The following is a 56794-nucleotide window of genomic DNA, read 5'->3' on the forward strand; positions in this document are numbered from 1 at the left end:
GCGTTATGGACCCACCTGATTCCATGCCGAACTCAGTAGTGAAACGTAACAGCGCCGATGGTAGTGTGGGGTTTCCCCATGTGAGAGTAGGACATCGCCAGGCTTTAATTTCGTTTTCATCTTTTTATGAAAAAGATGAAGGCAAAAAGATTAGATATGCGCTTTGAACGACGTATATCGGATAGGCAGGAAACTGTTTATCACCGTGTGGAGCGGTAGTTCAGTTGGTTAGAATACCGGCCTGTCACGCCGGGGGTCGCGGGTTCGAGTCCCGTCCGCTCCGCCATTTATTCAGACAGAGTTAAGTCTTTAAAATAACTACAGGGGTGTAGCTCCAACTGGCAGAGCAGCGGATTCCAAATCCGCGTGTTGGGAGTTCGAATCTCTCCACCCCTGCCACATTTAAGGCTCCAGCAGAAATGCTGGAGCCTTTTTTCGTTTCCGTCGCTTTTTGTTGGGATCTGGTGCGCCAGCCCGGCCGAATCTCTCCATCCCTGCCACATTTAAGGCACCAGACTGTGCATACTGGAAGATATGCTAGAACCTTTTCATGTCTGCTACTTTTTCCATGGTCTGGGTGCTGGAACGCCAGAACGACCGGGTCTTTCTGCCTTTGCCCTCTTTAAAGCGCTAGGTTGCGCATCCCAGTAACATTGCTATAGCTTTGAATGTTCTATTTCGTCGCTGTGCTCCACAGAAGTGCTGTAGCCTCTTCTTCTTAAAGTCTTTCATTGTTTGAAGATCAAAAGTAAAACAAAGTGAGATTACAGATGTTTTCTGTCTATCTGCGTCGGTTTCATTTTTAGGTTGGTGATAAGTTCTTATGAACTGATAGAATTTAGCTTTAGGAAGTCACTGTTGTTCTTGGCTATCCACTAAAATTCACTGGCTTCTTTTGGTTATCACGACGGCTACATTGCAATGAAAATTCTTAAAAAGCGTTGGCTTGCTCTTGGCACTGCAATCTTGATTGGTGCGGTATCAGTATGGCTTTATGGCATCTTTGAGGTGCCTGAAACGCCGAGGTTGGCAAGCAGTCAAGAAAACGTTAGCTGTTTGAGTTATCCCGTATCGTCTTCCATCGATGTGAGGAAACCGCTGAACCTCGCTGTGTGGAACATATACAAGCAGCAGTTGGAAGGGTGGGAAGACGAGTTGTTGGCTCTCTCCAAAGCATCCTCTTTGATTCTTCTTCAAGAGGCACAACTATCTCAAGATCTACAGCGCTATATTTCCGCACACAGATGGCACAGTAATCAAGCATTCGCCTTCTCAGTTAATAACGAAGTGGCAGGGGTGATGACACTGTCCGATCTCGCACCTAAAAAAGTCTGTGCTTATACAAAGGTAGAGCCTTACTTACGACTGCCAAAAAGTGCTTTGTATAGCGAGTTTCCATTATCAAATGGTCAAACTCTGTCTGTCATTAATATACACAGTATTAACTTTACCTTTGGAATAGAGGAATACCGAGAACAGCTCAATGCATTGGTTGATGCGGTGACTAAGCTTGATGGCCCTGTGATTGTTGCTGGGGATTTTAATACATGGAGCGAGAAGCGGTTGAAGACGGTTAAGGCCGAGCTTAATCGTATTGGCTTACAAGAAGCTGTCTTTGATACTGATGCACGTTTGAAGGTGTTTAGTTTGCCGTTGGATCATATTTACTATCGAGATTTAGTACTAAATGACGCTAACAGTCGAAGCACGTTAGCCTCCGATCACGCCATGATGACAGCGAGCTTTTCGTTTAAAGTAAATTGATGCGGTTTTACATCATTTGGATACAAAAAAACGCGATGCATTGGCATCGCGTTTTTTCTATGGGACGTTATACGTTATGCGCTAACTTTCGTTACATCGATATAGAGTTTTAGCTTTTGACCGGGTTTGATGTAGGCATTCTTTTTAAGGGCGTTCCACTCCACTAATTCGGAAACAGACACTTTGTAGCGAGCGGCAATACTGCTCAACGAGTCACCCTCTCGAATCTGATAGACGATCGTGCGAATGCGCGCGCCTTCAGCGCCTTTTTTCCAAACAACAAGTTCTTGGCCGATACGAAGAGGATCTTTTGGTGCCATGCCGTTCCAGCGCGCTAATGCGCTGTGAGAAACATCGTGCTTACGAGCGATTGTCCAAAAGCTGTCGCCTTTTTTTACGTTGTAAGTCACTTTGTAGTCGCCACGTTTTTTGCTTGTCAGGGTTGCTAAACGTTGAGGGGCGCTGAGTGAGTATTGACTCTCGTCTTTTAATGCAACAGGGATCATCAGATGCTGCCCAGCACGAATAGTCGTATTCTTCATGTTATTTGCACGCTGAATGACTTTCACTGTGGTGTTATTACGCTGAGCGATTAGTCCAAGAGAGTCGCCGCTTTTCACCTTGTAACGTGTGACTTTGATGCCCTGATTATCGTTTTCGGCCAATTTCTGCTTAAAGCGACTCACATTCTCATTTGGCAGAAGCAAGTGTGTCGGGCCATCAGGAGAGGTAGCCCAATGGTTGTAGGCAGGGTTTAGGCTTTGCAGCTTGGACAAAGACAAGCCCGCGTAATTTGCAGCTAACGCTAAGTCCATTTGAACCTTTGGCTCGACCGTGTCTAGCACAGGCTTATTAGCAATGGCTGGCAGCGGTAAGCCATACTTATCTTGATTCTTAACCACATCAGCGACAGCGATCAGTTTAGGGACATACCCACTGGTTTCTTTTGGTAAATCGAGTGACCAAAAGTCTATTGGTTTACCCGCAGCTTTATTTTTACGAATTGCACGGAACACACGGCCTTCACCGGTATTGTAGGCTGCAAGAGCATGTAACCAATCACCATCGAATTTCTTATGAAGGTACTCAAGCAGATCTAATGCAGCGTCTGTTGAGGCAACCACATCACGGCGACCGTCATACCACCAATTTTGTTCCAAGCCAAAACGGCGACCTGTATCTGGCACAAATTGCCAAAGGCCAGCAGCGCGACCATGGGAGTAGGCAAATTGGTCGAATGAGCTTTCTACAACAGGAAGTAGCGCGATTTCTAAGGGGATACCACGGGCTTCTACTTTCTCAGTAATGAGGAATAGAAAAGGCTCTGCGCGCTTGGCTACAGTTTTTAGATGTTGTGGGTGCTTGAGGTACCAATTGCGATAGTAATTCACGCGTTTGTTGTTAGGTACGGGCATTTCAAGCTGCATCGAGATCCGTTCCCAAACATCATCCTGGTTTTGCGGTGTGATGACTGGGGCTTCCGGCTTTGCTTCAACAACAATGGCTGGCGTTTCCGCAATGCTTTGTTTGATAGCCGTATTTGGTTCTTTCGGCGTATTAGTCGTAGTGGCGACGTCTTCTTGCCCTGTGAGTTGGCATCCTGCGAGGAACATCGATCCTACTAATACATAACGGAACTTCATGTGTTAGAAACCTTTCAAAAAATAGCCGCTGATAATAAGCGGCCTGGAGTAATGCTTACAAGTGACGAATGTCAAAATTCGTCCTTCCAACGTCTTAGTGCGGTGAAAGTTTCTAGATCTGACCTATCTTTTGCTCTGTTTTTCACCCCTTCTTTTACTGAGGGATGATGTGCACGAAGGAAAGGGTTAATTGCCTTCTCTCTTGCAATAGAGCTAGGGATTGAACTTTTCCCTTGTGAGCGCCAATTTGCAACTTCTGCAACATATTGATTCAGTTCAGTGTTATTCGGCTCGATGGCTAGTGCAAATTTCAAGTTTGATTCTGTGTACTCGTGAGCGCAAAACACTTGAGTGTTATCAGGTAAGGCTGAAAAAGCAGACAATGAATGCAACATCTGTGCAGGTGAGCCTTCAAATAGTCGGCCACACCCACCTGAGAACAAGGTATCACCACAAAACAACATGCCATCAGCGTAATAAGCAATATGGTCAAGTGTATGGCCCGCAACATGCAGAACGCGGAATGTCGTGTTGTTGAGTGTGAAAGTGTCGTTATCTTTAAGAGGGTGCGTTACATCAGGAAAGCGTTCGGTGGCTGGACCGTAGACTGCAGCTGAGGGAAAGGCTGCTTTAAGAGAGGGCACGCCGCCCACATGATCTGCGTGATGGTGGGTAATCAGAATAGCATCAAGCGTTAGCCCTAGGTTGCTTAGCGTTTCCACGACTGGCTTGGCATCACCAGGATCGACGACAACGCAATGATTGTCATCATTTTTTAGTAGCCAGATGTAATTGTCATTGAATGCGGGTATGCTTGATACAGATAGCATTTCATTCTCCAGCTATAACATAGTATTTATGAAACCAGCTCGCAGCCAACGTCCACTAGAATACCCTTATACATGGGATCAATTCGCGCATGGCGAATGGGCGTGCGCGCACATTCAAACGCGGCTGGATGAGTGGCTTCCCAGAATGTTTGGTTATCACATGCTGAAGCTTGGTGGCCTGAGCTGCGAGTTAGTCAGTGGTCATTGTAACATTCAGCACCAAGTCTGTATCGACAAGTTAAATCCCCTTCGTAATGTCGAATCCGAAAACTATGACCTTCCCTTTGTTGATAAAGCATTCGACGTTTGCGTATTAGCAAACCAGCTTGATTACTCTGATGACCCGCACCGATTACTTCGCGAAATTGATAGAGTGATGATAGACGATGGCTATTTGGTTATCACTGGTGTGAACCCTAGCAGTATTATGGGGATTGGAAGATTGATTCCTTGGCGCAAAAATCGGATGCCTTGGAATGGGCGAATGTTTACGCCTTTGAGGGTGAGGGATTGGTTGGGTGTTTTAAACTACGAAATTGTTGAGCTGTCTTGCTTTGGCTTGATTCCAGCCACACAGCATCGTACGTGCGGAGTGTGGTTTGAAAATGCATGCTCTGGGCTGCTGCCTGCAATTGGCTCGTTGTATTTTATCGTGGCGAGAAAGCGAACGTACCCACTAAAACCGATAAAACCTGAGTGGAAAATGCGTAAGCGTTTATCGCCAGTCAGTGTGAATTATAGAACCGGATCTGGCGACGTTTAAACGGCGTTAATCTGAAAGCGCGGGCGTGGGTGTCATGCCCTATGAATGGTATTACTCGTTGGTTTGGTAGCCCGTATCGGGTTGTGTTGGCTTCTCTGCACCAGCGCGAGCGAGTTCGTCACAGCGCTCATTCTCAGGGTGGCCAGCATGACCCTTTACCCATTGCCAATCCACACGATGGCGCTGAGTTTCTTCATCTAAACGCTTCCATAGATCGGAATTTTTCACCGGCTTTTTCTCTGCCGTTTTCCAACCGCGTTTTTTCCAATTGTGAATCCACTGCGTAATACCTTGTCGAACATATTGGCTGTCCGTCGTCAGTGTTACATCGCAAGATTCTTTTAATGTCGCTAAACCAACAATGGCAGCCAGCAACTCCATGCGGTTGTTGGTTGTTAGGTCAAAGCCTTCACTGAGCTCTTTTTCATGCGCTTTGTAACGCATGACAACGCCATATCCACCAGGTCCAGGATTACCAAGACAAGAACCATCCGTGAAAATTTCTACCTGCTTGACCATATTTGTTAGTATCTATGTAAATTAATCGCCAAGTCTGACACAAGTGACGCCATGAAAGCCAGTTACGACAGAATAATCGTTCTCGATACAGAAACCACGGGTATGAACCGTGAAGGTGGCCCTCACTACGAAGGCCATAGAATCATTGAAATCGGTGCCGTTGAGATCATCAATCGCAAGCTCACCGGTAAGCATTTTCACGTCTACATTAAGCCAGATCGCCAAATCGATCCTGAGGCTATCGGTGTTCATGGTATTACCGACGAATTCTTAGTGGATAAGCCTGAATATGGCGAGATTCACAAAGAGTTTTTGGAATTCATCAAAGGCGCTGAAATGGTCGCGCACAACGCGCCCTTTGACGTCGGTTTCATGGATCATGAATTCCAAACGCTGGATCCCACCATCGGTAAAACAGAGCAGTTCTGTAAGATCACCGATACCCTGGCGATGGCGAAACAGATATTTCCGGGTAAGCGAAATAACCTCGATATTCTCTGTGAACGTTATGGCATAGACAATTCACACCGAACTCTCCACGGCGCATTGCTGGATGCCGAGATATTGGCAGATGTTTATCTGTTGATGACGGGCGGACAAACGTCGCTGGCATTTAGTGGTAGCGACGAGAACGCACAAAACGGTGAATCTATTCGTCGTGTAGAAGCGGGTGCGAAATCGCTAAAGATTATCCGTGCATCGGCCGATGAACTACAAGAGCATAATGCGCAGCTTGATACCATAGAAAAAAATGGCAGCTGCTTGTGGAGGCAACAGGAGATTGTATGAAAAGAGGGTGGGCTGGGCTTCTGCTCGTTTTGCTGATGTCGTTCAACGTATCGGCCGCGCAGACATCTGATCGTGACATTCGGTTACTCAACAACCGATTCCGTATCGACTCCACCATCACTCAAGTTGCTTTCGTTATTTATCGTGAAGAAGCGAGCCGTCCCGTTGTGCTTATTCAACCGGACGGTGCCAAGCTCTATGAATGGCGACATCCTGACAATGTCTCATGGCACACAGAAGCCGATATGGACATTGTCTCTGTCTTCAATCCTATGCCTGGACCTTGGCAGGCGATAGGCAAGGTCACGCCTGAGAACAAAATCCGAATTCTCTCCGAATTAAGCATGAAGGTAGACACCTTCCCTGACCGCCTTTACCAGGGTGAAACCTTAAAGTTCACCGCGCAGTTGATGCAGGCGGGTAGCCCGCTAAACCTCAGAGACTTTCTGGATAGTGTTGAATTGGGCGTTACCTTTACCGAGTTTATTGAAAGCGTTGAAGGCATTCCGGTTGATCAGCGCCCGCAAGCAAAATCCCTTGGACAATTTAAAGACGATGGCGCAGAGCTCGATGAGGTGGCGGGTGATGGCATGTTTACCGTTGAGCTGCCTATCAATGTGCCACCGGGAAAATACCGTGCGCGTGTCACGTCGGGAAATGGTGTGTTTTTCCGAACTCTTGAGCAAGAAGTGTTGGTGTATCCAACACCGCTGATGGCGACGTTTAAACAGAGCCGTAAGAAAGCACTGCCACACCATTTTTTGGTCGAGTCTGACACTGCAAGCGTTGAACCCGGCACCATTGCAACACACGTAGAGTTTACTGACTCCAACGGTAAGCCTTCTGTCTATCAAGGGCAGGCGACGAAGGATTACACTCGTCTGACTGTTGATATCGATAATTTCGACGTGCCAGGACGTCACAAATGGCATGCGTGGCTATATGGCACTGACAAGCTTTCAAGCCGTCCGTTGGTGTTTGAGTTGCCAGAACAAACTTTTGCGGTTGCTGATTATGAAGCCATTGAACAAGCCAAGCTGGAGCGAGAAGCGCGAGAAGCAGAACGCGCGCGTATTGAAGAAGAAAGGCTGGCTGCGATTCAGCGCGAAGAAGATCGCAAAATGGCGCTAATTACGATCATTGGCGGAAACATTCTGCTGCTTGTGCTCGCGATTCTAACTTGGTTCATCATTCGCAAGATCAAGGCCAAGAAGCTTGCTGCAGAGATGGAAGGGGAATTGGAAGCACCACCAGAGGAATCGGATAAAGCTGCATAACGTAAGCACCGAGAGGGTTTATGTTTGCTGGTGATGAACATTTGCTAGTGATAAAAAAGGAGAAGCTATGTGCTTCTCCTTTTTTGATGGTGCGCTCAACCTATAGGGAGTGAGCGATGCTTTTGCGTTTACGCAGCATGAATCACATTGTTCAATGTGGTATCCGCTGCCGCAAGTTCTGCCGGGTCAAAATCATCAACATTGATGGTTTCTAAACGTCCCGCTTCTGCAATGCGTAACTGTTCAGCTTCTTTATCAGTAATCACGCCTTCTTTCAGACCAATCTCCGCCACTTTGTCCAAGAACATAAATGGGAGGTTTTGACCTGTGGCTTTGACGATTTTTTGATAAATAGGCTCGGCAGTCAAAATGTCCATCAGTGCTTGTTCTATCTTACCGACAGGGTTGTGCTCTGATGCCTCAAGGAACTGGCCACGACCGATACGGCTGCGCGCTTCACTTGGGGTTTGAAGGATCTGCGCCACTTTGCCATCCAGTTTGTCACTTGGTTTCGCTCTGCGTGTTCCAAATGGGAACAGGAGTACACGAAGAGGTGCTGCAACCAAACGATTAGGGAAGTTTGCGAGGAACTCAATCAAGGCTTCCTCAGCTTGATAAAGCGCATCCTGCATACCCCAATGCACGAGTGGCAGATCATCTTTTTGATAGCCTTCGTCAGCGTAACGCTTCATTGTTGCTGATGCGAGGTACAGTTGACTTAGAACATCCCCCAAACGCGCAGAGAGGCGTTCCTTACGTTTCAAGTTGCCACCGAGTACTGCCATTGAAATGTCCGCGAGAAGTGCCAGATTGGCGCTGTAACGGTTCATCTGCTGGAAGTAGCGCGTGGTTGCATCTTTACGTGGCGCTTTCGACGTGCGGCCATCCGTGAGACCTAACCAAACCGATCGCATCAAGTTGCTGATGACAAAGCCAACATGGCCAAACAATGCATGGTCAAAAGTCGCCAATGCTTGCTTTTCGTCGTCGTTGTATGCCGCTTCCATTTCTGCCAATACGAATGGGTGACAACGGATAGCACCTTGTCCAAAGATGATCATTGAACGTGTGAGGATGTTTGCACCCTCAACGGTAATGGCAATGGGGGCGCCTTGATACCCACGAGCGAGGAAGTTTTTAGGGCCGATACAAATGCCTTTACCGCCAGCCACGTCCATTGCATCGATGATGCTGCGCTGACCACGGTGGGTACAATGGTATTTGACGATGGCAGAGATAACCGATGGTTTCTCCCCCAAATCAATACCCGCGACGGTCAGGGCGCTTGCTGCGTCCATGACGTAAGCGTTACCGCCAATACGCGCCAAAGGTTCTTCAATGCCTTCCATTTTACCGATAGGCAATTTGAACTGACGACGAATTCGTGCGTAAGCACCTGTGGCTAACGCTGCTGATTTCAGACCGCCTGTTGAGTTTGATGGCAGGGTAATACCACGACCGACTGACAGACATTCGACGAGCATTCTCCAGCCTTGTCCGGCCATTTCTGCACCACCGATAATAAAATCGATAGGCACGAAAATGTTCTCACCAGTTGTGGGACCATTTTGGAAAGGCAGGTTAAGTGGGAAGTGACGGCGGCCAATCTCTACGCCTTCAATGTCCGTTGGGATTAACGCACAGGTAATACCAAGATCTTTGGTGTCACCCAATAGGCCTTCGGGATCTTTCAGTTTGAATGCGAGACCCAGTACCGTCGCAACAGGGGCGAGAGTGATGTAGCGTTTGTTCCAGGTAATCGACATACCCAGCACTTCTTTGCCTTGCCACATGCCTTTGGTGACGTAACCCTCATCAGGAATCGACCCAGCATCAGAACCTGCTTCTGGGCTCGTCAACGCAAAACAAGGAATCTCCTTGCCTTCAGCAAGGCGCGGCAAGTAATGGTTTTTTTGATCTTCTGTACCATAATGTTGCAGCAATTCGCCTGGGCCCAAGCTGTTTGGTACACCAACGGTTGACGATAATACGCCAGACACGCCAGTCAGTTTCTGCAACACCAAAGACTGTGCATATGCCGAAAACTCCAAACCGCCATATTCTTTCTTAATGATCATGGCGAAGAATTTTTTGTCTTTTAGGAATTGCCACACATTCGGTGGTAAGTCTGCTAATTCATGGGTCACTTGGTATTCGTTAACCATGCGACACACTTCGTTTACTGGGCCATCCAAAAACGCTTGTTCTTCCGCGCTGAGTCGTGGTGCAGGAATGTCATGAAGTTTGTTCCAGTCTGGCGCACCGCGAAACAGATCCGCTTCCCACCACACCGTACCCGCATCGATCGCTTCTTTTTCCGTTTGTGACATTTCTGGCATCACACCACGGAATGCTTTTAATGCTGGCTTACTTAACCAACTTTCGCGGAAAGACTTCACGTTCAATGGAATAGCGATGGCGACAAAAATAAGCCACGTGACTTGTCCCACGATGCCCATGATTGATCCAACAATTAACAAACCAGCAGCCAGCGCAGTAAACAGCTTTAAGCCAGCACGATGGTAAGCCATCACAGCCATGATGGCGGCAAACGTAATCAGGTATAGGGTTGTTGCCATTTTCGGTTCTCCTTCTCCAGCAACCCGTCACTAAATGGTAAGAGGTCATACCACTTAATTGTAAGCAGGTTTTTGCAAGAATGTAAAACAATGACCGGTAAAAATGTGCTCCGTCTTTCATCTGTTAGAGAAATTACTCTAATGATTTTTTCAGTTAATTGTTTTCACACAACAATCACAACCGTCATGGGAATATCGACAGCTTCCAGTGTTTACAGGTACACTGGCTCGACAGATATTTGGGCGGCTTGCCCCATGTCATCCAATATAAAAAAAGAGAATAGCCCATGTACCAAGACCTTATTCGCTCTGAGCTGACGGAAGCTGCAAGCGTGCTAGACGCGTTTCTAAAAGACGAAAAGAACATTGCGAACATTGAAGCTGCTGCAAAGCTGCTGGCGGATTCATTTAAAGCAGGCGGTAAAGTGCTTTCATGTGGTAACGGTGGCTCCCACTGTGACGCAATGCACTTCGCTGAAGAATTGACAGGTCGTTATCGCGAAAACCGTCCAGGTTACCCTGCGATTGCGATTTCAGACCCTAGCCATATCTCCTGTGTGAGTAATGACTTTGGTTACGAGTTTGTATTCTCTCGCTACCTTGAAGCGGTGGGCATGAAAGGCGATGTCTTGTTTGGTTTGTCGACATCTGGCAATTCGGGCAACATTCTTCGCGCGATTGAAGCGGCAAAAGCCAAAGGCATGACATCTATCATGTTGACAGGTAAAGACGGCGGTAAAATGGCAGGATTGGCGGACATTGAAATTCGTGTGCCGCATTTTGGTTATGCTGACCGAATTCAGGAAGTGCACATCAAGATCATTCACATCCTGATCCAGCTTGTCGAAAAAGAAATGGAAAAATAATTGGGCCTAGCTCATACCGTGCTGAGTTGCTCGACGATGAGCAACTCTCGCCGTTGATAAGGAAAGCGTGACGGAACATGTGTGAACTTCTTGGCATGAGTGCCAATGTGCCAACCGATATTTGTTTTAGTTTTACAGGTTTGATCCAGCGTGGTGGTAATACAGGTCCGCACCGAGATGGTTGGGGAATTGTATTTTATGAAGGCAAAGGCTTTCGCACATTCAAAGATCCCAACCCAAGCTGCAACTCTAAAATCGCCGAGCTCGTTCAAAGCTATCCCATAAAAAGCTGTGCGGTAGTGAGTCATATTCGACAAGCTAACCGGGGAGATGTGAATCTAGAAAACACGCACCCCTTTACACGTGAGATTTGGGGACGTTATTGGACGTACGCGCACAATGGTCAATTGACGGGTTATGAAGACATGCCATCAGGGCACTTTAAACCGGTTGGTGAGACAGACAGCGAAAAAGCGTTTTGCTGGCTACTGCATGAAATTGAGCAGTACTACCCAGAAAAGCCGGAAGACATGACAGAGGTCTTCCGTTTTATCGCAAGTCGTTGTGATAAATTGCGTGAGCTTGGTGTGTTCAACATGCTGTTCAGTGATGGCGATTATGTCATGGCCTACTGCACCAACAATCTCCATTGGATCACACGACGTGCACCGTTTGGCAAAGCCAGTTTGATTGATGAAGATGTGACGGTCGACTTCCAAGAAGAAACCACGCCGAATGATGTGGTGACCGTGATAGCGACCCAGCCGCTCACCAATAATGAAACGTGGCACAAAATGCAGCCTGGTGAATATTGCGTATTCCACTTAGGTGAAGTGATTACCTGCAACCGAGCAGATTTTGAGGGATAACCTCTCGCGCCGGAAAAGGTGATCTTCCAGATATAAAAAAAACGCGCTATTAAGCGCGTTTTTTTATTCTTTTAGTCAGAGGTTAATCCGTCGAGTCTTACTCGGCTGCGTAACCTGCTTCCCCTAAAATTTGGCTATCAAGCAGTGCTTTTCCGTTATCCATGCTCAAACGATCCTGACAGAACCATTCAACCACGAGGGGGTAAATGTTGTGTTCTTGTTCTTGAACACGTTCAACAACTGCGTCAGCATCGTCGCCATCAAAAATAGGCACTTGAGCTTGGAGAATAACAGGGCCGCCATCGAGTTCCTCAGTCACAAAGTGGACAGAGGTTCCATGCTCTTTGTCACCCGCATCAATGGCGCGCTGGTGGGTATTCAACCCTGTGTACTTAGGCAGTAACGAAGGATGAATATTGATCATTTTACCGTGGTAATGCTGAACAAATGCAGGCGTCAAAATACGCATAAAGCCAGCGAGTACAATTAGGTCAGGTTGATAGCCATCAATGGCTGTCATTAACTTGTCGTCGTATTCGCTGCGTTCAGTGATGCCTTTACTTGGCACCACGACAGCATCGATACCCGCCTCTTTCGCACGAGTCAGTCCGTAGGCACTTTCTTTATTCGCCATTACCGCTGCGATATTGATGCCATCTTTTCCATGACATCGGTCGATAATTGCTTGCAAGTTAGACCCGTTACCGGAGACCAGCACTACCACGTTTTTCATGATCACCCCTTGATTTCTACCTGCTCTTCATCGGCAGATGCATTCTCGATATTACCAAGCAACCACGCGTTTTCGCCTTCTTGGTTGAGAATGTCGATAGCTTGTTGAGCTTGCTCAGCAGGCAGGGCAATGATCAAACCAACACCACAGTTAAAGGTGCGGTACATTTCGTGTTGCGTCACGTTGCCGTTCTCTTGCAGCCATTTGAAAATAGCTGGCCATTCCCAGCTGTTTCCATCGATAACGGCTTTCGTGCCTTCAGGTAACACGCGAGGGATGTTTTCCCAGAAACCACCACCCGTGATGTGAGAAATTGCGTGTGCATCGCAGGTTTCTAGCATCTTAAGAACAGGTTTTACGTAAATGCGAGTCGGTTCTAGAAGGTGGTCACCCAAAGGCTTACCTTCAAGCTCAGCGGACACATCGGCGTTTGATACTTCGATGATTTTACGCACTAAGCTGTAGCCATTTGAATGTGGGCCTGATGAAGCGATAGCGATGATCGCGTCGCCAGCACTGACTTTCGAACCGTCAATGATGTCTTCTTTTTCCACAACGCCGACGCAGAAACCTGCAACGTCATAGTCTTCGCCGTCATACATGCCTGGCATTTCAGCGGTTTCACCACCAATCAAGGCACAGCCTGACTGCAAACAACCTTCGCCGATACCAGTGACGACATCTGCCGCCGTATCAACATCCAGTTTGCCTGTTGCATAGTAATCAAGGAAGAATAGAGGTTCTGCACCTTGAACAATCAAATCGTTTACACACATGGCGACCAAATCGATACCGATGGTGTCATGTTTTTTTAGGTCCATCGCCAAGCGTAGTTTAGTGCCCACGCCGTCTGTGCCAGATACCAGCACAGGCTGCTTGTATTTGGTTGGTAGCTCACAGAGTGCGCCAAAACCGCCGATACCACCCATGACTTCAGGACGACGAGTGCGTTTTACGACGCCTTTGATACGGTCAACGAGTGCATTACCTGCATCAATATCAACACCTGCATCTTTGTAGCTAAGAGAAGACTTATTACCGCTCACTGGAGATCCTTACCGAGTTATGGACTAAAAGCGGCGCCATTTTAACAGCGCATTTGCAAAAAGGAAAACGTTTGCGTCAGTCGATTTGTGCTAAAAAAGCGCAACTCGGTGAGCATTGCTATTCGGCGATTTTTTCTCGTGTATAATGCGTGGAATTTGTTTTTTGCAGGAGTCTGTCATGAAAGTCGTCGAGGTTATGCACCCGCTGGTAAAACACAAAATCGGTCTGATGCGCGAAGGTGATATCAGCACCAAGCGTTTTCGCGAGCTGGCGACAGAAGTTGGTAGTCTGCTGACCTATGAAGCAACCTCTGATTTCGAAACTGAAAAAGTGACGATTGAAGGTTGGAATGGTCCAGTAGAAGTTGATCAGATCAAAGGTAAAAAAGTGACCGTTGTTCCTATCCTGCGTGCAGGTCTAGGTATGATGGATGGCGTTCTTGAGCACATTCCAAGTGCACGTATCAGCGTGGTAGGTATCTACCGTGATGAAGAAACGCTAGAGCCAGTGCCTTATTTCCACAAACTGGCAAGCAATATCAATGAGCGCATGGCGCTGGTGGTTGACCCAATGCTAGCGACGGGTGGTTCGATGATCGCAACCATCGACCTGCTAAAAGAAAATGGCTGTTTCAACATCAAAGTGTTGGTACTTGTTGCTGCACCAGAAGGTATTGCAGCACTTGAAAAAGCGCACCCAGATGTTGAGCTTTACACGGCAGCAATTGACGAAAAACTGAATGACAAAGGCTACATCGTTCCTGGTTTGGGCGATGCGGGTGACAAGATCTTCGGTACGAAATAATACTGACAGTCATCCAGAGCAAAAAAAGGCTTCCAATCTGGAAGCCTTTTTTGTTCGCGTAGGTAACAGAGTTAGTCTTCCATTTGCGCGTTATCGACAACGTGGCTCTCGCCCATGTCTTTTGGCAGAACAAGGTTCAAGAAGATCGCAACGATGCCGCAAAGGCTGATGCCCTGAAGGCTGAAGTCGCCGATACCAAATGCCATACCACCTATACCAAACACCAAGGTCACAGCAACGATCGCAAGGTTACGCGCTTTGTGCAGATCCACTTGGTTTTTAATTAACGTGTTTAAGCCAACCGTTGCGATAGAGCCAAACAACAAAATCATGATGCCGCCCATTACTGGAACAGGAATGGTTTGGAGAATCGCGCCCAGCTTACCCACAAATGCCAGCACCAACGCCGTCACCGCCGCCCAGGTCATGATGACGGGGTTGAACGCACGTGTCAGCAAGACGGCACCGGTGACTTCGCTGTAGGTCGTGTTTGGTGGCGCACCAAACATGGACGCAGCAATAGTGGCAAAACCGTCGCCAGCCATGGTGCGGTGAAGACCCGGTTTTTTCAGGTAGTCTTTTTGTGTCACGTTAGAAATAGCCAACATGTCACCCACATGCTCAACCGCTGGCGCGATTGCTACTGGGATCATGAACAAAACAGCATTGATGTTGAACTCAGGCATGGTGAAGTTCGGCATGGATAACCAGGCAGCGTTTGTTACAGGCGAGAAGTCGACCACGCCGAAGAACAGTGCAGTCGTATAACCTGCAATGATGCCGCTTAAAATTGGCACAAGTTTAAAGAAACCTTTTGCAAACACTGACACTCCAATAGTGGTAATCAGTGAAATTGCAGAGATCCATAAAGCGACAGAACCATCAATCAGTTGTACCGCACCATCGCCAGATTTACCCAAAGCCATATTCACGGCAGAAGGGGCAAGGCCTAGGCCGATGACCATGATGACAGGGCCAACAACCACGGGTGGAAGTAAGGTGTGAATAAAGCCGACACCGCGAACTTTGATGATGCCGCCCATGATGACGTAAACCACGCCCGCTACCATTAGGCCACCCATGGTCGCAGGGATGCCCCATGTTTGAACGCCAAAAAGAATCGGCGCGATGAACGCGAAAGAGGAAGCAAGAAAAATGGGTACGGAGCGTTTGGTGATAACTTGGAAGATAAGAGTACCAATACCGGCACCAAATAGTGCAACGTTAGGATCTAAGCCTGTTAACAACGGGACCAAGACCAACGCGCCAAAGGCAACAAATAGCATTTGTGCCCCTTGTAGTATTTGCATCATGACGCAGCATCCTTAATAAAAAAATCGGAAAATACTACCACGAGGTATAGGGTTTTCCCATGAGAGAACAAACCCTTGTCGACGAATTACACAATAAAGCAATAAGATAGGGGATGAGCGGGGATAAATGAAATGGCTATATGACGCAATTTCGGCGTTTTACCATTGCTGCATCTCAGGCTTCATCTTATGATCAACGTTTAAGAATCGAGTTATCTGGCATAGTTATGTTACGAATTTTCTTTTTGGCCCTCGCACTTTTTGTTGGGCAGACAAGCGCCATGGCTGCTTCTATTTTTAATGCAGAAGTAGTGCTGGATGACAGTGATGCCGCCACAGAGCAGTTGGCGAAGGAACAAGCCTTTGTCGATGTGCTTATTCGTGCATCAGGGCAATCAAATGTGGGTGAAAACCCTGTCGTTAAAAAAGCCCTACCCACCGTAAATCAATACATCACTCAGTTGGGCTATGGCGATGTGGATGCACAGCGAAGCCTTATCCTTGGTTTTGACGATGCGAAGATCCGCACCCTTTTGACACAAGCTCAAGCGAAATATTGGGGAGTCCCTCGCCCTGAAGTCCTTTTCTGGGTAGTGCAAGATCAAGCCTCCTCACGCAACGTGGTTTGGGAGCAATCTGGCTCATCATTGATCAACGAACTCAAAGCACAAGGCGAGCGTCGCGGCTTACCTGTTTTGATGCCTGTGGGCGATTTCGATGATGTGGTCGCGATTTCAATTCCTGACTTGTGGGGTGGTTTCGCACAACCGATTGCCGAAGCAAGTGCGCGTTATAACCCTGTGGGTGTTGCCGTCGTTAAAGTACGTGGTAATCAACTCAGTTGGCAATTGTTCCCCAATGCCGCAACCATGGGTAAAGATGCACCCATTGAAGGTCGAGCATCCGGCTCAACGGCCGATGAGTTTGCCACCATGGTGGATGACATCTCTGATTTCTACGCGGAACGTTTCGGCGTGACCTTAGGCGTGGCTGATAGCGGCGCGAAGAAGTTGAATGTGTCGGGCATGGCATCTGCTGAAGATTTCTTTGTTTTAGAGCGTACATTGAAAGGGTTGAACTCCGTGGCAGCACTGAGTTTGGAATCACTGATCAATGATACGGCAACGTTCCGAGTAAGCTTGTTGGCTTCAGAAGATGTGTTCCATAACGAAATGCAGTCTGACCGTCGCTTGCGCCGTGTTGAAACGGTGTTGAGCCTAGCTGAGTCGGTGGATATCGTGACCCCAACACCGTTGGCGGCTGATGGCTCGGTCGTTGACGGCATTGTAGCTGATAGCGCTATCACTGAGGGTGCAGTGGTGGTTGATGGTCAAGCATTACAGAGCATAGCGCCTTCGGTGGTTGCGCCAATCGATCCTGTTGAAGCGTCTCTTGATTACCAATGGAACGGCTAATACGTGATTTGGTAAAACCCGTTCGCTGAAAAACAAAAAGCAGGCTTGAAGCCTGCTTTTTTTGATCCTGCGATTGTCTATTTCTCTTCGTATCGCGCTTTTTCTTCTTTCTCAACCATCGACAGTTTCTTCAGGCCAATGCCGAGTTCTTTGCCTTTCAATTTGGCGTAATACGTGTTGCTGACAAATGCGATGGACGTAATGACCAATTCAACAAGCGCTAACCAGCGCTCACCTTCATCAACGATGAGTAACGTGAGTGCGTGGAGAAAGTAGAACATCAAAACAAAATTCGCCCACGCATGAGTATACGCGTTACCAGTAAGCATGCCTTTCATGGGAAAAAGAAGCGGCAATAACCATGCAATCGTCACGCCCATCGCGTTAACGTGAGGGTGAGGGGATAGAATACCGTGCCAAAGGATTACCCAGCCAGTTAAAGCAAGGTAAGACGTTAGTGCGGCAATCCTCATTGTTGAGGGGGAAGAGAACAACGGATAACTCCTTTTATCGGTATATCGCGTATTTACGCGTTCATTTTTATGGATGTAATTTTGATGCGATGTCGGCCAAGCGCTTTCCGCCAGCAATGGCGAGTGCCTTTTCATCAGTGTCGGGGTGGCGACGCGCTTCACTGGTTAAATGAGAAGGGCCATACGGAGAGCCTCCTCCCGTTGTCGTGTGGAGCGCCGCTTCTGAATGCGGTAAGCCAACGATAACCATGCCGTGGTGAAGTAAAGGCAGCATCATGGATTGCAAGGTGGTCTCTTGTCCGCCATGCAACATGGAACCGGAATTAAAGACCATCGCAGGTTTACCAATCAATGTGCCGGCTAACCATTCTTTGCTCGTACTATCGATAAAATGTTTGAGCGGGGCGGCCATGTTGCCAAAACGGACAGGGCTGCCCAGTGCCAAACCCTGACAGGCTTTTAAGTCTTCAAGGGTAACGAACGGATCATCAGCGGTAACTGCTGGCTTGGTTTCTCCCGCAATGGACAGTTCAGGGACTGTGCGTAAACGCGCGACCGCACCGGTGGATTCGATACCACGAGCGATAAGCCTTGCGACGTTGCGCGTACTTCCATGTCGGCTGTAATACAGCACCAAAATCTCAATCATTGCGGGTACTCATCGTTACAGAATATCAAGAACGCTTTCTGGCGGACGGCCCATTGCCGCTTTGCCATTCGCAACCACGATTGGGCGTTCAATGAGTTTTGGGTTGTCAGCCATGGCTTGAATCAACTGAGCGTCGGTGACTGACGCATCACCCAGATTAAGTGCTTTGTAGGTATCTTCTTTTACGCGCATCATTTGACGCGGTGAGTCATAGCCCAGCATGTCGAGTAAAGCGGTGAGTGTTTCAACTGATGGAGGCGTGTCGAGGTAAGCGACGATTTCAGGCTCAATGCCGCGCTCAGTCAACAGTCCAAGTGTTTGGCGGCTCTTTGAACAACGTGAATTGTGGTAAATAGTGACTGACATGAAAGCTCCTTTGAATAAGTACTGACAACGGTTGCTTGAAGGCAACGCTGTTATTTTTCGGCCATGCACTTAGGCATGGCCGTTTGTTAGGAATGCGTTGAGAATCTACGGCGACCGCGTGTTACCAAACCGTGTTTCGAAACAACATGCTACCGCTGCAACGCATTAAAGCGTGACTCTTCAACGCGTAGCTGATCTATACGTGCATCGTAGCGGGCTTGATCAAGGCTGCCAAGATCAACCAGTTGGCTCGCTTGTGTGTAATTGTTAATGGCCTTATGCCAACGGCCTTGTAACGCATAGAGTTCACCTTGTGCAGCCAAGGCACCAGCACGATCGCCTTGGCTATCAGAGGCTTCTTGTAACAGTGACCAACCATTGGTGTCCGCCGGGTAACGGTGCGTGTATTTCAACAACCCAGAAATGGCTTCTTTGAAGCGTCCAGCGTTGACCAAGGCATAATCTCGGTTTAGCAGCAGTACAGCATTGTTTGGTTGTGTTTCCAGCGCATTGTTCAAGCGGCTGATCGCGCTATCATATTTTTTCTGATTGATGTCGAGATCGGTAGCAGCGTCCAAGAAGAATGGATTGTTAGGCTGTTGTTTTAGCAGTGGTGTCAATAAGGCGGTCGCTTTATCAAATTGGCGGCTGTCGATATACACCAAGGCTTTGCCGTAATTCATGGATTGTTTCAGTGCTGGCGATGCGCGTTTGCTTTGGCGCTCAAACCAATCAAGTGCTGCGGCGCTATCTATCCCAGCAAAACGCGCAATCACCCGGGCGCGTGCTAGCTGGTAATTGGGTGACAAAGGAACGCTTTGCTGCGGATACTGCTGGGCACGAGAACGAGAATCCGTGATACGAGAATCAGGCAATGGGTGCGTTAACAAAAACTGAGGTGGCGTTGACGCAAAGCGGTACTGATCGGCCATTCGTGTAAAGAAGGTCGGCATAGCATTCGCGTCAAAACCAGAACGCGACAGGGTTTCAATGCCAATACGGTCTGCTTCTTTCTCATTGCTACGCGTGTAGTTAATGCGGCTTTGAATTGATGCTGCCGTTGTTGCTTGCGCAGCAGCGATACCTGCCTGCGGCGCTGCGATTGCGAGTAACAGCGAGCCGACCAATGCCGCCATGGTAAGTGGAGATTGACGTGCTTGTTGCTCCATGGCACGAGCAAGGTGGCGTTGGGTTAAGTGCGCAATTTCGTGCGCGACAACAGAGGCTAATTCGCTTTCTGTTTTTGCATGCAGAAACAGCCCTGTATGAAGCGCGACGTGACCACCAAAGAAAGCAAAGGCGTTAATATCACGGTTACGGATCAGAAAAAACTCAAAAGGTGTTTTAACATCATTAGCATTGGCCAACAAAGATGCACCCAATGAAGACACATACTCTGATAACAGTGGATCGCTCACAATCGGCTGACTACCGCGCAAAATGCGCATGTATGCGTCACCGTATTCGATCTCTTTCTCGACAGTGAGTGTGCCTGCAGCGGCAGTACCAATATCAGGTAGGTCGCTGTATGTGGTCGCTATAGCAGGTGAAGGCAAAGCGAGTGATGCAACGAGAATGCTGATTTTTGCTTTTTTAAACAGTTGCATAACGTCCGTTGGTTCCTCCAGCGTTCGAAAACGGATTGTTAGGGTCTGTTGGCCTTTGGTGGTTAAATTTTGTTCTAGATAAAAGCGTTTTAGGCGCGGCGAAGTGTATGACGCATAGCACTCTAAGCAAATAGACCTCAACAAAGCATAAAACGCTTTTAGCAGAACCCTTTGGGCAGCGCTTGTGGCGACTTTATCCTGCGTTATCCGCTTCTCATGTAGACAAGCTACACATCGAAGCCTCTGCCTTGCACAAAGTCGCCACAAACTGCTGCAAGAATCATCACCAAAGGACAACAGACCCTAGGATATAGACAGCAAAGAGGACGACAGGTTTCCATTGAGTTTGCCGTATTGTGTGAAAGACCCAAACTACTTCTTCGTTCTGTTTAGGTATACAATGCCGACGATAATACCGAGCAGCGAGAAAGAATGGAAATTCAATCCCTTGATTTGCGTACAGAGCGCTGCCCAATGGCCTTATTATTAGCCAAAAGAACCTGTGCTACCTTGGCGAAAGACGAACAAATCGATATCGTTGTTACAGACAGTGGGGCGTTGCGCGATATTCCCCGTTATCTCGTCAGTAAAGGTTTTCGCGTTACTCAACGGACTGTCCAAGACGCGACGGTGCTCACTATCACCAAACTTTAAAACAGGACAAACCATGCTAGAGATGCTTAACCGTTGGTATCAGAGACGATTTTCTGACCCTCATGCCGTCAGTCTCGTCGCGATACTTGTTGCAGGTTTCATCGTCATCTACTTCTTCGGCAATCTCTTAGCGCCCCTGCTTGTGGCCATTGTTCTTGCTTATCTGTTGGAATGGCCAGTTTCTAAATTAGTGAAATTTGGATTGCCCCGATTTGCCTCGGTGCTGGTGGTGTTGATGCTCTTTGCGGGCTTTATGTTGATGGCCTGCTTCGGCTTAGTACCAACCATATGGACACAGATCGTCAATTTGATTGCCGATATCCCAACCATGTTTAACGATTTCCAGAATTTCGTTTCTCACCTCCCCGAACAGTACCCAGAGATTGTTCAGCCATACATGGTGAACACCTTCATTGATACGCTCCAGAGCCGCGTATTGGGGTTAGGTGAAACGGTCGTGAAAAGTTCGCTGTCTTCACTGGTGAGCTTAGCGACGCTTGCGGTGTACCTGATTTTGGTGCCGCTATTGGTGTTTTTCTTGCTGAAAGACAAAAAAGAAATGCTGCGCTCATTCAGCGTGGTGTTGCCGCGTAATCGCCGCCTGACAAACAGAGTCGCGAGCGAAATGAACCAACAAATCTCCAATTACATTCGCGGTAAAGTGACTGAAATCGTTATTGTTGGTATCACTAGTTACATCACGTTTGCGCTGCTAGACCTTCGCTACGCCGCGTTGCTCAGTGTTGCTACGGGTCTGTCCGTGCTTATTCCATACATCGGTGCGGCGGCTGTGACCTTGCCTATTTTTATGGTAGCGCTGTTCCAGTGGGGAATCAGTCCCGAGTTGGGTTATTTGATGTTGGCGTACGGCATTATCCAAGCGCTTGATGGTAACGTTCTTGTGCCAGTTTTGTTCTCAGAAGCGGTGAACTTACACCCTGTCGCTATCATTGTGGCTGTATTGGTGTTTGGTGGACTGTGGGGTTTCTGGGGTGTTTTCTTTGCCATTCCACTTGCGACCTTGGTGAAGGCCGTTTGGAATGCATTGCCAGCCAATGATGCTGATGATGATGAGGAAGACGAAGACATTGCGACGCAATCGTGAAAAAACGCCGTAAAGCGGTGATCCTAAACCCGAAAGTTTGGGTAAAAAGAGGAGACCCTAGAGGGTCTCTTCTTGTTTTAAATGATGAAGAATCACTACAATGATGAAAGACGGTTCATATAGAATCCAAGACTACATACTGAGAGACACGATCGTGAGTGCTATTGAGGGCGCAAAAGTGGCAGAAACGGGTTTACCGTTCAAAGTAGGCATTGTGGGCGGTGGTGTTGCTGGCGCAACAGCGGCATTGAAACTGGCTGGTTTAGGGGTCGACACCCTTGTGTTTGAATCGAGCGAGAGCCTTGTGAGTGGCCCTCCGATTTGTCACTTACACGCAGGTGGCAACCTATACCGAGAGATTTCGGAAGCGCAATGTATCGCGTTACTGGAACAATCCATTGCAACTGTGCGTGCTTATCCGCATTCCGTGAATCGTCGTCCAACTGTTATTGCGATACCGACTTCGGACCTTGGCGAGCCTGATGCCATCTTACATCGTCTCAATGTGCTAACCGCACACTACCGAGAGATGATCGAAAGTGATGCAGACAACGCTGTGTTGGGGTCACCAGACGAGTACTTCACGCTTTACAGCAAAGAAGACATGTTGCGTCTTGCGTGTGCAGACTTGCCTGACGATCCCACCACGCCAGACGAATGGATGGTGCCGGTCGCCAAGTATATGTCACTTGAACAATTCAAATACCCGCTGGTGGTCGTACAAGAATACGGTTTGAGTGTATTCAGGTTAGCGGCGACCGCTGCTTTGGGGCTGGAAGGTGTACCGAATTGCACGTTGAATTTGAAACATCGCGTCACGCATGTTGAAGAAGCGGCGCAAGGTTGGTCTATCACCACGCACAATCCTGCGGGAGACACTCACACACATCATGTCGATTTCCTCATCAATGCGTGTGGGTTTCGCACGGGCGCGCTCGATGATTTAGCGCAGCGTCCGCGTGAGCGATGGGTGGAATACAAAGCCGCCTATCTTGCGCACTGGCCGTCACAGCCGGGCATCTGGCCAGAGGTCATTGTTCATGGCGCGCGAGGCACCCCGCAAGGTATGGCGCAATTGACGCCTTATCCTCAAGGATTTATTCAACTTCATGGCATGACGAAAGACATTACGCTGTTTGATGGCGGTCTGGTAAATGCCGGACAACGCAGTGCGCAGCCTATGTTGCCACAATGTATGATCGACAAAGTCGATACTGGGTGGGAATGGGAACATGTGAGAGTGCGCACCGAGCGTGCCATTGGTCATTTCTCTCAATGGCTTCCGGCGTTCGAAAACGCAGAAGTCGGTGGTATTCCTTTGTGTGGCGCGCAGCAGATACCGGGTGATGACCCAAGCCTTCGTGCGGCAGATGCGTCTTTTGACGGAGAGCGTTACGCACGAATTGAATTGGTGAAAGCGTCATCTGCATTGCAAGCGACAGATCGAATTCTGGCGCATTGTGAAAGCAAAGGTTGGATAACGTTGCCTGAGGCGTGGCAAAAGCCTTCTCTTGCGTTAACGGCTTCTTTACATCGTGACGCGATTGTTGAGAAAGCGAAGGAGATTGCTGCGCTGAGGAACTACCCCGAGGCATTGGCTATTCCGTTGCCTGATCGCGACTGATGTCGTTTGCAATGAATATGAAAAAGCCGGCATTCGCCGGCTTTTTCGATCTTATCGTCAGAATGACGGCCTTAGTGGGCTTATTCGCCTTTCAGATAATTGATAACCACATCATGATGATCTTTGGTTTTGAACTTGTTGAACACGTGCTCAACGTTGCCGTCTTCACCGATGAGGAAGCTGATACGGTGAATACCATCGTATTCTTTACCCATGAATTTTTTCGGGCCCCACACGCCAAAGGCATCAGCGACGGCGTGGTCTTCATCACTTAGCAGGGTGAAATTTAACTCTTTCTTTTCTTCGAACCCTTTAAGCTTTTTCACTGGATCCGGGCTTAAGCCAAGTACCACAGTGTTCAGTGCTTCGAGTTCACTTTTGCTGTCGCGTAATGAACAGGCTTGTGTTGTACAACCCGGCGTCATCGCTTTTGGGTAAAAATACACCAGAACTTTGTTTTTCCCTTTGAACTGACTCAGCGACACCATTTCGCCGTTTTGATCTTGAAGCGTAAATTCTGGTGCAGCAGCACCGGCGGTCAGCATTTGCATATGTCTTCCTTATTGAAAATAGTCGCGTGTTGAGCGCGAACATTCTTGCATGAAAAATTGCATTTTGATGTAAGCGTACACCTTTCTTGTTTGTGTCTGAATGAAAGGCCGTCCGTTCTGTCTCACTGATGATATCAAAGCGAAAATAACGCTTTTTGATGCGTTCAGACAAATTTGGCAATCAACATTACGGTAGTCAGGACAATATCGTTCATTTTCGTGGTGATCAACCGCGCAAAGCCAGCGTTTAGACGCGGTCTCGGCGCTTGTTTTTGCAGGTCGCCAAACGTACCATGGGACAAAACGCATTTTTGGAGAAGGAAATGTTTTCAGGAAGTATCGTGGCATTGGTCACGCCGATGGATAGCTCTGGTGAAGTTGACTATACCAGTTTGAAAAATCTCGTAGATTTTCATGTTGATGCTGGCACAGATGCAATCGTTTCTGTGGGTACAACAGGTGAATCTGCAACCGTCACCGTGGAAGAGCACATCAAGATTGTTCTGAAGACGCTAGAATTCGCAGACGGACGCATTCCTGTGATTGCAGGAACAGGTGCAAATGCGACACACGAAGCCATTACCTTCAGCAAAATGTTTGCGGGTTCTGGTATCGCGGGCTGTTTGAGCGTAGTGCCTTACTACAACAAACCGTCTCAAGAAGGGTTGTTCCAACACTTCAAAGCGATTTCTGAATCCACTGAGCTCCCTCAAATTTTGTATAACGTGCCGGGACGTACTGTCGCTGACATGTTGCCAGAAACCGTTGCGCGTTTATCTGAATTCGAAAACATCGTCGGCATTAAAGATGCAACCGGCGATTTAGACCGCGTGCGTGCTCACCGTGAACTTTGTGGCGAAGATTTTGTCCTTTTAAGTGGTGATGATTTAACGGGACTGGATTTCGTTGCTGCGGGTGGACATGGTGTTATTTCTGTATCGAATAACATTGCCGCTGCGCAAATGGCAAAAATGATCAAATTGGCATTGGCGGGTGAGCTTGATGAAGCACGCTCAATCAATGACAAGATCATGCCGCTTCATACTGATCTGTTTGTAGAAGCGAATCCAATTCCGGTTAAATGGGCACTGCATGAAATGGGCCTTATTGCGGATGGAACACTGCGTCTGCCTTTGACCCCGCTCAACACCGCGTTGCAGCCTAAGGTTAAACAGGCATTGATTGACGCTGGTGTGCTGTAACGCTTCTCTGGAGATCCAATGAAACCTGTTTTTAAACTCGGCCTGTGTGCAGTTGTGGTCGCCTCGTTGGCGGCCTGTTCAAGCAGCGAGTCTCGTCGTCAAGCCTCTGATGACTTCGAGTATTTAGAATCTGCACCCTTGTCAGAATGGCAAAATTTGCCAGATCAACAGCCTGAGTTTTCAGGTGCGTATACCATTCCTAATCGTGACTTCGCAGGTCCTACTGGGCGTAACATTGATATTCGTCCACCTCAGCAAATCTTGGAGCTGATCCCTGGTGCGCGTTATGAGCGTGATGCGAAAGGTGTCACCGTGTGGATGCCGCGTAAAGAGCAATCTGAACGTGTTTGGCAAACCATCAATACCTTGATTGAAGAAAACCAAATCCCGGTGCGTACTTCGTCTATCGACGGTGTTGAAACTGATTGGTTGGTGTGGACGCTGGAAGATGACGACGAAGTTATCGAAAGTCGCTACACGGTTGTGCCTGTGTCTGATCGAAGCCGCTCTGGTTTCCGCATTGATATGATTGAGTGGAAGCGCAATGGCCAAGCCGAAGAGGTGTCTGTGGACATGCGTGATCGCTACAGCGCGCAGATGACCAATATGATCACGTCCCGTTATGACGGTGATTTGCGTGAAGAAGCGCGTATTCGCGCGGCGCAGCTGGTGAAGAACATTCCAATCAGCTTGGGTAAAGACCGCAGTGGTTTGCCTGTGATCATCGCTCGCGCACCTTATGATGTATTCTGGGAGCGTTTGCCTGCTATCTTGGGGCAGCTTGGTATGACGGTTGAAGATCGTAACCGTTCACAAGGTACGTTGACGGTGAAATATAAAGCCCCTGATGATGAGTTCTGGGAAGAGATTGGTACAAAACCTCTTCAGCTCGATCGTGACAACTACAACATTCAGTTAGGTGACTTAGGTAACCGCACCTCTATCAACGTGACTGACAGTGCTGGTAAGCCGATTGCAGAAGAGCAATTAGCCAGCTTAAGCCCTGTGTTGGTTGCAGCTGTTGAGCGTTTGAACCTCAATTAATTTGAGGTCGTGAATCGTTTCAAATGAAAAGAGGACGCTAAGGCGTCCTCTTTTTTTGTTTGGAGTCTGGTTTGAATGACGATGAATCAGTCAATCAGTCCATATTCTTCGCGCAAGATATCGATGATTTCTTGTTTTGGGTTTTCGCTCAAATGGATTGGCTTACCAATGATTTTTTCCGCGATACCGATGTAAGTGCGTGAAATATCCATCAAGGCTTCAACGGGCAGTGCGTTGTCTCGTGCCAAGGCCTCTCGTTCGGGCATGCGTTCTTTGTTCAGCAAGATATCCGGATCAGGAAAATGGCCAAGTAAGAACTGACGGAACCCTTCTTTCGAATTTTCGACAATGTTGCCAGCGTCGTATTCTGCCGAATCCCAAATGCGTGATGAATCAGGTGTGCCTACTTCATCCATGTAAATGAGCTTTTCTTGTCCTGAGGCATCGGAGACATAGCCAAATTCAAACTTGGTATCCACGAAGGTTTGCCCAACGGCGTCGAGCGCGTTGCTGATAACACCAAAACCTTCTTTGAGGTACGTTTCATAAAGGGCAATGTCATCTGCAGATGAGAAATTGAACGCCGCAAAGTTATCTTCGATGTTCTGACGCGTGATGTTCACATCATCGGCTTCAGGTACACCTGGAATGCCTTTCAGAATACCTTTGGTTGACGGTGTGATCAGCAATTCCGGTAAGGCTTTGTCTTTCTCTAAGCCTTCAGGCATCGCGATACCGCAGAATTCACGTTCGCCTTTGGCGTATGAGCGCCACATTGAACCTGTGATGTATTTACGGCAAATGGCCTCAATTTTAACAGGCTTGGCTTTTTGAACGATCCAAACGAACGGGTGGGGAATGTCGAGAATGTGGCTGTCTGCTAGGCCGTTTTCTCTAAACAACTTGAACCAGTGATTTGAAATGGCGTTGAGTGCAGCACCTTTGCCTGGAACACCTTTTAAACCGCCTTCCGCATGCCAGATACAATCAAACGCTGAAATACGATCACTGATCACCATGATGGCAAGTGGCGCATCGGGCGCAACATCGTAGCCTTTTTCTTGAATGAGGCGTTGGCTATCGGCTTCTGTTAGCCAATAAACAGAGCGGACTTTTCCACTGTGAACTGGCTGATGGGTACGAATGGGAAGATCGTCGTTAACGGCGAGAACTTGATCCGCGAGGCTCATTGAGACATTCCTATCTGTTGTTGAACGGCACACAGAAGATGGCAGGGAATGGAGAATCCTTGTGCCTACCATCCATTTGAAACGCATCATACCAAGAAGTCTTTGCTCGCTGTTAGAGAAAAAGCAAACGTTTGCCTAAAAAAATACAATGCACAGATTTACGAGGAAGCAGGCAGTAAAAAAGCGACGTCAGGCGTCGCTTTTTTCAATTTGGCATGGAGAGTCAATTGACGAATCTAGGCTTACCAAAAAGATGACTTGTCATCTTCGTCATCCTCTTTGTTGGTTTGAGCGGTCTTTTTCTGCTCTTCACCTTGTTTATTGGTGTCATCAGTTTTGGGCTTTTGTTTCATCCCAAACTTCGCATTTGCGGTGTACTTGAGCGCCATGATGTTACTGACCACAACCGCGACCACGATGAAAATAATCACATAAGGGTTGGTTAGAAAATCCATGATCAGGCCTCACACACATTAGAAATGTACTGTGAATATATCCAATTCAGCATGGGAAGGATAGTTTCTCGCCCTTGTATGTCGGATGACGCAATCACAGCACTGAGCGTTTCTGGCGAGAGCTGCTCAAGCAAACCCTGTGTGGTGGCCTTGTGGCTAATATGCCAAGGTTCGAATGCTACGCCGCCTGTGTCTTCACGATAAGGAAGATAAAAGCCATATTGTTCGAGGTTATCCTCAAGCCAAGCAAACAACGGTGCTTGATGACCTGAAAGGTACTCCCAAGGCTCCAATTGCAAAGAGACACCTTGTGGCAAAAGGTTCGTCGCATATACGTCGATATCCGTGCCCCAATGGTGTCGACTTGCGCCAGGAAGTGCTGACCATCGAAGTATCGCACGCACTTTCTCGTCATCGCTTAGACGTGAAGGGTCGAGTGAGGTACCTGTATCATCGAGGATGGGCCTAAGACCCATGAACTTGTTGTTCCAAATCATCTGCTGACGGGCGAAGTCTCGAAAGCTGCTAGCAATCGCAAGTTCGAACCCGGCGGCCTGCGCTGCGGTTTGAAGGCGGATGAAATCCGCCTTCACGTCAGCGTGCAGCAAGAAGTCACCATGAGAAACAAGGTGTTCTTGTGTTTGACCAGTCAGCGACGCAACACTCCAAGGCATTAGGCGAGCGCTTTCTCTAGGACTTTTTGGTACATGTCAGTGAGCTTTTCTAAATCGGCAATTTTCACGCACTCGTTCACTTTGTGGATAGTGGCGTTAACAGGGCCGAGTTCGATCACTTGTGTGCCCATTTGTGCAATAAAGCGACCGTCAGACGTGCCGCCAGTAGTCAGCAATTCAGGTTTTTGATGGTTTACTTCGTCAACGGCTTTGACGACCGCGTCCAACAAGGTGCCTGTGTCCGTAAGGAATGGGTGGCCGCTAAACGTCCATGCCAAGTCGTATTCTAGGCCGTGTGCATCAAGCACCGAGTGAATGCGTGATTTGATGTCATCAACTGTCGATTCAGTGCTAAAACGCAGGTTGAATTGCACATGAAAGTCGCCCGGAATAACGTTGCTCGCGCCTGTCCCTGACGCCACATTCGGGATCTGGAAACTGGTTGGAGGGAAGTAGGCATTGCCTTGGTCCCATTGTGTTGCCGCTAATTCAGCAAGCGCAGGTAACGCTTGGTGAATAGGGTTACGTGCCAGTTGCGGATAAGCAACGTGTCCTTGGATCCCTTTGATGATGACGTCGCCAGTGATTGAGCCTCGACGGCCATTTTTCACGACATCACCCACAGCGTGTGTGCTTGATGGCTCGCCGACAATGCACATATCAATGATTTCGTTACGCTCGACCAAGGTGTCCACCACGCGGGTCGTACCATTGATAAACGGCCCTTCTTCATCTGACGTAATCAAGAAAGCGATAGAACCTTTGTGGTCAGGGTTTTCAGCCACAAAACGTTCTGCAGCGACGACCATTGCCGCCAATGAGCCTTTCATGTCAGCCGCGCCGCGCCCGTGAAGGTAGCCATCAATGACAGTCGGCTCAAAAGGCGGTGTATGCCATTGTTCTACAGGGCCTGATGGCACAACGTCGGTATGACCTGCAAAGGCAAACAATGGCGCTTCTGTACCACGACGAGCCCAAAGGTTCGTTGTGTCTTCGAACACTAAACGCTCGATAGAGAAACCAATCGCTTCTAGGCGAGAGATCATCAATTCTTGGCACCCTTCATCGATAGGGGTGACGGATGGGCGGCCGATTAAATCCTTGGCCAAAGACAATACAGCACTGTCTGTCATGGGGGAGTGTGTCCTTTCTGCTTATCGAATTCTATAAAGTGTTCTACGCGTCGGTTATTCTGCGAAAATGTCCGCGTACTCGGCTGGTTTAAAGCCGAGGTGGTATTTGCCAGCGTGCGCAAGCAATGGGCGCTTTATCATTGCAGGTTGAACCAACAGTAGCGCGATAGCGTTAGATTCATCTAAGTTGTTCTTTTGCTCTTCTGTCAATGCGCGAAATGTGGTGCCGCGTTTATTGACCAGTGCCTCCCAGCCCAATTCATTGACAAATTTCTTTAGCATTTCCTGATCAATGCCATCTTTACGGTAATCGTGAAACGTAAAAGGTTTGCCTTCGGCTTCCAGCCATTTCAGGGCTTTTTTTATCGTGTCACAATTCTTGATACCGTAAACCATCGTGCTCATTGATTGCTTCCTTTTTGCGTTAGGTTTTAGGGTGCTAGATTGACATTCCACCGTGTCGAAAGCAAGGCAGAGTGGGTAATCCTCGTGCGATTCATCGTTTTCTCACACCTTGATAATTGTGCCAATACCTCATCGTTATATCACTTGTGGCTAAATTAGATTTGATTCATCTACGGGTAATTAGCTATATCTATAAAGAGTCATATTTTTAGGGGGTTAGTGTGGATAGCGATCTGATTGATGACGCCAAAGAGGCCGCAGACGTGTTGCGTATTCTTTCGCATCCTGAGCGATTGATCGTGCTATGTCAGTTGCGAGAAGGGGAAAGGAATGTCTCTCAGCTTTTAGAAAATAGTACGTTGAGCCAATCTGCGTTCTCTCAGCACCTCACGGTACTGCGTCAAGCTAACCTTGTTGCGACCCGTAAATCTTCTCAATCGGTGTATTACAGCCTTGCCGCGCCAAAGGTTAAGCACTTGATTGATGCTATTCAGTGCGCATGGTGTGAGCGACAGAACAAACGTACTCTAAAGAAATAAAAGGGTTTTTCTGCGCTACCGTTATATACCCAAACAACCTCAAGATGCAGGATTCAGAGCCTCTCATCTTGTTCAATTTGAGGAGAAAAGCCGAAGGAAGAGTCATCTCTTTCCAGATTTTTCGACAATGAAGTGGACGAGAGGAGAGACTCCCAAAGGGCGAGTTTTGTTGGCCGCCATGCTTTGTTGCTGATTTTCAACGTAGAGTGACTATGTTTTCAAACCAGCGCCGCGCCTGACTGCCAACAAACTCTCGCTGAACAAGCATCTTGAGGTTGTTTGGGTATAGATGTAGAGATCACAACCTTCAATAACTGAAAGTTTGTATGCCGTTGAATACGTGTTCCTTTTGATCGAGCGCAATACCTTGATTGCATTTCGTTGAATAATGAAGACAGTGCATTTTAGGAGGTCTCAATGGAACTGAATCCGGTTTTTGCAAGAAGACTGTATCTCGCAAGTCTTGTCGAAGAAATGGAACGCCCAAACGTTCCACGCTTAATTGAAGCCACAGGCTGGCCACGTCGTACCATTCAAGACGTGATCAAATCCTTAGCGGGCTTAGGGATTGAGCTGGCATTTATTCAAGACGGCCGACGTCACAATGATGGCTACTATCGCCTCACTGACTGGGGACCGTTCAAACGTGAGTGGGTGGAAGAGCGTAAAGGCGATATCGTCTATACCTTGACCAGCTAAGCGCAAAAGACAATGCCAAGTTAGTTGAAGATGCAGCTCGGCCACAAGAGAATGAACGCCAATCGTGTTTCGGCAGATGCGGAGAACATGGTTGGGTCAAACCCATGTAAAAGACAATCAGTCTGTCAGGCTGCAACTTCTCTTTATTCCGCTTCACTCGCTATAGGGAATGCCTCTTTTTCTCTGGGTGATGGATTCCTCACGCGTTAAATGTCCTCTTTTCTTCCTCATTTTTACGAATACCTCGTGTTGTTCTCCCTGCAAACCCAATGAAAATGGGCGTGTACTGTCGTGCTCAAATTCTGGTCTAGTATGTTAATTGCGTGACGACTCAATAAGTTATTGGGTCGTCATTTAAAGCGGTTAATAGAAAGGGTGGAAGGATGCTTTATCAACTCAATGCTGCGTACATGGAATCGATTAAACCTCTTAACAGCTGGGCCAAGTTTGTTCGAGATGTGAATGCGGCACCGTGGAATGGTTTTCGAATGTTTTCAGCGAACCGGAGTTTTGATGCTTCGATGGAGTTGATTGAGAGACTCACTGACTGCTATGACGAACCCGCGTGGGAACTCGACTTCACAGAAATAGACGGCGACAACATTGCGATTCAATACAATGTCATTGCCAATAAGCCGTTCTGTAACCTGCTGCATTTTCGTCGCAGTAAAGCGCAACCCAATCAACCTCGAATGCTGTTTGTCGCACCGTTATCCGGTCATTTTGCCACCTTGTTGCGTGGCACAATCCGAGAGTTTTTACCCGATCACGATGTTTATGTCACGGACTGGCGCAATGCGCGTGATGTGCCTGTTAGTGAGGGGGAGTTTCATTTCGACGATTATGTTGACTACCTGATCGAATTCCTTGAGATGTTGGGCCCTGATACCCACACCGTGGCCGTATGTCAGCCTTGTATCCCGTTGATGGTTGCTACATCCCTTATGTCAGCCACGAACAACCCTGCAACACCTGCCACCATGACCTTGATGGGTGGACCTATCGATACGCGTATCAATCCTACTGAAGTGAATGACTACGCCAGTGGAAAAGACGCCGACTGGTTTGAATCGAATGTGATTTGTACTGTGCCTGACAACTTTGATGGTGCGGGGCAATTGGTGTATCCGGGCTTTGTGCAATTGTCGGGATTTATGTCGATGAACCTCGATAGCCATGTGCAAAAGCACTTCAAGTTTTTCGATGATTTGATCAAAGGTGATGGGGACAATGCGGAAGCACACCGTAAATTTTACAACGAGTACCTCGCGGTGATGGATCTGCCAGCGCACTACTATTTGGATACGATCAGAAAGGTATTTTTAGAGCAAGATCTGGCCAACAACACCATGACATATCGCGGCAAAGCCGTCGATATGGCAAACATTACACGAACGGCCATTTTCACTGTTGAAGGTGAGGTGGATGACATTACTGGGCGAGGGCAAACGGCCGCCGCGCTCGACTTATGCCACAAGTTGCCAACATCCAAAAAGGCGCACCTTGAACAAGAAGGTGTCGGTCATTACGGGATTTTCAATGGTAGGCGTTATAGAGAGTTCATTGCGCCAGCCATTAAAGCTTTTGTGAAAAAACACAAAGCGGGAAAGTAGAAAACCACCACAGGACATGGAAAGGAAAACGGTCAGTCAGCTAAGCGGGCTGACCGTTTTATTTTGTCTCTGGCGTGTCTTCAGGTCTCAATGATTTTTGGACATACTTGGGAAGTTTATCCACCACCAAATGCCAAGATTGCGAAATGAGGTTTTGAAGCTCAACGCTTGGAAGTGGACAGCTTTCGCCAAACTCAATCCAACCGACACGTGCAAGGTGCGGTGCCGGACGGCAACCTGGAATATCAGCCATCATCAAAAAATGCTCATCAGGCACTTTGCAGGCCATTTTGTTGCCGTCATAGAAAATACACACCATCTTTGTTTTGTGCACGCTATACACCTCTACACCGCCCCACTTTATGTCGAAGCGAGTGCCGATGAGGGCATCACAATGTGCTTTTAATGCTGCGATATCCATGTTTAAGTCGGTTGCCTATTTAAGACTTATAAAATCAAGCCCGCTTCTTTCAAGCTTTGACGTAACGCTTCTGCACGTTTGCGGTTCGCACTGAAATCTGAATAACCCACACGAGACTCTGAACGCACAATCAAATTGTCACCATCGATGCGCAGTTCAAGATCATCCACGAAACGGAAGACACTGCTTACCGATTCAATGCGTGCGTAATCTTTTGCGCGATCACCAGAGCGAGAGCCTGGCAGTGTCAGTGCGACTTCGATAATTTGCGATATCGTGACATCGTCAGACACTAGGGTAAAAGGCGCTAACTGGTAATCTTCTCGTTCATCAAGCGTGGATACACAGTTTGGCTTATCACCACAAGGCGTGAGCGATTTGTCTGTCATGGCGGTATCTCCTTGAGCGCAACCGACGGATAACAAAAGTCCAAGGCTTGTGAGTGAGCCAATTATCGTTTTTTTCATAGGGCCTTCCTTGTAGGGGCTTCTTAGCGAGCGATAAAGTAAAAGGCGGCAAATCCAAGCCAACTCAGTACGAGCAACGCCCAAGGTAGGGAGGATGTGCGTGTTGAGTCGCTGTGCGATACCACTACTTCGCGATCAGCTTGCTGAGATTGTTCGCCTGCGTTTTTAACTTTGATTTGTTTCTTACGTTCTTTGTCACGATCACGCGCTTTGACTTTTTGCTGTTTTTTATAAAGCGCGATGCCTTTTTCAATACCTTGTGCAATGAGCTTAGTTTGCTCTTTTGATTGCCCAGGCTTTTGCGTCGCTTTTGCGATTTTCATCGCTTCATTTTGCGTCTCTGGAGAGGGGGTTGGATTGCTCATCATACTGTTCTTGTTCACTTGTTAGTCTGGATTATACCTTTGATAACAATATGCCACGAAACCAAAATCCACTATTCGTGTCAAAGTTCCAAATATAGGAAAAGAAGACATGGTCATGATCTTAACCAAGACACCTTTGGTGGAAGGGAAAAGTATCACGGAATACCTCGGCGTCGTTGTTGGATACGCGATACTTGGCAAGAACTTGTTTAAAGGTATCTTCGCCAGCGTTCGTGATATTGTCGGCGCGCGCTAAAAGGCTTGCTGAGGGTAAGTGTCAGTGACACTGCAATAAATGTGATGCACATAAAATCCCGCAGTGAAACTGCCTGCGCTGACCCGCAATTTTTTGCGTCAACACTATGCCGTCCGTGTAAATATTGAGACAGTGAATACGTGGTTGATGAACATTGTTTTATTAGCCGTACCGTAATAAAGAGGGGCTGCAGGCCCTAAAACATGAATGAATACACTTTTGTACCAATCACCTGATTATTTCGACAAACATGGCAACGCGAAGCCCGCACTTTTTTTCTGGCTCGCGTGTATTTTTCTCGCGAGAGCGTGGATTGTGTTTGTCATTGCTGGCGTAAGCCGCGAACAAGGCGCTGATATGCTTGCCTTGATTTACCCAAACCACGATGCGCTCTATATGGGGTTAGCGGTCGGTTTTCCTTCCGTCGCATTAATGCTAATGGCAGGTAACCTGCACCGATATCCGAGGGTGATAGAAAATGTCTGGCATTGGGGAAGAGCCATTTTATTAGCAGCGTTTAGCTGCGACTTAGTACTACAAATTAAGCATTTAACTGTTGGGCACTGGCGTTTTCATTGGAGCAGTGCGGTGACATTACTGATTGCGCTTTGGCTAGTGATCTACTTATTAAGAAGCCGCCGCATTCAGTTTCTATTTGCTTCTCCGATTTACCGAGAAACAGAAAGAGAAAAAAAATGAACGAGTGGAAGAAAGGACTTGTCCTGTTTAGTGCAATGCTGAGCCCCTTAGCCATGGCTGACTGGCAAGTCGACGTGAACTTTGAAATTGATCGCGCAGGTAAACATCAACGTGCGCAAAGCTCGGTATCGCTGATCCCGGGTGAAGAAACCATTCTATTTGAAAACAGCCAACAGCACGGTGTATTGATTGGTAAAGCCGAGTTGCTTGAAGTAACGGCTGATGAAGTCAAAATTTCTCTGCTTATCCAAGAGCAATGCAGTGACGGAAAATGGCGCACAATCATGTCTCCTGTTGTTCAGGCTGGATTGAACACACCAACCTCTATCGAATGTGCTAACACACAGCGTGATGAGTTGGCGTCTTTGAAAGTCGAAATAACGTCCGTTTAATCATCATCTCGTCACGTTTCCAGATCTAGGACAAAGTCTGAGCATTTCCCTGCTACTATGCTTGGACTTTTCGCACTATCAGACTTAAGAAGCTGAAAGAGCTGTATTTATCTGGAGGTAACAATGGCGGTATCCCAGCCAGCAATCGTGGCCGACGCAGGGCCATTTGCACTGTACGTATTGTTCAAAGTCACCGGTTCAGCATCTGCTGTTCTTGGGCGCTCTCGTGACGTGCATGCGCTTGTTGATGACATCAACACTCATCAGCCTGGCAGTAACATGAAAGCAGCCGTGTCGTTCACGCCTGCGTTTTGCCAAGCCCACAACATCGCGACCCCTGACGATTTAGCGCCTTTCCAAGCACTTGGCGAAGGCGATACGCAAGCCCCAGCGACGGACTGTGATGTGTTGCTGCATGTGCATTCAACGCGTCATGACCTGAACTTCTATCTACTGAGAAAGTTCCTCGAAAACATCGGTTCAGACGTTACTGTTGTCGATGAAACCTATGGTTACCGCTACTTGGATTCTCGTGATATGACGGGCTTCATTGATGGTACGGAAAACCCGGAAGGGGAAGAAGACCGTCGTGCTGTAGCGATCATTGCTGATGGTGAATGTGCGGGTGGCAGCGTCGTCATGATGCAGCGTTATGTGCACCGTCTTAACGCATGGGAACCCTTGTCAGTTAAACAGCAAGAGAAAATCATTGGTCGCACCAAGTCTGACTCTATTGAATTGGATGACGTGCCTGCGACATCGCACGTAGGACGTGTTGATATCAAAGAAGATGGCAAAGGCCTAAAAATGGTCAGACATAGCCTGCCTTATGGCTCAGTGTCGGGTGATCATGGTTTGCTGTTTATTGCCTACTGCCACACTCAACATGTTCACAAAACGATGCTAGAAAGCATGTTCGGCGAGCGTGATGGCAAAACGGACATGATGCTGCGTTTCACAACGCCAGTGACAGGCGCGTATTTCTTCGCACCGTCTATGGATGCATTAAGCAAGATCGCTTAATTTATCGATGCATCTTAGAGAACAGAAAGCACTGCCAATGGGCGGTGCTTTTTTGTTTTTATAGGGAGGGAAGGAGGGTAAGCCATTGGCATTGTTGTCGATGGTGCTGGTGTTTTTCATCGATTTGTGACTGATGCAAAACAATCATTTTCACTAAGTTTGACCGCGCTTTGCTTTTGCGACACACCATAAAAATGTCCAGTGAATCTCCCTCGACGCACCCTCGCTCAGTGTGGTGATCTTCAGGGTAATAACGTTATAAAAACAGACGTGCTGGAGAAGATCATGAACATTGTTGCCATTACTGCCTGCCCTTCAGGTGTTGCCCATACTTACATGGCCGCTGAATCATTAGAACAAGCTGCGATTGCTCGTGGATTGACCATTAAAGTTGAAACCCAAGGTGCGCTTGGGGCGGAAAACGAAATTACATTAGACGATGTGAAAAACGCCAATGTGGTCATCGTGACGACTGACATTGAACTGGCGGGCATGTCTCGCTTTGATGGCAAAATTATCGTCGAAACAACGGTGAAAAAGCTGGTGGTGAGTGCCGCTGAAATACTGGATGCAGCTTGTGACGTAGCGGTGGCCTAACCATGACAATGTTGAAACTAGACGGCCAATGGCAACTCACTTCTTTGATGGATGCGTCCATCGTTGCCCCTATCACCTTGCCGGGCGATGTGCACAGTGCGTTGCTTGCTGCAGATATTATTCCTGACCCTTACCTTGGCTGTAATGAAATCAAGGTGCAGTGGGTGGGTGAACACGATTGGGTGCTTGAGAAAACCTTCACCGCCGATGCCGATCTCCTGAGTGCGAAGGCTGTGGACCTGATCTTGAGCATGGTCGATACCATGGCTGAGATTGTGTTGAACGGCGAAACCATATTGCTGTGCAGCAACATGTTCCGCCATTACCGCCGCGATGTTCGCCCGTATTTGTGCGACGGTGAAAACACGCTGAAAATTACGCTTAAACGCGCAGACATTGAAGCCAAAGCACGTGCTGAGCGCTTGCCTTTCCCTGTGCCTTGGGCGGTGGGTAACAACCAGATTCCACACATGAATACCTTACGTAAAACCCAGTGTCATTCAGGATGGGATTGGGGGATTTGTCTATTGGTGAGCGGTATTTACGACAGCATTCGCTTGCAACCTATGTCTGAAGTGCGTCTTCAACAGGTCCGTTCAGCGCAGCAATGGCACAGTGATGGCAGTTGTGATGTCACGGTTATCACTTACGCAGAGCTGATTTCCCAAGATACTGACGCTCAGGTTGAATGTTGTTTGGTGAGCCCTGATGGCGAGCGCATGTCGCAATCTGTTGCGTTAACGGGCACAGAGGTGGAATGTTGTTTTCGCGTGGCGCAACCTAAACGCTGGTGGCCTGCGGGTTACGGCGAACAGCCGCTCTATACACTGACAGTGACAACAGATGCTCAAACCATTGAGAAACGCTTGGGGCTTCGCGAGCTGTATTTAGACACGGGCGAAGACGACGTCGGTGCGGCGATGACGTTTGTCGTCAACGACAAAGCCATCATGGCGAAAGGCGCGAACTGGATCCCACTGGATGCGATGCCTGGCAAGCAAACGCCTGATCATTACCGCCGCTTACTGGAAGATGCGAAAGCCGCGAACATGAACATGATCCGTGTTTGGGGTGGCGGCATGTATGAGCGCGACACCTTCTATGAGCTGTGTGACGAGCTAGGCCTGCTGGTGTGGCAAGATTTGATGTTCTCATGCGCCTTGTACCCGTCGACACCGGATTTCCTTCGCGACGTAGAACAAGAGATCACGGAACAAGTTCGCCGCCTAAGCGATCACCCGTCATTGGCGTTATGGTGTGGCGATAATGAAGTGATCGGCGCGATCAATTGGTACCCAGAATCCCGTGCGAATCGCGAAAAATACGTGGTGAATTACGATCGTTTAAGCCGTGTTCTGCAAGGCGTGGTTGAACGTGAAGACACCAGCCGTCGTTTCTGGGCAAGCTCGCCATGTAACGGTGAGTTGGACTTTGGGGATGCGTGGCATGACGACAACAAAGGTGACATGCATTTTTGGGATGTGTGGCATTCCGGCAAATCCTTCGATGCCTACAGCAGCATTAAGCCACGTTTTTGTAGCGAGTTTGGCTACCAATCTTGGCCGTCATTGCCGACCGTGAAAACCTTTGCATCAGAAGAAGAATGGAACGTTACTTCTCCTACTTTTGAGCAACACCAGAAAAATGGCCGTGGGAATAGCATCATCACTGAAATGTTTACGCGCTATTTCCGATTCCCATCAGATTTTTCTCAGATGCTCTATTTGAGTCAGGTTCAGCAAGCATTAGCGATCAAAACGGCGAGCGAATACTGGCGTGCGAACAAACCTGTTTGTCGCGGTATCTTGTACTGGCAATTGAATGATTGCTGGCCTGTCAGCTCTTGGTCGAGTATTGAATATACAGGGCGTTGGAAGCAGTTGCATTACCATGCCAAACGCTTCTTCGCGCAGCAATTGGCGGTGTTTGTGGATGAAGAAAACACGCTGCGATTGAATGTGATTAATGATGAACACCGTTGCTTGGCAGCAAAAGGCCAAGTGACTTGGTATGACTGGCACGGCGAAGTGATCGACACATGGCCGATTGAGAGCATGTTGGGTGAAGACGATAACCAAGTGGTATGGCAGTGTGACCGCAACGTGATTAACGAGCGCAAGCACGAAGGCTTCTTCCATGCGGTTGTTGAGTGTGACGGTCAAACCTTTACTAATACTTGGTTTGACGATGCCTACAAGCGCCTGCCATTGCCTAAAGCGAACATCGAGACCAAGGTGGAAGAGGTGGATGGTCGTGTGATGGTGACCTTGAGTGCCGACAAACCAGCCTTCTTTGTTCATCCTGAGTTTGATGGCGAAGGCGGTGATACCGGACGTTTTGATGACTCAAGCGTTACTTTGTTGCCTTCTCAGCCTATTACCTTGGAATACACGGGGAATACATCGGCTGAACAGTTGAAAGCAGGATTAACGGTGTACCACTTAGCGGCGAGCTACTGAGTTAAATTGATAGCAAAAAGCCCTCTTCGGAGGGCTTTTTTGTTGCTGGTCAAACAGAGACTGGGCCAAATAGAGGCAGGGGAATACAGAGGTTGGGGCAAGTAGATGCTGAAGGAAAAGGAATTCGAGATGAATTATTTTCCAAATGGTGCTTCGGTCGACACCCAGTTTTTAATCGTCTCCCGGTCAAGTGATACGTAGTGATAGTAAAGGTGGTCTATGGCCATCAGCATGGGAAGTTGGGCTGAAATCATGCCGGTACGTTCTTCACCATTGAGTGAGGCAGTGAGCAAGGTTGCCGTTGCTGATTGTGACATCTTTGATTTCGGGTTCGCCGAGATCAGATAGGTTTCGATACCGCGGCGTGTCAGGTTTTTCACCACCTTCGCCATGTCATCATTTTGCGCATTTAAACTCAGCACGATCACCAGGTTGTCGGTCGTCAAAATGTCTTGGTACATTTGCATGGAGTTCGTGTCTTGCACCACTTCGACAAACTTGCCGAGTCGCCCAAAACGGAATTTGAAATCAGCCCCTGCAAGAGCACTGAACCCAGTGCCATACACATGGATGATTTGATGCCTCGCGATGGCGTGGGTGATCTGGTCGATAACGTCTGTATTAAGGCAGTGTTTTAGTTGCTGTAACACATCGAAGTAATCTTGCTGCAGCCCATCATTCTCCGGTTTGGCGAGGGGGTTCGCGCTGTCCAATTGCTCTTGATAAAGAAACAGGAATTCTTTGAGGTTATTCAGGCCAATCTTTTGGCAAAAGCGCGTGATAGAGGCCGTGGAGACACCAATGTCCGTGGCCAGTTCTTCAATGGTTTTGACAGGACGACGTGCGAGAAAATAATCCGCAATCTTGTTGTCGGTAGTGGTGAATTTGCTCCGTGCATATTCAAACAGCAATCCAATATCTTTGTTCATCAGTACCATAGGCCATCAATCATTCGCCCCACTACCGTAGGGCGAACGCTCCTCTTAATCAAGCGTGATCTTAATGGTGCGGATTTGCTTCGCACGGAAGTCGCCAAGTTGAATCACATTGCCATCAACCACCAAGGTATTCAGAGTCTTGAGCATCAGGTTGGTATCCGCTACGTTTTTGATTGTTGCATTCCTGACAGTGAGGGTGCCTGTGTTCTCAATGCTGTATTCCGATGGATTGAAAAGACGTACATACAGCGCGTTGTTGTCGAACTGGACACTGCTACAAACAAGATGCGGCGCATCAAGGGCAAACAGGCTGTCATCATCCTTCACCATATTGTCGAGTGGATGCATGACGAAATACTTCAAGGTATTGGTGAATTGATTGAGCGTTTGCGCTTGATAGTAAGGCGTTTTCACACTCCACGCTTGCCATTGCTGCACAGCAGTCGCCGGCGAGAAGCTTGGATCGATGTGCAGCCCTAATGTGATGTGCTGGTGGCCTTTCATTTGGCTATCAGGGGTGGGGATGTATTTAAACTGCTGACCCGATGCAATCCCGGGGCGACGTAGAAGATCAGGTTTGCCTAACCAGCCAACGCCACGGAAAAGCGTGAGGGCGAGGGTGCCGCTTGGCTGTTCAGGGCTCTCAATAAGCACTTCATACTCTTTTATGCCTTGGGCGAACACCGTCAAACTGGTTTGCTCATCCTGAAGGTTGGCATAGTTGATCATCGGGTAAATCCCGCAAGGCTCTTCTTTCCAGCCGCGCTCGCGCCAATCTGCCAACTGAGCTTGGAACAGGGGGCGACGCGCAAAGCCAAAGGGTGTATCTGCAATGCTTTCTTTTGCTTTGATTGGGCTGTTAATGACGAGCTGGAGGCGGTGATCGTCGGCTTGATTGTCGATGGTGACATCGATCTGCAAAGGCTGTTCATCGTTGGTGAGCGTCACGTTCACGGTGTACTCGCAAACAGTGTCGCGGAAGCCCTGCGCACGAGCCTCTAAGTTTTCTGGCAGCAACCACGTGCCTTTCAAGGTCATCTGTTGTTTAAGCAGACCTGATTGTGTTGTGCATTCTGCGTGACTGAAAGACAGCGCAATTACCCAATCATTTTCGGGTGGCGAGTAGTCATAAGTATCGCCATCGTCACCGCCATCTCGCAAGGTAAAAGCTTGCGGCCAATGCTGGCCTGTTTGCTTGTCTGTAAGGTTCACGTCACCGTTTTGATAGTCGATACGGTATCGATCATTTTCGATGTGTTTCCCAATAACCGTGGGTAGTACTAACGCATCTTTTTCTGCCACTTCTTGAATGACGAGAGACGTGAAACCTAATGCGGGAAGCGCATGTTGAACGGCGATGTCGGTTTGGTAGTAGTAGCCATTCGGGTCATTGTCTTCGGGATTGCGTTGAATGCTGCCATTGTAGTGTTGGGTTTGTGCAATCACATCAAATGCTACGTTCTCACCCGCTAAAGTGCTTAGCGAGAAATGCGGTGATTTGGTTGAAAGCGTGATGTCTTGAACCTGCTCTCGTGAGGCGGGCAGGGTATTGAACAAGGTCAGGCGCGTGCCGTTATCGAGTTCAGGTTGAGAGTCCGCCAGTTTGCGTACCAAGTAGTCTCGCGCTGCACTTGATGTTTGATCAACCTGTTCAAAGCGTTCAACGATGATCTTGTTGGTTTTGTCCGTGTTGCAACCCCCGGCACTGTCGTGGGCATGATTGCGGGTCATGGTGCGCCAAAGGTTATTAATGAGTTCAGGCTGATAGCCGATGCCATAACGGGTGGCCAGCGCCATAAGGGGCTCAAGCTCAAGGGTGATGCGTCGTTCTAACATATCGTTCAGGCGCTTATGATCAGCGCGTGAAGAGTAAATGGAACGGTGGATTTTTGATACTTGCCCATCGATCATTTCGCCGCTCAATGTGTCCATTGGCAGATCTTGCGCGGCAAGCGAGGCAAACAGTGCGTCGTAGCTGCTTTCAATCAATTGGCTATCGATGTTGGCGTCTGCCAGCTTTTGATTAAACAGCGCAATGCGTTCTTTGACATTGCGATCAACGAAGCGCTGGTCGCCACCCAATGGCAGGGCGACATGATGACTCAGGCAGTCTTTTTCAACTTGATGGGCCAGTGAAATGGCATCATCAGAGTAGATCAGTTGCCCACCCACGTAGTAGCCATCTTTGATGTTGTAGAAAAGCACATGACTGCCGTCTTCACTTTGCCATTGGCCTTCTCTATGCGGGTAAACATCCGTCGACAGTCCGCGCCAAAAAACCGTTTTATCAATGCCCACGCCGTTATAAATCTTTGGCATATCCATGCTTTGACCAAAAGAGTCTGGCACGTAGCCCAGCATTTCACAGCCGCCGAGTGATTCACCAAGACGAATACCCAACTGCAGGTTTCGGATGATGGATTCACCGGAAATGATCAGTTGATCGGTTTGGCTATACCAAGGGCCAATCTTCAGTTTTCCGCTTTCGACCAGATGACAAAAGCGTTCTTTGTGCTGCGGGCAGGCAGATAAATAATCTTCTACGATGCTCAGTTGTCCATCCAAGTAGTAGTTATCTACTTCGCCCTTTTCGAGCGCGTCCATCACTTCTTCGAGGTGATAGATCAATTGAATGAGCGATTCATGAGCGGAGAAATACCACTCAAAATCCCAATGAGTATGGGAGATAACATGCAGTTGTTTTTTCATAAACCTGTCCGCTTTGGAATGCGATCCGCTGAATGTGAAGGTGCAGCGCTGCGGGCTGCACCTTCATGTCATTGGATATGTAAACTCACGCAATCACGTGTTGAATGGTGTCTAAAATGGCTTGCGTGTTGTTTTGTTGCAGCGTGTTTCTAATGTCGGGTTTCATCATGGCGCGCGACAACTTGGTGAGCATCAGTAAACTTTCTTCTGCGCCTGACTCTGGAATCGCTAACGACACTGCCGTAGTGACAGGTTCGTCATCCATGGTGTCCCACTCAATCGGGTTAGCAAAATGCACCACAAAAATAGCCGGTGATTTCACATGGGATGATTTGCAGTGTGGTACGGCCATTCCCCCTAGAAACCCTGTGCTGTCATGCGACTCACGCGCTTGTAGTCCATTTGCAAATCCATCAACGCTGTCGATGTAACCCAATTGATGGGCGTGCTCGGCAATGAATTGAAACGCTTGCTGTTGAGAGGTTGAGTGGGCGTCAGCCAGAATATGCTCGACGTTAAATACGTTGTTCATCAGGGTTATCCATTCACTGCGGTTGAAGTAGCAACAGCGGGTGTGGTTGTTTCCTGCTGCATGGAGGTTGATGCGCCCGTTTCTTTTACATCCGCGATAGGCTGTTTAGAAGGACGGCGCCAGAATCCGATAATCATGGCAGTGGTTGCGATACCGGCAAAGGTACACGCAATCCATGTCACGAAGGGAATAGGCTGCTCGATGTAACCGATGAATGTACCCAACGGAGAGCCGATACCGCCGTAGAATTTCACGTCCAAGTAACCCACAAGACCACCGGCTAGCGCCGAACCTGCCACGCTGGCGGTGATGATTTGAACTGGATTTGCAGCTGCGAACGGAATTGCACCTTCTGTTACCCCGACAATGCCCATGCCGAATGCGGAGTTTGCAGAGACTTTTTCAGTGTCAGTGAAGCGGTTTTTAAACAGTTTTGACGCTAGGAAAATACCAAGTGGCGCGACAGATATTGCAGCTTGTGCCGCGGTGCCTGGAACGAAGTTAGCGCCTTCAATGCCGTATTTTGCAACGGTGTCAGTCCATACCGCAGTACCGAAAATCAGTGCGGTTTTGTTGACTGGGCCACCGAAATCGAAGCCGATCATTGCGCCGATAATGGCACCGATGATGAAGGTAGATGCACCATACGTGTTGGTTAGCCAGTTAAGGCCTTCATACAATGCACTCATGGCACCCGCGATAGGTTGACCAATGAAGTACAACACCACGACGGTAATGAAGAAGGTTGCGATCAAAGGGATGATCATGATTGGCACAAGCGGTTGAAGCAGTTTCGGCCATTTGATTTTCTTCAGGTACTTCACAAAGTAGCCAACAAGGAAAGCAACAAGGATGGCTGATAGGAAGCCGCCGCCCGCGTCAGTGCCTAAAAATGCTGGGTCGTTTGCCATGTATGCACCCAGCATAGCTGGAGCAATCGCAGGGCGATCCGCAATGGAGTTTGCAACGAAGCCTGCAAACAGTGGGATCATGAGAAGGAAGCCGATTTGACCCACTTTGAATAAGTGCGCCATGAAATAACCGAGTGGTTCTGTTTGGTCAAATCCCCACGCGACCATACGGCCCAGGTCATCACGTTGGAAAGCGAAGATATTTGCGATGGCCAGCAACAAACCTGCTGCAATAACCATCGGTACCATGTAAGAGATACCGCTCATGATGTGCTGAACAAAACCGTTTTCTGTGGTTTTACCCAAGGTCACGTTACCGACTTTTGTGCCTTTCGCTCCAAAGACAGTCGCATTTTCTTCGGCTTCTTTGATAAGTGCCATTGCATCGCGAATCGCGGCTTTTGGACGTGCCTTGTAAACACGTTTTCCAGCAAAGCGGGCAAGATCGATCTCAATGTCAGAGGCAATGATCACCAGCTCCGCATCATTGATCTCTTGTTCAGTCAGAATATTCTGCGCACCGATTGAACCTTGGGTCTCAACCTTTACAAAGAAATTGTGTTCTTTGCCAGCTTGCTCAAGGGCTTCAGCTGCCATGTAAGTGTGAGCAATACCAGCAGCACAGGCGGTTATCGCAACAACATTTTTGGTCATGAGGTTCTCCTTCTACGACCTTCAAATAGGGTTTTGGCAGGAAGATGATGAAAATATTTCCAGTTTAAGACTGTGATTGAGCGCATATTAGTCATTTTGTTGTAAATATTTACAGTTAAAGGGTGCAGTTCATCATGGAAATATTCTCAAAACACTGTAAATTTTTTCACCATAAAGTGAACAGTTAGTGTTCTCGTGAATGTATTTTCACATCCGACAGTGAGAGTGACACCGAATGCCCAACACGACTAATCAGCCCGACACGTTTTCATATTTGGTGCTTTCTGAGATCGCAGGTCGTTTAGACGGAAAGCTCAATACGGAATGCCACCGCGCATTGCCATGTAATGACATGCCGCTTTTGGCGTGGTGTACGCCAGATGAAAGAGTGGAAATAGTTGTAGAGGGAGCGGTAGACATGATGTTCAGTCACGGCGGTGGCGAACGAGGCGTGGTGCGCATGAAGCCCGGTGATGTGCTTCGCGTAGCGGCTCACGGTTGGAACTTGCCGTATGCTGATGAGGCAAACACCTTGAGCATTTGTTGTCGTGGTGAAAAGCTCGGACTGAGTTATAACCACTGGCAAGATGGCCGTTGCATCAGTTTGGCGAAATGGGCCATGTCACTGACATCACTGAATGCCTTGCTGCTTGGCTTGACGTCAGAAGTGCGGGGGTTAGGTGATGTGAAGCTTGATGTGTTGCTACGGACGATTTCTCGTAAGCTAAGTGCTCATGCGTCGGATGTGTCTAAGCAAAAGCAACTCTTCCATCAGATTCTGACTTACATGCGTTGCCATTTCCATGAGTCAATTTGCCGTGAATCGGTAGCTGAGCACTTCTGCATTTCATCAAGTTACCTTTCTCACCTGTTTCAGCAACACAGTGAGGTAGGGTTTAACGAATACATTAATCGAGAGCGCTTTGCTCATGCTCGACATCTTCTTATTGAAAAAGGGTTGCGTGTTAAACAAGTGGCGCTGGAAAGTGGGTTTGTGGATGCGGATTACTTTTGCCGCCTGTTTAAACGGCTAGCAGGGATGACGCCAACACAATATCGTCAGCAATACATAAACCAACAGCAGAGTTTCACTCAAGAGTTTTCGAACTAACTCTTCATGATCAGTGAATGGCGGTGGTTAGCCGTGGTGTTTGGGAAGTGGATGCTAGGCACGTTGATGCTTGTCGGCGCTATGAAAGCGAGCAAAGTATCGTTGAGCGGATATAAACTTTAGGCAACAAAAAAGCGCAGCCTAGGCTGCGCTTTTTCTTACACACAAAGAATTACTTCTTGATGCGTAGTACTGGTGTTTGACCAACAACAACAGAACCAGAAAGCTTGTTCAGCTCTTTGATTTCGTCCATGTTAGAAATAACAACAGGTGTCAGAGTAGACTTCGCTTTTTCTTCTAGCATTGCTAGATCGAATTCGATGATTGGGTCGCCAACTTTTACAGTTTGACCTTCTTCAGCGATACGCTTGAAGCCTTCACCTTTTAGCTCAACAGTGTCGATACCGAAGTGAACGAACATTTCGATGCCGTCTTCAGATTCGATTGAGAAAGCGTGGTTAGTTTCGAAAATCTTACCAATGGTACCGTTAACTGGTGCAACCATTTTGTCGCCAGTTGGTTTGATTGCGATGCCGTCACCAACGATTTTTTCTGCGAAAACAACATCAGGCACATCTTCGATGTTTACGATTTCACCAGAAAGTGGTGCCATGATTTCAATCACACCTGCATCGCTGCTGTCGTCAGAAACCAGCTTCTTCAGTTTGTCAAACAGACCCATAGTGTATGCTCCTAAGCGTTATCAATACTTTGCTGCCGTAGTTTAGCAGACAGTTTTTTCAGCAATGAATTTTTCTACATGTTCAGCGATTTCAGCTGCAGTAGGCATTGCCAGTGCTTCGTCTGCCATTGCTTTAACATCAGCAAAGTTGGCATTACGGATAATTTTCTTGATGCGTGGGATTGAGATGCCGCTCATACTGAACTCATCAAGACCCATACCCATCAGTAGTAGCGTTGCACGCTCGTCGCCTGCAAGCTCACCACACATGCCAGTCCATTTGCCTTCTTTGTGAGAAGCATCAATTACCTGCTTGATCACAGTAAGTACTGCTGGAGACAGAGGGTTGTACAGGTGAGAGATCATCTCGTTACCACGGTCAACCGCAAGAGTATACTGGGTTAAGTCGTTTGTACCAATGCTAAAGAATGCAACTTCTTTCGCTAGGTGATGAGCAATCGCTGCGGCTGCTGGCGTTTCAACCATTACACCGATCTCGATGTTCTCGTCAAACGCATGGCCTTCTGCACGAAGTTCCACTTTGTACTCTTCGATGGCTTTCTTCAGCTCACGGATTTCTTCTACAGAGATGATCATAGGGAACATCACGCGTAGCTTACCGTGTGCAGATGCACGAAGGATGGCACGAAGTTGGTCGCGTAGAATATCACGACGATCCAAGCTGATGCGAATTGCACGCCAGCCTAGGAACGGGTTCATTTCTTTTGGCAGATCCATGTACGGTAGATCTTTGTCACCACCGATATCCATGGTACGGATAATCACTGGGTGACCTTGCATTGCAAGCGCAACGTCTTTGTATGCTTTGTACTGCTCTTCTTCAGTAGGCAGTGCATCGCGGTCCATGAATAGGAATTCTGTGCGGTAAAGGCCTACACCTTCGCCGCCATTACGGTTGATACCGTCGCAGTCTTTAACGGTACCGATGTTACCGCAAACTTCTACTTGGTGACCGTCCAGAGTGATTGCTGGCAAATCTTTCAATTTAGCCAGTTCTTCTTTCTCTGCGATGAATTCATCACGGATCGCTTTGAATTTGTTTAGCTCTTCTTCGCTTGGGTTGATAACAATCTTGTTGTTGATTGCATCAAGTACCAGCATGTCACCGTTGCTCACTGTTTTAGTGATGTTCATGGTGCCAACGATTGCTGGAAGCTCTAGTGAGCGCGCCATGATTGAGGTGTGAGAAGTGCGACCACCGATATCGGTGATGAAACCTAGTACGTAATCTAGGTTGATTTGCGCAGTTTCAGAAGGTGTTAGGTCGTTAGCAACCAAAATCACTTCTTCGTTGATAGCGCTTAGAGAAACGATGTTGATACCCAGTGCGTTCTTAACAAAACGTGAGCCGATGTCACGAATATCAGTTGCGCGCTCTTTTAGGTATTCGTCGTCAAGAGATTCAAGCGTCGTTGCTTGCTCTTCAAATACGCTGTAAATCGCGTAATCAGCCGCTGCGTTGTTCTCTTTAATGAAAGCTATGATTTCTTCTTCTAGCTCTTCATCTTCCAACAGCATGATATGGCCTTCAAAGATAGCTTCTTTCTCTTCACCAAAGGTGATGAGTGCTTTTTCTTTGATAGCTTCTAGCTGAAGTTTAGATTTTTCGCGCGCATCGAAAAGGCGCTGAATTTCCGCATCCAACTGATCAGCTGGAAGAGGGTTTTTATTGATGACGATTTCGTCTTCTTGAAGTAGCAGCGCTTTACCGAATGCAATACCAGGAGATGCCAGAATGCCTGAAATCATAGCTTTACCTTACGTTGACCAAATTTAAATGCTAATGGATAGAAAAAAGCTGGATTATTCCAGCTCGTCCATCAGTTTAACTAGGTGATCAACAGCTTCTTGAGCTTGTGCACCATCAGCTTTGATGGTTACAACAGTACCTTTAGTCAGGCCAAGAGTTTGCAGTTTGAACAGGCTAGTTGCGCTCGCTTCTTTACCGCCAGATTCAACAGTAATTTTTGCATCGAAGCCTTTTGCTTCCTTAACAAACTGAGCAGCAGGACGAGTGTGCAGACCGTTTTCAGCAGTGATTTCTACTTGCTTTTGATACATGATTTACCCCGATACATTATTTATTTAAGTTTATGTATTAAATCTGTTGATAGCTTAAACCGAATGACCTGATTTGGCTATCGGTGGACGATAAACTAACGAAGATTTGCATGCCTTTGCTTAATCCAAGTCAAATTTTTGTGACATTTTCGCTTGAATGGGCATGTGCCTCGAAGACGAGGCGGCTTTTTATTTCGAGCCTCGAAAATAAGAGGCGGGGATTTTTTACTAGAGCGGACTAAAAAAATCAAACAAAAAAGCCCCTGAGGGGCTTTTTTGTTGTCTCTCAGACTATTGTCTGTAACAAATTGTATCTGTTACTGCTGATTTTCTAGCTCAGTGAAGATACCTGCGAACAGTGCAGTACTGAGGTAACGCTCACCAGAGCTCGGCAAAATGGTCACAATGTTCTTGCCTTCAAATTCAGGAAGCTCTGCAACTTTGTTCGCTGCGACAACGGCTGCACCAGATGAAATACCGGCCAGAATGCCTTCTTCTTCCATCAAACGACGTGCCATGGTAATCGCTTCGTCAGAGGTAACGTGAACCACTTTATCAATCAGTGAAAGGTCAAGGTTGCCAGGTACGAAGCCTGCACCGATACCTTGGATTTTGTGTGGTGCAGGTTGAACTGCATCACCCGCAACAGTTTGTGCAATAACCGGTGATTCTGAAGGTTCAACGGCAACAGTAGTGATCGCTTTACCTTGGGTGTTTTTGATGTAACGGCTAACACCCGTAAGCGTACCGCCCGTACCTACACCGGCAACAAAGACGTCGATTTCACCGTCAGTGTCTTCCCAGATTTCAGGACCCGTTGTCTTTTCGTGGATCTCAGGGTTAGCTGGGTTATCGAACTGTTGAAGCAACAGGTATTTCGCAGGGTCAGTTGCGACAATTTCTTCTGCTTTAGCAATGGCGCCTTTCATACCCTTTGCCGCTTCTGTTAGCACAAGGTTTGCACCCAATGCTTTAAGCAGTTTACGGCGCTCAAGGCTCATTGATTCTGGCATGGTCAGCGTTAGCTTGTAACCACGCGCAGCTGCAACGTAAGCCAACGCAATACCTGTGTTACCACTGGTAGGCTCAACCAACTCTATGCCTGGCTTCAGAGTGCCTTTTTTCTCGGCATCCCAAATCATGTTCGCACCGATACGACATTTAACGCTGAAACTTGGATTACGCGCTTCAATCTTTACCAGCACTTTTCCGTTAGATACACGGTTAAGGCGTACTAGAGGGGTGTTACCAATGGTGGTTGTATTATCTTCGTAAATCTTACCCATGTTCTTCGTTCCTTCGGTTTGCTGGGGAATACGTCTAAAATAATATCGCCGTTTGCATAAATGCAAAGGAATCGTTGGTTATATCTTATTGTGATTTCAGAACTTAGACAGTTATTTTCGGCGTTTGTGATATGGAATGTAGACTGATGTTGGCTAATTATGAAGGCATTTGTGTGTAGAACTCTACCGCCCGTGAGGTTGGGCGGCAAAGTTAACGAGAAGTATGTAGACGTGAATACTAAAGAGGCGTTTCGTTCTTCGATATTTAGTATCGCGCGAGTTCACCACGATACTTGTCTACCCACATTGCGGTTGCACCACACACGGCGACAGGCATGACAAACAGGTTAAGCACTGGCGTCATGGTAAACACCATGACTAACGCGCCAAAGCTCATGGTCATGCCTTTTTGTTCGCGCAGTGTCGCTTTCATTGATGGAAACGACACGCGGTGGTTATCGAACGGATAATCACAGTATTGAATGCCCATCATCCATGCGCTGAATAAAAACCAGAGCACTGGCCCCAGCGTTTGCCCGATAGCTGGAATCCACATCAATATCAGCAAACCTAGAGCTTTAGGTAGGTAATACCAAAGCTTTTGCCATTCTCGTTTGAAGATACGCGGTAAATCTTTAATGATCCCAGCGATGCCATCATCCGGTGGGCGTTTACCAGTGAGCTTTGCTTCCAAGTGCTCAGCAAGTAGGCCATTAAAGGGGGCGGCTATCCAGTTGGCGACCGTGCTGAAAAAATACGAACAGATCACCAGCGCGAAGATTGCCAGCAATGGCCATAATAAGTAAGACAACCAGTCCAACCAAGAGGGTATATAAGAGAGCCACCCGTCAATCCATGTACTGAGTTGTGACAATAGCACGCTAATTAGGGTACCCATCAACAAGAGGTTAACCATCAGAGGAATGATGACAAATCTGCGGATACCTGGTGTAAATGCCAGAGAAAATCCACGCAGGAAGTAACCTGCACCGGATGTTGGTTGTTGTACCAGTTGTGAGGGGGTCATAGTGTCTCCTTGCTTTAACCTCTGCATGGTAACGGTTTCCTGTTGGTATTGGCAATTTATGCTGACGTGGAATTTTTAAGTGCATTGCGTGTCAAAAGCCAGAAAGAACAGGCACTTTTTGAGTGTTCTTATTGGTTGTGCATTAACTTTTATGCGCTTTTTGGTACAGTAGTCAGCAAATTGTATGCGCGACATTGCCAAAGCTTGTTCCAAGGTGTTTAGATAGGGGCTTGCTCTATGGTTTCTCGTCGCTAATTAGATAAATACTGAGATTAAATGATGCAGGAATTGCGCCTTGTATTGATCATTTTGGGAGCGGTAGCGATAGCTGCGCTTCTGCTTCATGGCCTTTGGACCAGTAGGAAAGAAAAGCCTGCCAAATTTGGTGAAAAACCCATTGGTAAGCTGACAGGGAAGGATGACACTGGCTTTGATCAGGACGGTATCGGCTCTGTTCGTGTTATTAAATCGGGTGATGACACACCCAAAGTGGACAGGAAGGAACCGGGTTTAAGCTTTGGCGATAAATCTGATGTTGATCCGCTGTTCGCTAACGAAATGCATTCTGACGATGCATCGGCACCTGATACGCGTGTGGAAAATGACCTTGAGTCAAATGTCGTCACGAATGATGTGGTTGTCGACACGAAAGAAGAGGCGTTTGATTTACCGGCTTTCTCTGCGTCTGACAACGATGCGCCATCTTTTACCGTTGATGAGCCAAGTGTTGAGGCTGAATCGGTTGTAGTTGAGCCGAAGAAAACGTCGAACGATTTCTATCAAACCGCGTCGTCTTATGATGAAGATGTGGTGGATGAGCCTGTTAAGGACGCCGTTGCTGAAACAACGGAAGAGCAGGACATTGTTACGGTTGATGAAGAACCGGAAGCTGCACCTGAGCCTCAACAACAAGTGCTAATCCTCAATGTGCAGGCGGGCAACAACCAAGAATTTGATGGCACTGAGTTGATTAACTGCCTTGAGCAGCATGGTCTGCTGTACGGCGAAATGGAAATCTTCCATCGTCACGCTGATTTAGCGGGCACGGGTAAAGTGTTGTTTAGTGCGGCGAACATGTTCAATCCGGGCAGTTTCCCATTAGAGACGATTCATCAATTCACGACACCGGGCATTTCATTGTTTATGACGCTGCCGTGTTATGGCGAAGCGGATCAAAACTTTAAGTTGATGTTGCAAACCGCTCAGCAAGTTGCGGATCAGTTAGGTGGCTTGGTGACGGATGATTCCCGTACCATGATGACGCCTCAGCGCATTGATACGTACCGAGACAAGATAAAGAAATTCCATTCACCTGCTTGAACGGTGTGAAGAAAAAACGCCCCTTTGGGGGCGTTTTTTTATGGTTTTTTTTGGAAAATCACCTGATGGTTGTCTTTTACTTCACGCGTTTCCAAGGCCCGCCATTTGATGGAAGATCGCCTTTCGTCCACCATTTCGCTTCATAACTTGCGCGTTCAAACATTACGATATCACCCGCTGAGTAAGCAATGCCTTCGCTCCATGCTTGATTGTTACCATCTGCTTGTGCCAACCATACTGGGGAGGTGCCAGGTTCTTCGCCTTTCGTCCACCACAGTGCGGTGTATTGCGTACCAAGATGGTTTACTGAATCTCCCGCCAGATACACGCTATTGGCACTCCAATCTGTTTGTCCTACGGGACCACTGCCTATTACTGCAATTTCAACGATCGTTGATACGGTTGCTTGGCCATCTGTCGCTGTAATTTGAATTTGCTGGCGCAGATCCTGAAGAGTGTCCGGTGCTGAATAAGTCACAGTGGCTGTGTTTCCTTGAATCGAGAAGCTACCTGCGGAGAGGGTGAAATCTACAGGGTCGTTATCTGCATCCGTCGCGGACACTGAGAACTGAACATCCTGACCGCTGTCAACGGAGACTGAGGCAGGGGCTGACAAAACAGGTGCAGAATTAACGGTGGCTTTTTTCACTTCCAATTGGAAACTGTGGTTGGTGTTTTTCACAAAGACCAAGTTGCCATAGAGGTCACTGCTGTCCCAAGCGACTGTGCCGTCTTCTGCCAATTTACCCAAACGCGCGCTTGATGATGTGTTGTTGACTGTGTCAGCGAGTTGCCCACCCCACACGGTTTCAACGTCATTGCTAGCGTCTATTGGCAGCTTTTCGAATACCGTCTCAGCACCTGAACCATCAAACACGCGGAACCACACGGTGTCGCCAGCAGAAGCATCCGTGGTGGATTTAATCGCACTGCCGATGCTGTTCCATGTTGGTGCCACAACATCACCGCCAAAGCTGATATCACTGCAGTTATAGAAGCCTTCCCCTGCCGCATCGACGCGTTGCCAGCGTGAAAAGAGCACTGCATTGCCTGTTCTATCTGTCGGGAGGGTTACTTGCATTTGGTAGTATTTCTTCTCGTTGATCACGACAACGGGCAAGTCATCGAATTCAGCGATTAAATCAATATCAGACCAAGCCAGTGGTGACGAGGCCGGATTGTAATTGGCGTTTGATAAGTAGATCTTCCAGAAACTTGGGTTGTGCGGCGTATCGGCATGATAAAGCAGCGTCAGTTTGCCATTAGCGGCGGGATCGATGGGCGTGGATTGCCATTCTGAAGACGGTAAATCAATACCCGCTTTATCAGGATCGCCACCAGAGCACAGAGCGCCGCTTGGTATGGCTTCTTCAACGGCGGCTTGGTTGGTGTAATCAGAGGCAAGCTTGGCAAACTCATGTTTTTGAATAAAGGGTATCCAACTGGATTCCCAGAACGCAGCGCGACAGGCTGTGTTGGGGATGGTTGAGCCGTCTGCAGCATCCCAGAAGCCGCCATCACTGTCGCAGATTTCTTGTCGTGCGGGCGGATAATCCATATACCCATGTGCGGATACCGTGTGCGGAATTGCCGCTGCTGAAACAGCTGAAGCCATCGCGATATAGGGGAGTAATCGAGTACGTAACATGTTCCTTCCTTTTGTGTTTCTCGTTGTTTTAGTGATTGCCTCCTTGGTGTGCGCAATTATTAAAAACGCTTCAATTCTTTGTTATCACAATTAAAAAGTGGCTCGAAAAAGAAAGCGATTTTTTTCAAAAGGATGAAAATCTTCTTCGTAAACAGGAAGGTAAATCACTAAACAGTCGTGGCGGTAAACGCAGCGCAATCTGGCTTAACATATTGAGAGATATGGAAGAAAAATGGCATTGTTTGAAAGGGTCAGCATGAAGGCAGGGAAGGAGGAAACCGAGTGAGGGAGAGAACCTTCCTCACTCGGTATTGATCAATGTTTGTCTAGAGCAGCCTCAATCAACGGCGCAAGCTTCTCAGCGGGCAAGTAGCCCGGTACAACATCACCGCCAATGATCATGGCTGGTGTGCCGCGCAGGCCAAGTTGCTGGAATAGAGAAACGTTTTTCTCAACCATCTCGACGGTAGCATCGTGTTGTTTGAGTTGATCTCGCGTCCCCGTTTTATCAGCGATACGTGCCAAAGAGCGTTGATCATGAGCACTAGGTTTGGTGAGGAGTAACTGGTGAACATCGAAATATTTATCACGCGCTTGTTGCCATACGTTCAGTGCAAATGCCGCTGAATTCATGTCAGACAAGGGGGCGTCCATTTCTTTTAGCGGCACATAAATGTTGACCACTTTTATGTCTGGGTAGGTTTTGGCCATGTCATGCAAAACCGGATCGAGGCGTTTGCAGAAAGGGCAGTTGTAGTCGGTAAAGTTCACGATGGTGAGCTTGGATTCCGGTGCGCCGAACTGCGTATGTTTGGGGTTGCTATAGAGGTAGTCATGGTTGGCGGTGAGTATGCCCTTGATGCCTTGTTGCTGCGCGACGTATTGCGTCAGGCTTTGGTGTAAACCTGGAATAATGTCAGGGTTTTGCTGAAGCAGCGTAGTGATGGCATTCAATTGCTGTTGCTGCGTTTTATTCAACGCTGTCTCTGACACTGCATTGAAAGAGGTCAAGGTGGCGATCATCACCAACAGGATCGAAAACAATGTATTTTTCATCTTTTTAACTCATCAATTGTTAGGAAAACCACAGGCGAGCCAGCAGACCCGGCGGCGTAGTAATGCCTGTTGTTATAGATTCAACCTTGCCATTTTTAATGATGACGATGGTAGGTGTGGCTTGAATGCCCCAGGTTTGTCCAATGATCCCTTTCTCGTCGTTGATGGTATCAAAATGAAGGTCATGACTCTCGAGATAAGCTTGAATTCGGCGGTTGTTACCTGACGTCATCGCAACGGATACCACAGGGTAAGAATCAGAAAACCAGTCAACGGTTGGCGTGACAAATTTGCAGGCCGGACACCATGTCGCCCAAAAATACAGCACAACTGGTTCTTCATGGCTGAGGGTAACGAGATCAATGGATTCGCCGGATAGTGTCGTCATTGGCATTGCTGGCACTGCGCCTTTTGGCATGTCTTGGGTTCGCCACCAATCCATCGCAAATGCCATCACACTGAAAAGAACCACTAAAGTCGCAAACTCTCGAAGCCACCATTTGGGGTTCTTCCATTTACGTTTGGGTTCCATTTTCTGTGGCGTGTTGTCACTCATAAGATGTTCCTTTTGCGTGCGTGATGGCATTGAGTACGGCATCGTTGGAAAGGATCACAGGTAGAGGGATCCCACTTGGTGCATTGGGGCCATAAACAATATTGAAGGGCACGCCATATCTGCCGTGGCGTTGCAGGTATTGAGTGATGGAATCACTGGGTGAGGTCCAATCGCCTTGCATTCGTATGATGTTTTCACCGTTAAGTTCGCTGTAAACCGGATCTTGAAGCAACACGCCAATCTTGTTGGCTTTGCAGGTGATGCACCAATCTGCCGTGACATCAACAAAGACGGTTATACCTTGACCGACATAGTGACTGATTTGGGCGGAGGAAAGTTTCTCCCAAGTGTGATCGGCGGGCAGCGGCGTGGCCCATTTGGACGCTGTTAAGCTTGCCGTTACTATGCC

Annotated in this window: 57 protein-coding genes, 2 tRNA genes and 1 rRNA gene (1 of these 60 cut by a window edge); 27 read left to right on the top strand and 33 right to left on the bottom strand. The window is 47.9% G+C overall.

Features of this window, described 5'->3' with window-relative positions; translation table 11 throughout:
• The 4 genes from rrf to BCT27_RS16695 form a co-directional block, all read left to right on the top strand.
• Positions 1–103 (top strand): 5S ribosomal RNA (gene rrf / locus BCT27_RS16680); the annotation flags it as partial.
• A gap of 106 nt (positions 104–209) precedes the next feature.
• Positions 210–286 (top strand) — tRNA-Asp (locus tag BCT27_RS16685).
• Positions 287–322: 36 nt separating this feature from the next.
• A tRNA-Trp gene (locus BCT27_RS16690) sits at positions 323–399 on the top strand.
• Positions 400–921: 522 nt separating this feature from the next.
• Positions 922–1764: an endonuclease/exonuclease/phosphatase family protein gene (locus tag BCT27_RS16695; protein WP_102392018.1), complete on the top strand. Its 843-nt coding sequence runs from the start codon at positions 922–924 to the stop codon at positions 1762–1764.
• A 74-nt stretch (positions 1765–1838) separates the two neighbouring features.
• On the opposite strand, the gene BCT27_RS16700 is transcribed toward BCT27_RS16695, so the two are convergent.
• Both BCT27_RS16700 and gloB read right to left on the bottom strand, forming a co-directional pair.
• The gene (locus BCT27_RS16700) at positions 1839–3407 is read right to left on the bottom strand and encodes a LysM peptidoglycan-binding domain-containing protein (RefSeq protein ID WP_198597582.1); all 1569 of its coding nucleotides are present in this window, start codon (positions 3405–3407) and stop codon (positions 1839–1841) included.
• 71 nt (positions 3408–3478) lie between these two features.
• A complete protein-coding gene (gene gloB, locus BCT27_RS16705) occupies positions 3479–4237 on the bottom strand; it encodes a hydroxyacylglutathione hydrolase (RefSeq protein WP_102318223.1) in 759 nt (252 codons plus the stop codon).
• A gap of 28 nt (positions 4238–4265) precedes the next feature.
• On the opposite strand from gloB, the gene BCT27_RS16710 reads away from it, so the two are divergent.
• Positions 4266–5000, top strand: coding sequence for a methyltransferase domain-containing protein (locus BCT27_RS16710; RefSeq protein ID WP_026024495.1), 735 nt, complete (start codon positions 4266–4268; stop codon positions 4998–5000).
• 51 nt (positions 5001–5051) lie between these two features.
• Here BCT27_RS16710 and rnhA read toward each other — a convergent pair whose 3' ends face one another.
• Positions 5052–5519, bottom strand: a complete 468-nt coding sequence (gene rnhA / locus BCT27_RS16715) for a ribonuclease HI (protein WP_102396304.1) — start codon at positions 5517–5519, stop codon at positions 5052–5054.
• A gap of 51 nt (positions 5520–5570) precedes the next feature.
• Between rnhA and dnaQ the strand changes: the two genes are divergently transcribed.
• Positions 5571–6308, top strand: a complete 738-nt coding sequence (dnaQ, locus tag BCT27_RS16720; RefSeq protein ID WP_102396305.1) for a DNA polymerase III subunit epsilon — start codon at positions 5571–5573, stop codon at positions 6306–6308.
• Entirely contained in the window at positions 6305–7585 is a 1281-nt protein-coding gene (locus tag BCT27_RS16725) for a TIGR03503 family protein (RefSeq protein ID WP_102396306.1), read from the top strand. Before dnaQ ends, BCT27_RS16725 begins: the two co-directional genes overlap by 4 nt.
• Before the next feature lie 128 nt (positions 7586–7713).
• Here the strand turns inward: BCT27_RS16725 and fadE are convergent, their stop codons facing one another.
• On the bottom strand, positions 7714–10164 hold the full coding sequence (gene fadE / locus BCT27_RS16730; protein ID WP_102259486.1) for an acyl-CoA dehydrogenase FadE: 2451 nt from the start codon (positions 10162–10164) through the stop codon (positions 7714–7716).
• A gap of 287 nt (positions 10165–10451) precedes the next feature.
• Between fadE and lpcA the strand changes: the two genes are divergently transcribed.
• Together lpcA and BCT27_RS16740 are read left to right on the top strand one after the other, a co-directional pair.
• Positions 10452–11030 carry a D-sedoheptulose 7-phosphate isomerase gene (gene lpcA, locus BCT27_RS16735; protein ID WP_017008985.1) on the top strand — a complete coding sequence of 193 codons (579 nt, stop codon included), beginning with the start codon at positions 10452–10454 and terminating at the stop codon, positions 11028–11030.
• Between the two features lie 77 nt (positions 11031–11107).
• Positions 11108–11899, top strand: a complete 792-nt coding sequence (locus BCT27_RS16740; RefSeq protein WP_017008986.1) for a class II glutamine amidotransferase — start codon at positions 11108–11110, stop codon at positions 11897–11899.
• Positions 11900–11996: 97 nt separating this feature from the next.
• Here the strand turns inward: BCT27_RS16740 and purN are convergent, their stop codons facing one another.
• Both purN and purM read right to left on the bottom strand, forming a co-directional pair.
• Entirely contained in the window at positions 11997–12632 is a 636-nt protein-coding gene (gene purN / locus BCT27_RS16745; RefSeq protein ID WP_102396307.1) for a phosphoribosylglycinamide formyltransferase, read from the bottom strand.
• A gap of 2 nt (positions 12633–12634) precedes the next feature.
• On the bottom strand, positions 12635–13678 hold the full coding sequence (gene purM / locus BCT27_RS16750; protein WP_102318228.1) for a phosphoribosylformylglycinamidine cyclo-ligase: 1044 nt from the start codon (positions 13676–13678) through the stop codon (positions 12635–12637).
• A 178-nt stretch (positions 13679–13856) separates the two neighbouring features.
• Between purM and upp the strand changes: the two genes are divergently transcribed.
• Complete coding sequence (gene upp, locus BCT27_RS16755; RefSeq protein ID WP_102318229.1) at positions 13857–14483, top strand: uracil phosphoribosyltransferase; 627 nt, start codon at positions 13857–13859, stop codon at positions 14481–14483.
• 71 nt (positions 14484–14554) lie between these two features.
• Here the strand turns inward: upp and BCT27_RS16760 are convergent, their stop codons facing one another.
• The gene (locus tag BCT27_RS16760; RefSeq protein WP_102392011.1) at positions 14555–15796 is read right to left on the bottom strand and encodes a uracil-xanthine permease family protein; all 1242 of its coding nucleotides are present in this window, start codon (positions 15794–15796) and stop codon (positions 14555–14557) included.
• A 140-nt stretch (positions 15797–15936) separates the two neighbouring features.
• Here BCT27_RS16760 and BCT27_RS16765 point away from each other — a divergent pair, with 140 nt between their 5' ends.
• Positions 15937–17211: a DUF2066 domain-containing protein gene (locus BCT27_RS16765; RefSeq protein WP_102318231.1), complete on the top strand. Its 1275-nt coding sequence runs from the start codon at positions 15937–15939 to the stop codon at positions 17209–17211.
• Positions 17212–17288: 77 nt separating this feature from the next.
• On the opposite strand, the gene BCT27_RS16770 is transcribed toward BCT27_RS16765, so the two are convergent.
• The 4 genes from BCT27_RS16770 to bepA all read right to left on the bottom strand — a co-directional run bounded on the left by BCT27_RS16770 (position 17289) and on the right by bepA (position 20306).
• A complete protein-coding gene (locus BCT27_RS16770; RefSeq protein WP_102392009.1) occupies positions 17289–17684 on the bottom strand; it encodes a DUF2069 domain-containing protein in 396 nt (131 codons plus the stop codon).
• A gap of 67 nt (positions 17685–17751) precedes the next feature.
• Complete coding sequence (wrbA, locus tag BCT27_RS16775) at positions 17752–18333, bottom strand: NAD(P)H:quinone oxidoreductase (RefSeq protein ID WP_017014256.1); 582 nt, start codon at positions 18331–18333, stop codon at positions 17752–17754.
• Between the two features lie 15 nt (positions 18334–18348).
• Positions 18349–18699 (bottom strand): arsenate reductase (glutaredoxin), encoded by a 351-nt coding sequence (gene arsC / locus BCT27_RS16780; RefSeq protein WP_102396308.1) that lies wholly within the window; start codon positions 18697–18699, stop codon positions 18349–18351.
• A 149-nt stretch (positions 18700–18848) separates the two neighbouring features.
• Positions 18849–20306, bottom strand: coding sequence for a beta-barrel assembly-enhancing protease (bepA, locus tag BCT27_RS16785; protein WP_102396309.1), 1458 nt, complete (start codon positions 20304–20306; stop codon positions 18849–18851).
• Between the two features lie 432 nt (positions 20307–20738).
• Between bepA and BCT27_RS16795 the strand changes: the two genes are divergently transcribed.
• The 3 genes from BCT27_RS16795 (at position 20739) to BCT27_RS16805 (ending at position 23689) form a co-directional block, all read left to right on the top strand.
• On the top strand, positions 20739–20960 hold the full coding sequence (locus BCT27_RS16795; protein WP_102318234.1) for a sulfurtransferase TusA family protein: 222 nt from the start codon (positions 20739–20741) through the stop codon (positions 20958–20960).
• Positions 20961–20973: 13 nt separating this feature from the next.
• Positions 20974–22065 (top strand): AI-2E family transporter, encoded by a 1092-nt coding sequence (locus BCT27_RS16800; protein ID WP_102396310.1) that lies wholly within the window; start codon positions 20974–20976, stop codon positions 22063–22065.
• 100 nt (positions 22066–22165) lie between these two features.
• Complete coding sequence (locus BCT27_RS16805; protein ID WP_102396311.1) at positions 22166–23689, top strand: FAD-dependent oxidoreductase; 1524 nt, start codon at positions 22166–22168, stop codon at positions 23687–23689.
• Positions 23690–23769: 80 nt separating this feature from the next.
• Here the strand turns inward: BCT27_RS16805 and bcp are convergent, their stop codons facing one another.
• A complete protein-coding gene (gene bcp / locus BCT27_RS16810; protein ID WP_102318237.1) occupies positions 23770–24240 on the bottom strand; it encodes a thioredoxin-dependent thiol peroxidase in 471 nt (156 codons plus the stop codon).
• Between the two features lie 323 nt (positions 24241–24563).
• Here bcp and dapA point away from each other — a divergent pair, with 323 nt between their 5' ends.
• Together dapA and bamC are read left to right on the top strand one after the other, a co-directional pair.
• Entirely contained in the window at positions 24564–25442 is an 879-nt protein-coding gene (dapA, locus tag BCT27_RS16815) for a 4-hydroxy-tetrahydrodipicolinate synthase (RefSeq protein ID WP_102396312.1), read from the top strand.
• 18 nt (positions 25443–25460) lie between these two features.
• Complete coding sequence (bamC, locus tag BCT27_RS16820) at positions 25461–26486, top strand: outer membrane protein assembly factor BamC (RefSeq protein ID WP_102396313.1); 1026 nt, start codon at positions 25461–25463, stop codon at positions 26484–26486.
• A gap of 86 nt (positions 26487–26572) precedes the next feature.
• Here the strand turns inward: bamC and BCT27_RS16825 are convergent, their stop codons facing one another.
• The 5 genes from BCT27_RS16825 to BCT27_RS16850 form a co-directional block, all read right to left on the bottom strand.
• Positions 26573–27676: a phosphoribosylaminoimidazolesuccinocarboxamide synthase gene (locus BCT27_RS16825; RefSeq protein WP_017014249.1), complete on the bottom strand. Its 1104-nt coding sequence runs from the start codon at positions 27674–27676 to the stop codon at positions 26573–26575.
• Between the two features lie 242 nt (positions 27677–27918).
• Positions 27919–28131 (bottom strand): DUF2897 family protein, encoded by a 213-nt coding sequence (locus tag BCT27_RS16835; protein WP_017014247.1) that lies wholly within the window; start codon positions 28129–28131, stop codon positions 27919–27921.
• A 2-nt stretch (positions 28132–28133) separates the two neighbouring features.
• Positions 28134–28805, bottom strand: coding sequence for a M15 family metallopeptidase (locus tag BCT27_RS16840; RefSeq protein WP_102396314.1), 672 nt, complete (start codon positions 28803–28805; stop codon positions 28134–28136).
• Positions 28805–29938: a succinyl-diaminopimelate desuccinylase gene (gene dapE / locus BCT27_RS16845; RefSeq protein ID WP_017009005.1), complete on the bottom strand. Its 1134-nt coding sequence runs from the start codon at positions 29936–29938 to the stop codon at positions 28805–28807. Before dapE ends, BCT27_RS16840 begins: the two co-directional genes overlap by 1 nt.
• Before the next feature lie 54 nt (positions 29939–29992).
• Positions 29993–30343, bottom strand: a complete 351-nt coding sequence (locus BCT27_RS16850; RefSeq protein ID WP_102396315.1) for an ArsC family reductase — start codon at positions 30341–30343, stop codon at positions 29993–29995.
• Between the two features lie 221 nt (positions 30344–30564).
• Here BCT27_RS16850 and BCT27_RS16855 point away from each other — a divergent pair, with 221 nt between their 5' ends.
• From BCT27_RS16855 to BCT27_RS16865, 3 genes are all read left to right on the top strand, one after another.
• Positions 30565–30882: an ArsR/SmtB family transcription factor gene (locus BCT27_RS16855; protein ID WP_102318242.1), complete on the top strand. Its 318-nt coding sequence runs from the start codon at positions 30565–30567 to the stop codon at positions 30880–30882.
• Positions 30883–31299: 417 nt separating this feature from the next.
• A complete protein-coding gene (locus tag BCT27_RS16860) occupies positions 31300–31581 on the top strand; it encodes a winged helix-turn-helix domain-containing protein (protein ID WP_017009008.1) in 282 nt (93 codons plus the stop codon).
• Positions 31582–31964: 383 nt separating this feature from the next.
• Complete coding sequence (locus tag BCT27_RS16865) at positions 31965–33194, top strand: polyhydroxyalkanoate depolymerase (RefSeq protein ID WP_102396316.1); 1230 nt, start codon at positions 31965–31967, stop codon at positions 33192–33194.
• Positions 33195–33252: 58 nt separating this feature from the next.
• On the opposite strand, the gene BCT27_RS16870 is transcribed toward BCT27_RS16865, so the two are convergent.
• From BCT27_RS16870 to BCT27_RS16880, 3 genes are read right to left on the bottom strand one after another with little or no spacing between them, the layout of a single operon-like run.
• A complete protein-coding gene (locus tag BCT27_RS16870) occupies positions 33253–33615 on the bottom strand; it encodes an MmcQ/YjbR family DNA-binding protein (RefSeq protein ID WP_102396317.1) in 363 nt (120 codons plus the stop codon).
• 26 nt (positions 33616–33641) lie between these two features.
• Positions 33642–34082, bottom strand: coding sequence for a DUF1499 domain-containing protein (locus BCT27_RS16875; protein WP_017009011.1), 441 nt, complete (start codon positions 34080–34082; stop codon positions 33642–33644).
• A 23-nt stretch (positions 34083–34105) separates the two neighbouring features.
• Entirely contained in the window at positions 34106–34447 is a 342-nt protein-coding gene (locus BCT27_RS16880; RefSeq protein WP_102396318.1) for a DUF2956 domain-containing protein, read from the bottom strand.
• A 109-nt stretch (positions 34448–34556) separates the two neighbouring features.
• Here BCT27_RS16880 and BCT27_RS16885 point away from each other — a divergent pair, with 109 nt between their 5' ends.
• The 6 genes from BCT27_RS16885 (at position 34557) to BCT27_RS16910 (ending at position 39873) form a co-directional block, all read left to right on the top strand.
• On the top strand, positions 34557–34703 hold the full coding sequence (locus BCT27_RS16885; protein ID WP_371977792.1) for a heavy metal-binding domain-containing protein: 147 nt from the start codon (positions 34557–34559) through the stop codon (positions 34701–34703).
• A 207-nt stretch (positions 34704–34910) separates the two neighbouring features.
• The gene (locus BCT27_RS16890; RefSeq protein WP_102391997.1) at positions 34911–35402 is read left to right on the top strand and encodes a DUF2919 domain-containing protein; all 492 of its coding nucleotides are present in this window, start codon (positions 34911–34913) and stop codon (positions 35400–35402) included.
• Entirely contained in the window at positions 35399–35794 is a 396-nt protein-coding gene (locus tag BCT27_RS16895; RefSeq protein ID WP_102318249.1) for a hypothetical protein, read from the top strand. The genes BCT27_RS16890 and BCT27_RS16895 overlap by 4 nt, the downstream gene beginning before the upstream one ends.
• Positions 35795–35917: 123 nt before the next feature.
• Positions 35918–36817: a Dyp-type peroxidase gene (locus BCT27_RS16900; protein WP_102318250.1), complete on the top strand. Its 900-nt coding sequence runs from the start codon at positions 35918–35920 to the stop codon at positions 36815–36817.
• A 285-nt stretch (positions 36818–37102) separates the two neighbouring features.
• Positions 37103–37414, top strand: coding sequence for a PTS fructose transporter subunit IIB (locus tag BCT27_RS16905; RefSeq protein WP_102396319.1), 312 nt, complete (start codon positions 37103–37105; stop codon positions 37412–37414).
• Positions 37415–37416: 2 nt separating this feature from the next.
• Positions 37417–39873 (top strand): beta-mannosidase, encoded by a 2457-nt coding sequence (locus BCT27_RS16910; RefSeq protein WP_102396320.1) that lies wholly within the window; start codon positions 37417–37419, stop codon positions 39871–39873.
• 134 nt (positions 39874–40007) lie between these two features.
• Here BCT27_RS16910 and BCT27_RS16915 read toward each other — a convergent pair whose 3' ends face one another.
• From BCT27_RS16915 to BCT27_RS16930, 4 genes are all read right to left on the bottom strand, one after another.
• Entirely contained in the window at positions 40008–40802 is a 795-nt protein-coding gene (locus tag BCT27_RS16915) for a MurR/RpiR family transcriptional regulator (protein ID WP_241905227.1), read from the bottom strand.
• A gap of 54 nt (positions 40803–40856) precedes the next feature.
• Positions 40857–43520, bottom strand: a complete 2664-nt coding sequence (locus tag BCT27_RS16920) for a glycoside hydrolase family 38 N-terminal domain-containing protein (RefSeq protein ID WP_102396321.1) — start codon at positions 43518–43520, stop codon at positions 40857–40859.
• An 85-nt stretch (positions 43521–43605) separates the two neighbouring features.
• A complete protein-coding gene (locus tag BCT27_RS16925; protein WP_102318254.1) occupies positions 43606–44052 on the bottom strand; it encodes a PTS sugar transporter subunit IIA in 447 nt (148 codons plus the stop codon).
• Positions 44053–44057: 5 nt separating this feature from the next.
• The gene (locus tag BCT27_RS16930; protein ID WP_102318255.1) at positions 44058–45617 is read right to left on the bottom strand and encodes a PTS fructose transporter subunit IIC; all 1560 of its coding nucleotides are present in this window, start codon (positions 45615–45617) and stop codon (positions 44058–44060) included.
• Positions 45618–45852: 235 nt separating this feature from the next.
• On the opposite strand from BCT27_RS16930, the gene BCT27_RS16935 reads away from it, so the two are divergent.
• Positions 45853–46728 (top strand): helix-turn-helix transcriptional regulator, encoded by an 876-nt coding sequence (locus BCT27_RS16935; RefSeq protein ID WP_102391994.1) that lies wholly within the window; start codon positions 45853–45855, stop codon positions 46726–46728.
• Between the two features lie 172 nt (positions 46729–46900).
• Here the strand turns inward: BCT27_RS16935 and crr are convergent, their stop codons facing one another.
• From crr to cysZ, 5 genes are all read right to left on the bottom strand, one after another.
• Entirely contained in the window at positions 46901–47410 is a 510-nt protein-coding gene (gene crr, locus BCT27_RS16940; RefSeq protein WP_017009306.1) for a PTS glucose transporter subunit IIA, read from the bottom strand.
• Between the two features lie 42 nt (positions 47411–47452).
• Positions 47453–49180: a phosphoenolpyruvate-protein phosphotransferase PtsI gene (gene ptsI, locus BCT27_RS16945; RefSeq protein ID WP_102318257.1), complete on the bottom strand. Its 1728-nt coding sequence runs from the start codon at positions 49178–49180 to the stop codon at positions 47453–47455.
• Between the two features lie 54 nt (positions 49181–49234).
• Positions 49235–49492, bottom strand: a complete 258-nt coding sequence (locus BCT27_RS16950) for an HPr family phosphocarrier protein (protein WP_002537934.1) — start codon at positions 49490–49492, stop codon at positions 49235–49237.
• Between the two features lie 317 nt (positions 49493–49809).
• Positions 49810–50778: a cysteine synthase A gene (cysK, locus tag BCT27_RS16955; protein ID WP_102318258.1), complete on the bottom strand. Its 969-nt coding sequence runs from the start codon at positions 50776–50778 to the stop codon at positions 49810–49812.
• A 265-nt stretch (positions 50779–51043) separates the two neighbouring features.
• Entirely contained in the window at positions 51044–51805 is a 762-nt protein-coding gene (gene cysZ / locus BCT27_RS16960) for a sulfate transporter CysZ (RefSeq protein WP_102318259.1), read from the bottom strand.
• 276 nt (positions 51806–52081) lie between these two features.
• Between cysZ and zipA the strand changes: the two genes are divergently transcribed.
• On the top strand, positions 52082–53125 hold the full coding sequence (zipA, locus tag BCT27_RS16970) for a cell division protein ZipA (protein WP_102396322.1): 1044 nt from the start codon (positions 52082–52084) through the stop codon (positions 53123–53125).
• A gap of 76 nt (positions 53126–53201) precedes the next feature.
• Here the strand turns inward: zipA and BCT27_RS16975 are convergent, their stop codons facing one another.
• The 4 genes from BCT27_RS16975 to BCT27_RS16995 form a co-directional block, all read right to left on the bottom strand.
• On the bottom strand, positions 53202–54773 hold the full coding sequence (locus tag BCT27_RS16975; RefSeq protein WP_102396323.1) for a lytic polysaccharide monooxygenase: 1572 nt from the start codon (positions 54771–54773) through the stop codon (positions 53202–53204).
• Positions 54774–55088: 315 nt separating this feature from the next.
• Positions 55089–55829 carry a DsbA family protein gene (locus BCT27_RS16985; RefSeq protein WP_102391991.1) on the bottom strand — a complete coding sequence of 247 codons (741 nt, stop codon included), beginning with the start codon at positions 55827–55829 and terminating at the stop codon, positions 55089–55091.
• A 19-nt stretch (positions 55830–55848) separates the two neighbouring features.
• Positions 55849–56385: a protein disulfide oxidoreductase gene (locus tag BCT27_RS16990; protein WP_102396324.1), complete on the bottom strand. Its 537-nt coding sequence runs from the start codon at positions 56383–56385 to the stop codon at positions 55849–55851.
• Positions 56378–56794, bottom strand: the final stretch of a protein-coding gene (locus BCT27_RS16995; protein WP_102396325.1) for a protein-disulfide reductase DsbD family protein. Its footprint extends 1695 nt past the window's final position; 417 of the gene's 2112 nt are visible here — the last part of the coding sequence; its start codon lies beyond the right edge, outside the window; it ends in the stop codon at positions 56378–56380. Before BCT27_RS16995 ends, BCT27_RS16990 begins: the two co-directional genes overlap by 8 nt.

The sequence above is a fragment of the Enterovibrio norvegicus genome, from assembly GCF_002876705.1.
Taxonomy (GTDB): Bacteria; Pseudomonadota; Gammaproteobacteria; order Enterobacterales; family Vibrionaceae; genus Enterovibrio; species Enterovibrio norvegicus_B.

Excerpts from the sequence above, each read along its gene's own strand:
- BCT27_RS16890 (WP_102391997.1), top strand. The coding sequence starts at position 34,911 with ATGAATACACTTTTGTACCAATCACCTGATTATTTCGACAAACATGGC.
- BCT27_RS16805 (WP_102396311.1), top strand. The coding sequence starts at position 22,166 with ATGATGAAAGACGGTTCATATAGAATCCAAGACTACATACTGAGAGAC.
- gloB (WP_102318223.1), bottom strand. The coding sequence starts at position 4,237 with ATGCTATCTGTATCAAGCATACCCGCATTCAATGACAATTACATCTGG.
- arsC (WP_102396308.1), bottom strand. The coding sequence starts at position 18,699 with ATGTCAGTCACTATTTACCACAATTCACGTTGTTCAAAGAGCCGCCAA.
- ptsI (WP_102318257.1), bottom strand. The coding sequence starts at position 49,180 with ATGATTTCAGGCATTCTGGCATCTCCTGGTATTGCATTCGGTAAAGCG.
- BCT27_RS16895 (WP_102318249.1), top strand. The coding sequence starts at position 35,399 with ATGAACGAGTGGAAGAAAGGACTTGTCCTGTTTAGTGCAATGCTGAGC.
- rnhA (WP_102396304.1), bottom strand. The coding sequence starts at position 5,519 with ATGGTCAAGCAGGTAGAAATTTTCACGGATGGTTCTTGTCTTGGTAAT.
- BCT27_RS16910 (WP_102396320.1), top strand. The coding sequence starts at position 37,417 with ATGACAATGTTGAAACTAGACGGCCAATGGCAACTCACTTCTTTGATG.
- bamC (WP_102396313.1), top strand. The coding sequence starts at position 25,461 with ATGAAACCTGTTTTTAAACTCGGCCTGTGTGCAGTTGTGGTCGCCTCG.
- dapE (WP_017009005.1), bottom strand. The coding sequence starts at position 29,938 with ATGACAGACAGTGCTGTATTGTCTTTGGCCAAGGATTTAATCGGCCGC.
- BCT27_RS16710 (WP_026024495.1), top strand. The coding sequence starts at position 4,266 with ATGAAACCAGCTCGCAGCCAACGTCCACTAGAATACCCTTATACATGG.
- BCT27_RS16795 (WP_102318234.1), top strand. The coding sequence starts at position 20,739 with ATGGAAATTCAATCCCTTGATTTGCGTACAGAGCGCTGCCCAATGGCC.
- BCT27_RS16825 (WP_017014249.1), bottom strand. The coding sequence starts at position 27,676 with ATGAGCCTCGCGGATCAAGTTCTCGCCGTTAACGACGATCTTCCCATT.
- BCT27_RS16835 (WP_017014247.1), bottom strand. The coding sequence starts at position 28,131 with ATGGATTTTCTAACCAACCCTTATGTGATTATTTTCATCGTGGTCGCG.
- BCT27_RS16740 (WP_017008986.1), top strand. The coding sequence starts at position 11,108 with ATGTGTGAACTTCTTGGCATGAGTGCCAATGTGCCAACCGATATTTGT.
- BCT27_RS16840 (WP_102396314.1), bottom strand. The coding sequence starts at position 28,805 with ATGCCTTGGAGTGTTGCGTCGCTGACTGGTCAAACACAAGAACACCTT.
- BCT27_RS16700 (WP_198597582.1), bottom strand. The coding sequence starts at position 3,407 with ATGAAGTTCCGTTATGTATTAGTAGGATCGATGTTCCTCGCAGGATGC.
- bcp (WP_102318237.1), bottom strand. The coding sequence starts at position 24,240 with ATGCAAATGCTGACCGCCGGTGCTGCTGCACCAGAATTTACGCTTCAA.
- BCT27_RS16875 (WP_017009011.1), bottom strand. The coding sequence starts at position 34,082 with ATGAAAAAAACGATAATTGGCTCACTCACAAGCCTTGGACTTTTGTTA.
- BCT27_RS16850 (WP_102396315.1), bottom strand. The coding sequence starts at position 30,343 with ATGAGCACGATGGTTTACGGTATCAAGAATTGTGACACGATAAAAAAA.
- bepA (WP_102396309.1), bottom strand. The coding sequence starts at position 20,306 with ATGCAACTGTTTAAAAAAGCAAAAATCAGCATTCTCGTTGCATCACTC.
- fadE (WP_102259486.1), bottom strand. The coding sequence starts at position 10,164 with ATGGCAACAACCCTATACCTGATTACGTTTGCCGCCATCATGGCTGTG.
- BCT27_RS16950 (WP_002537934.1), bottom strand. The coding sequence starts at position 49,492 with ATGTATCAAAAGCAAGTAGAAATCACTGCTGAAAACGGTCTGCACACT.
- BCT27_RS16885 (WP_371977792.1), top strand. The coding sequence starts at position 34,557 with ATGGTCATGATCTTAACCAAGACACCTTTGGTGGAAGGGAAAAGTATC.
- cysZ (WP_102318259.1), bottom strand. The coding sequence starts at position 51,805 with ATGACCCCCTCACAACTGGTACAACAACCAACATCCGGTGCAGGTTAC.
- BCT27_RS16975 (WP_102396323.1), bottom strand. The coding sequence starts at position 54,773 with ATGTTACGTACTCGATTACTCCCCTATATCGCGATGGCTTCAGCTGTT.
- BCT27_RS16725 (WP_102396306.1), top strand. The coding sequence starts at position 6,305 with ATGAAAAGAGGGTGGGCTGGGCTTCTGCTCGTTTTGCTGATGTCGTTC.
- dnaQ (WP_102396305.1), top strand. The coding sequence starts at position 5,571 with ATGAAAGCCAGTTACGACAGAATAATCGTTCTCGATACAGAAACCACG.
- wrbA (WP_017014256.1), bottom strand. The coding sequence starts at position 18,333 with ATGATTGAGATTTTGGTGCTGTATTACAGCCGACATGGAAGTACGCGC.
- BCT27_RS16915 (WP_241905227.1), bottom strand. The coding sequence starts at position 40,802 with ATGAACAAAGATATTGGATTGCTGTTTGAATATGCACGGAGCAAATTC.
- BCT27_RS16930 (WP_102318255.1), bottom strand. The coding sequence starts at position 45,617 with ATGACCAAAAATGTTGTTGCGATAACCGCCTGTGCTGCTGGTATTGCT.
- BCT27_RS16800 (WP_102396310.1), top strand. The coding sequence starts at position 20,974 with ATGCTAGAGATGCTTAACCGTTGGTATCAGAGACGATTTTCTGACCCT.
- purN (WP_102396307.1), bottom strand. The coding sequence starts at position 12,632 with ATGAAAAACGTGGTAGTGCTGGTCTCCGGTAACGGGTCTAACTTGCAA.
- BCT27_RS16760 (WP_102392011.1), bottom strand. The coding sequence starts at position 15,796 with ATGATGCAAATACTACAAGGGGCACAAATGCTATTTGTTGCCTTTGGC.
- BCT27_RS16770 (WP_102392009.1), bottom strand. The coding sequence starts at position 17,684 with ATGAGGATTGCCGCACTAACGTCTTACCTTGCTTTAACTGGCTGGGTA.
- BCT27_RS16935 (WP_102391994.1), top strand. The coding sequence starts at position 45,853 with ATGCCCAACACGACTAATCAGCCCGACACGTTTTCATATTTGGTGCTT.
- BCT27_RS16880 (WP_102396318.1), bottom strand. The coding sequence starts at position 34,447 with ATGAGCAATCCAACCCCCTCTCCAGAGACGCAAAATGAAGCGATGAAA.
- BCT27_RS16925 (WP_102318254.1), bottom strand. The coding sequence starts at position 44,052 with ATGAACAACGTATTTAACGTCGAGCATATTCTGGCTGACGCCCACTCA.
- cysK (WP_102318258.1), bottom strand. The coding sequence starts at position 50,778 with ATGGGTAAGATTTACGAAGATAATACAACCACCATTGGTAACACCCCT.
- BCT27_RS16765 (WP_102318231.1), top strand. The coding sequence starts at position 15,937 with ATGACGCAATTTCGGCGTTTTACCATTGCTGCATCTCAGGCTTCATCT.
- BCT27_RS16695 (WP_102392018.1), top strand. The coding sequence starts at position 922 with ATGAAAATTCTTAAAAAGCGTTGGCTTGCTCTTGGCACTGCAATCTTG.
- upp (WP_102318229.1), top strand. The coding sequence starts at position 13,857 with ATGAAAGTCGTCGAGGTTATGCACCCGCTGGTAAAACACAAAATCGGT.
- BCT27_RS16860 (WP_017009008.1), top strand. The coding sequence starts at position 31,300 with ATGGAACTGAATCCGGTTTTTGCAAGAAGACTGTATCTCGCAAGTCTT.
- zipA (WP_102396322.1), top strand. The coding sequence starts at position 52,082 with ATGATGCAGGAATTGCGCCTTGTATTGATCATTTTGGGAGCGGTAGCG.
- crr (WP_017009306.1), bottom strand. The coding sequence starts at position 47,410 with ATGGGTCTGTTTGACAAACTGAAGAAGCTGGTTTCTGACGACAGCAGC.
- lpcA (WP_017008985.1), top strand. The coding sequence starts at position 10,452 with ATGTACCAAGACCTTATTCGCTCTGAGCTGACGGAAGCTGCAAGCGTG.
- BCT27_RS16990 (WP_102396324.1), bottom strand. The coding sequence starts at position 56,385 with ATGAGTGACAACACGCCACAGAAAATGGAACCCAAACGTAAATGGAAG.
- BCT27_RS16905 (WP_102396319.1), top strand. The coding sequence starts at position 37,103 with ATGAACATTGTTGCCATTACTGCCTGCCCTTCAGGTGTTGCCCATACT.
- BCT27_RS16865 (WP_102396316.1), top strand. The coding sequence starts at position 31,965 with ATGCTTTATCAACTCAATGCTGCGTACATGGAATCGATTAAACCTCTT.
- dapA (WP_102396312.1), top strand. The coding sequence starts at position 24,564 with ATGTTTTCAGGAAGTATCGTGGCATTGGTCACGCCGATGGATAGCTCT.
- BCT27_RS16900 (WP_102318250.1), top strand. The coding sequence starts at position 35,918 with ATGGCGGTATCCCAGCCAGCAATCGTGGCCGACGCAGGGCCATTTGCA.
- BCT27_RS16985 (WP_102391991.1), bottom strand. The coding sequence starts at position 55,829 with ATGAAAAATACATTGTTTTCGATCCTGTTGGTGATGATCGCCACCTTG.
- BCT27_RS16920 (WP_102396321.1), bottom strand. The coding sequence starts at position 43,520 with ATGAAAAAACAACTGCATGTTATCTCCCATACTCATTGGGATTTTGAG.
- BCT27_RS16870 (WP_102396317.1), bottom strand. The coding sequence starts at position 33,615 with ATGGATATCGCAGCATTAAAAGCACATTGTGATGCCCTCATCGGCACT.